This is a genomic window from Rahnella sp. ChDrAdgB13 (assembly GCF_017655185.1).
In the GTDB taxonomy this organism is placed as follows: domain Bacteria; phylum Pseudomonadota; class Gammaproteobacteria; order Enterobacterales; family Enterobacteriaceae; genus Rahnella; species Rahnella contaminans.
Genome location: NZ_JAEMGT010000027.1, coordinates 1 through 57671, shown reverse-complemented (window position 1 = coordinate 57671; position 57671 = coordinate 1). Strand labels below are relative to the sequence as shown.

At 54.7% G+C, this 57671-nt stretch carries 49 protein-coding genes and 1 pseudogene (1 of these 50 running past the window's edge); 26 read left to right on the top strand and 24 right to left on the bottom strand.

What is annotated here, in order from left to right; translation table 11 throughout:
- Window positions 1-227, bottom strand: partial view of a redox-regulated ATPase YchF gene (gene ychF, locus J8X26_RS09400; RefSeq protein ID WP_101079643.1) — the 5' portion only. 865 nt of this gene lie to the left of the window's left edge; 227 of the gene's 1092 nt are visible here — the first part of the coding sequence; it begins with the start codon at window positions 225-227; its stop codon lies off the left edge, out of view.
- Between the two features lie 230 nt (window positions 228-457).
- On the opposite strand from ychF, the gene J8X26_RS09395 reads away from it, so the two are divergent.
- The 9 genes from J8X26_RS09395 to J8X26_RS09355 all read left to right on the top strand — a co-directional run bounded on the left by J8X26_RS09395 (window position 458) and on the right by J8X26_RS09355 (window position 13066).
- Window positions 458-1939, top strand: a complete 1482-nt coding sequence (locus tag J8X26_RS09395) for a SulP family inorganic anion transporter (protein ID WP_165057628.1) — start codon at window positions 458-460, stop codon at window positions 1937-1939.
- A gap of 267 nt (window positions 1940-2206) precedes the next feature.
- Window positions 2207-3730, top strand: coding sequence for a sodium:solute symporter family protein (locus J8X26_RS09390; RefSeq protein ID WP_208950740.1), 1524 nt, complete (start codon window positions 2207-2209; stop codon window positions 3728-3730).
- Between the two features lie 39 nt (window positions 3731-3769).
- Complete coding sequence (locus J8X26_RS09385; RefSeq protein ID WP_208950739.1) at window positions 3770-4546, top strand: glucosamine-6-phosphate deaminase; 777 nt, start codon at window positions 3770-3772, stop codon at window positions 4544-4546.
- The gene (locus J8X26_RS09380) at window positions 4539-5696 is read left to right on the top strand and encodes an N-acetylglucosamine-6-phosphate deacetylase (RefSeq protein ID WP_208950738.1); all 1158 of its coding nucleotides are present in this window, start codon (window positions 4539-4541) and stop codon (window positions 5694-5696) included. Before J8X26_RS09385 ends, J8X26_RS09380 begins: the two co-directional genes overlap by 8 nt.
- 53 nt (window positions 5697-5749) lie before the next feature.
- Entirely contained in the window at window positions 5750-6901 is a 1152-nt protein-coding gene (locus J8X26_RS09375) for an ROK family protein (RefSeq protein WP_307803457.1), read from the top strand.
- A gap of 206 nt (window positions 6902-7107) precedes the next feature.
- On the top strand, window positions 7108-9066 hold the full coding sequence (locus tag J8X26_RS09370) for an SPFH domain-containing protein (RefSeq protein WP_208950737.1): 1959 nt from the start codon (window positions 7108-7110) through the stop codon (window positions 9064-9066).
- Window positions 9063-10100, top strand: a complete 1038-nt coding sequence (gene hflC / locus J8X26_RS09365; protein WP_208950736.1) for a protease modulator HflC — start codon at window positions 9063-9065, stop codon at window positions 10098-10100. The genes J8X26_RS09370 and hflC overlap by 4 nt, the downstream gene beginning before the upstream one ends.
- The gene (hflK, locus tag J8X26_RS09360; RefSeq protein WP_208950735.1) at window positions 10097-11140 is read left to right on the top strand and encodes a protease modulator HflK; all 1044 of its coding nucleotides are present in this window, start codon (window positions 10097-10099) and stop codon (window positions 11138-11140) included. The genes hflC and hflK overlap by 4 nt, the downstream gene beginning before the upstream one ends.
- Before the next feature lie 12 nt (window positions 11141-11152).
- Window positions 11153-13066: a cation-translocating P-type ATPase gene (locus J8X26_RS09355; RefSeq protein ID WP_208950734.1), complete on the top strand. Its 1914-nt coding sequence runs from the start codon at window positions 11153-11155 to the stop codon at window positions 13064-13066.
- Window positions 13067-13138: 72 nt separating this feature from the next.
- Here the strand turns inward: J8X26_RS09355 and pth are convergent, their stop codons facing one another.
- Window positions 13139-13729 carry an aminoacyl-tRNA hydrolase gene (gene pth, locus J8X26_RS09350; protein WP_192938081.1) on the bottom strand — a complete coding sequence of 197 codons (591 nt, stop codon included), beginning with the start codon at window positions 13727-13729 and terminating at the stop codon, window positions 13139-13141.
- A gap of 291 nt (window positions 13730-14020) precedes the next feature.
- Here pth and ychH point away from each other — a divergent pair, with 291 nt between their 5' ends.
- A complete protein-coding gene (ychH, locus tag J8X26_RS09345; protein WP_152326296.1) occupies window positions 14021-14299 on the top strand; it encodes a stress-induced protein YchH in 279 nt (92 codons plus the stop codon).
- Window positions 14300-14413: 114 nt separating this feature from the next.
- Here the strand turns inward: ychH and prs are convergent, their stop codons facing one another.
- The 3 genes from prs to lolB form a co-directional block, all read right to left on the bottom strand.
- A complete protein-coding gene (prs, locus tag J8X26_RS09340; RefSeq protein ID WP_013575591.1) occupies window positions 14414-15361 on the bottom strand; it encodes a ribose-phosphate diphosphokinase in 948 nt (315 codons plus the stop codon).
- A gap of 167 nt (window positions 15362-15528) precedes the next feature.
- Window positions 15529-16392, bottom strand: coding sequence for a 4-(cytidine 5'-diphospho)-2-C-methyl-D-erythritol kinase (gene ispE / locus J8X26_RS09335; RefSeq protein WP_165057613.1), 864 nt, complete (start codon window positions 16390-16392; stop codon window positions 15529-15531).
- A 1-nt stretch (window position 16393) separates the two neighbouring features.
- Window positions 16394-17017 (bottom strand): lipoprotein insertase outer membrane protein LolB, encoded by a 624-nt coding sequence (gene lolB, locus J8X26_RS09330; RefSeq protein ID WP_152326294.1) that lies wholly within the window; start codon window positions 17015-17017, stop codon window positions 16394-16396.
- 279 nt (window positions 17018-17296) lie between these two features.
- Here lolB and hemA point away from each other — a divergent pair, with 279 nt between their 5' ends.
- From hemA to kdsA, 6 genes are all read left to right on the top strand, one after another.
- Window positions 17297-18559, top strand: coding sequence for a glutamyl-tRNA reductase (gene hemA / locus J8X26_RS09325; protein WP_152326293.1), 1263 nt, complete (start codon window positions 17297-17299; stop codon window positions 18557-18559).
- 32 nt (window positions 18560-18591) lie between these two features.
- Complete coding sequence (gene prfA / locus J8X26_RS09320) at window positions 18592-19674, top strand: peptide chain release factor 1 (RefSeq protein WP_152326292.1); 1083 nt, start codon at window positions 18592-18594, stop codon at window positions 19672-19674.
- Window positions 19674-20507, top strand: coding sequence for a peptide chain release factor N(5)-glutamine methyltransferase (prmC, locus tag J8X26_RS09315; protein ID WP_208950733.1), 834 nt, complete (start codon window positions 19674-19676; stop codon window positions 20505-20507). Before prfA ends, prmC begins: the two co-directional genes overlap by 1 nt.
- 43 nt (window positions 20508-20550) lie before the next feature.
- Complete coding sequence (locus tag J8X26_RS09310; RefSeq protein ID WP_152326290.1) at window positions 20551-20940, top strand: SirB2 family protein; 390 nt, start codon at window positions 20551-20553, stop codon at window positions 20938-20940.
- A gap of 2 nt (window positions 20941-20942) precedes the next feature.
- On the top strand, window positions 20943-21752 hold the full coding sequence (gene sirB1 / locus J8X26_RS09305) for an invasion regulator SirB1 (protein ID WP_152326289.1): 810 nt from the start codon (window positions 20943-20945) through the stop codon (window positions 21750-21752).
- A gap of 96 nt (window positions 21753-21848) precedes the next feature.
- Window positions 21849-22703, top strand: coding sequence for a 3-deoxy-8-phosphooctulonate synthase (gene kdsA / locus J8X26_RS09300; protein ID WP_152326288.1), 855 nt, complete (start codon window positions 21849-21851; stop codon window positions 22701-22703).
- A 75-nt stretch (window positions 22704-22778) separates the two neighbouring features.
- Here the strand turns inward: kdsA and dauA are convergent, their stop codons facing one another.
- Window positions 22779-24446, bottom strand: a complete 1668-nt coding sequence (gene dauA / locus J8X26_RS09295; RefSeq protein WP_152326287.1) for a C4-dicarboxylic acid transporter DauA — start codon at window positions 24444-24446, stop codon at window positions 22779-22781.
- A gap of 270 nt (window positions 24447-24716) precedes the next feature.
- On the opposite strand from dauA, the gene J8X26_RS09290 reads away from it, so the two are divergent.
- A complete protein-coding gene (locus tag J8X26_RS09290; protein WP_165057606.1) occupies window positions 24717-25823 on the top strand; it encodes a GGDEF domain-containing protein in 1107 nt (368 codons plus the stop codon).
- Window positions 25824-25853: 30 nt separating this feature from the next.
- Here the strand turns inward: J8X26_RS09290 and J8X26_RS09285 are convergent, their stop codons facing one another.
- The 11 genes and pseudogenes from J8X26_RS09285 to J8X26_RS09235 form a co-directional block, all read right to left on the bottom strand.
- Entirely contained in the window at window positions 25854-27173 is a 1320-nt protein-coding gene (locus J8X26_RS09285) for a cytochrome c (RefSeq protein WP_208950732.1), read from the bottom strand.
- Window positions 27174-27195: 22 nt separating this feature from the next.
- A complete protein-coding gene (locus J8X26_RS09280) occupies window positions 27196-28800 on the bottom strand; it encodes a GMC family oxidoreductase (protein ID WP_152326284.1) in 1605 nt (534 codons plus the stop codon).
- Window positions 28793-29347, bottom strand: a complete 555-nt coding sequence (locus J8X26_RS09275) for a sugar dehydrogenase complex small subunit (RefSeq protein WP_152326283.1) — start codon at window positions 29345-29347, stop codon at window positions 28793-28795. The genes J8X26_RS09280 and J8X26_RS09275 overlap by 8 nt, the downstream gene beginning before the upstream one ends.
- 74 nt (window positions 29348-29421) lie before the next feature.
- Window positions 29422-29898, bottom strand: a complete 477-nt coding sequence (locus J8X26_RS09270) for a heme-binding protein (protein WP_152326282.1) — start codon at window positions 29896-29898, stop codon at window positions 29422-29424.
- 400 nt (window positions 29899-30298) lie between these two features.
- A pseudogene (locus tag J8X26_RS09265) lies at window positions 30299-30700 on the bottom strand (FAD-dependent oxidoreductase); the annotation flags it as partial.
- A gap of 227 nt (window positions 30701-30927) precedes the next feature.
- On the bottom strand, window positions 30928-32487 hold the full coding sequence (locus J8X26_RS09260; RefSeq protein ID WP_208950731.1) for a serine hydrolase: 1560 nt from the start codon (window positions 32485-32487) through the stop codon (window positions 30928-30930).
- Window positions 32488-32565: 78 nt separating this feature from the next.
- Entirely contained in the window at window positions 32566-33339 is a 774-nt protein-coding gene (locus J8X26_RS09255; RefSeq protein ID WP_152326279.1) for an ABC transporter ATP-binding protein, read from the bottom strand.
- Window positions 33336-34166, bottom strand: a complete 831-nt coding sequence (locus J8X26_RS09250) for an ABC transporter ATP-binding protein (RefSeq protein WP_165058700.1) — start codon at window positions 34164-34166, stop codon at window positions 33336-33338. The genes J8X26_RS09255 and J8X26_RS09250 overlap by 4 nt, the downstream gene beginning before the upstream one ends.
- On the bottom strand, window positions 34166-35092 hold the full coding sequence (locus J8X26_RS09245) for an ABC transporter permease (RefSeq protein WP_208950730.1): 927 nt from the start codon (window positions 35090-35092) through the stop codon (window positions 34166-34168). The genes J8X26_RS09250 and J8X26_RS09245 overlap by 1 nt, the downstream gene beginning before the upstream one ends.
- Window positions 35089-36102, bottom strand: coding sequence for an ABC transporter permease (locus tag J8X26_RS09240; RefSeq protein WP_152326277.1), 1014 nt, complete (start codon window positions 36100-36102; stop codon window positions 35089-35091). The genes J8X26_RS09245 and J8X26_RS09240 overlap by 4 nt, the downstream gene beginning before the upstream one ends.
- On the bottom strand, window positions 36099-37694 hold the full coding sequence (locus J8X26_RS09235; RefSeq protein ID WP_208950729.1) for an ABC transporter substrate-binding protein: 1596 nt from the start codon (window positions 37692-37694) through the stop codon (window positions 36099-36101). The genes J8X26_RS09240 and J8X26_RS09235 overlap by 4 nt, the downstream gene beginning before the upstream one ends.
- A 250-nt stretch (window positions 37695-37944) precedes the next feature.
- On the opposite strand from J8X26_RS09235, the gene J8X26_RS09230 reads away from it, so the two are divergent.
- The gene (locus tag J8X26_RS09230; RefSeq protein ID WP_208950728.1) at window positions 37945-39057 is read left to right on the top strand and encodes a dipeptidase; all 1113 of its coding nucleotides are present in this window, start codon (window positions 37945-37947) and stop codon (window positions 39055-39057) included.
- Between the two features lie 91 nt (window positions 39058-39148).
- On the opposite strand, the gene ydgH is transcribed toward J8X26_RS09230, so the two are convergent.
- Window positions 39149-40102: a DUF1471 family protein YdgH gene (ydgH, locus tag J8X26_RS09225; protein ID WP_152326274.1), complete on the bottom strand. Its 954-nt coding sequence runs from the start codon at window positions 40100-40102 to the stop codon at window positions 39149-39151.
- A 537-nt stretch (window positions 40103-40639) separates the two neighbouring features.
- On the opposite strand from ydgH, the gene pntA reads away from it, so the two are divergent.
- Both pntA and pntB read left to right on the top strand, forming a co-directional pair.
- A complete protein-coding gene (gene pntA, locus J8X26_RS09220; protein ID WP_165058698.1) occupies window positions 40640-42169 on the top strand; it encodes a Re/Si-specific NAD(P)(+) transhydrogenase subunit alpha in 1530 nt (509 codons plus the stop codon).
- A gap of 10 nt (window positions 42170-42179) precedes the next feature.
- Window positions 42180-43571 (top strand): Re/Si-specific NAD(P)(+) transhydrogenase subunit beta, encoded by a 1392-nt coding sequence (gene pntB / locus J8X26_RS09215; protein ID WP_152326273.1) that lies wholly within the window; start codon window positions 42180-42182, stop codon window positions 43569-43571.
- A 73-nt stretch (window positions 43572-43644) separates the two neighbouring features.
- Here pntB and uspE read toward each other — a convergent pair whose 3' ends face one another.
- Together uspE and J8X26_RS09205 are read right to left on the bottom strand one after the other, a co-directional pair.
- On the bottom strand, window positions 43645-44604 hold the full coding sequence (gene uspE / locus J8X26_RS09210; protein WP_152326272.1) for a universal stress protein UspE: 960 nt from the start codon (window positions 44602-44604) through the stop codon (window positions 43645-43647).
- Between the two features lie 155 nt (window positions 44605-44759).
- On the bottom strand, window positions 44760-45515 hold the full coding sequence (locus tag J8X26_RS09205; protein ID WP_013575564.1) for an FNR family transcription factor: 756 nt from the start codon (window positions 45513-45515) through the stop codon (window positions 44760-44762).
- Window positions 45516-45951: 436 nt separating this feature from the next.
- Between J8X26_RS09205 and J8X26_RS09200 the strand changes: the two genes are divergently transcribed.
- Window positions 45952-46977 carry a TerC/Alx family metal homeostasis membrane protein gene (locus J8X26_RS09200; protein ID WP_152326271.1) on the top strand — a complete coding sequence of 342 codons (1026 nt, stop codon included), beginning with the start codon at window positions 45952-45954 and terminating at the stop codon, window positions 46975-46977.
- Between the two features lie 88 nt (window positions 46978-47065).
- On the opposite strand, the gene J8X26_RS09195 is transcribed toward J8X26_RS09200, so the two are convergent.
- Both J8X26_RS09195 and J8X26_RS09190 read right to left on the bottom strand, forming a co-directional pair.
- Window positions 47066-48286: a glycosyl transferase gene (locus J8X26_RS09195; protein ID WP_152326270.1), complete on the bottom strand. Its 1221-nt coding sequence runs from the start codon at window positions 48284-48286 to the stop codon at window positions 47066-47068.
- Between the two features lie 119 nt (window positions 48287-48405).
- Window positions 48406-49221, bottom strand: coding sequence for a mannosyl-3-phosphoglycerate phosphatase-related protein (locus tag J8X26_RS09190; protein ID WP_208950727.1), 816 nt, complete (start codon window positions 49219-49221; stop codon window positions 48406-48408).
- A gap of 213 nt (window positions 49222-49434) precedes the next feature.
- Between J8X26_RS09190 and smrA the strand changes: the two genes are divergently transcribed.
- On the top strand, window positions 49435-50001 hold the full coding sequence (gene smrA, locus J8X26_RS09185; protein WP_152326268.1) for a DNA endonuclease SmrA: 567 nt from the start codon (window positions 49435-49437) through the stop codon (window positions 49999-50001).
- 106 nt (window positions 50002-50107) lie between these two features.
- Complete coding sequence (gene apbE, locus J8X26_RS09180; RefSeq protein ID WP_208950726.1) at window positions 50108-51157, top strand: FAD:protein FMN transferase ApbE; 1050 nt, start codon at window positions 50108-50110, stop codon at window positions 51155-51157.
- A gap of 5 nt (window positions 51158-51162) precedes the next feature.
- Here the strand turns inward: apbE and J8X26_RS09175 are convergent, their stop codons facing one another.
- The gene (locus J8X26_RS09175) at window positions 51163-52065 is read right to left on the bottom strand and encodes a LysR substrate-binding domain-containing protein (protein WP_208950725.1); all 903 of its coding nucleotides are present in this window, start codon (window positions 52063-52065) and stop codon (window positions 51163-51165) included.
- Window positions 52066-52187: 122 nt separating this feature from the next.
- On the opposite strand from J8X26_RS09175, the gene J8X26_RS09170 reads away from it, so the two are divergent.
- Window positions 52188-52802 (top strand): FMN-dependent NADH-azoreductase, encoded by a 615-nt coding sequence (locus tag J8X26_RS09170; protein ID WP_165057590.1) that lies wholly within the window; start codon window positions 52188-52190, stop codon window positions 52800-52802.
- Window positions 52803-52817: 15 nt separating this feature from the next.
- On the opposite strand, the gene glgX is transcribed toward J8X26_RS09170, so the two are convergent.
- Window positions 52818-55100, bottom strand: a complete 2283-nt coding sequence (gene glgX / locus J8X26_RS09165) for a glycogen debranching protein GlgX (protein ID WP_152326264.1) — start codon at window positions 55098-55100, stop codon at window positions 52818-52820.
- A 215-nt stretch (window positions 55101-55315) separates the two neighbouring features.
- On the opposite strand from glgX, the gene J8X26_RS09160 reads away from it, so the two are divergent.
- Both J8X26_RS09160 and cbl read left to right on the top strand, forming a co-directional pair.
- Window positions 55316-56260: a 2-hydroxyacid dehydrogenase gene (locus J8X26_RS09160; protein WP_152326263.1), complete on the top strand. Its 945-nt coding sequence runs from the start codon at window positions 55316-55318 to the stop codon at window positions 56258-56260.
- Between the two features lie 185 nt (window positions 56261-56445).
- The gene (gene cbl / locus J8X26_RS09155; RefSeq protein WP_195815102.1) at window positions 56446-57399 is read left to right on the top strand and encodes an HTH-type transcriptional regulator Cbl; all 954 of its coding nucleotides are present in this window, start codon (window positions 56446-56448) and stop codon (window positions 57397-57399) included.
- Window positions 57400-57671: the final 272 nt, after the last annotated feature.

Genomic DNA, 57671 nt, shown 5'->3' with positions numbered 1-57671 from the left:
AGACCGGCGATGTCCACGAATTCCATGGTAGTCGGCAGGATACGCTGTGGTTTTACGATCTCGGCCAGCTGGTCAAGACGCGGATCGGGCATTGGCACGACGCCGGTGTTAGGTTCGATGGTGCAGAACGGGAAATTTGCTGCTTCGATACCCGCTTTGGTCAGCGCATTGAACAGAGTGGATTTACCGACGTTCGGCAGGCCGACGATACCGCATTTGAATCCCATGTTTTTCTCACCTTAATATCTTAATTATCAAGCAATTAAACGTAATTGCGCGATGTAATGACCATAATTCCCCGCATTATACACGAGAACGGCATTTTTCTCGATCCGGTTGTGATCGCGATGAACAGTCGCTACATCATTGACCGGATTGATTAAACCTTGCCTCGTTCCGGCCATTTTTAGATACTTGTCACAATTTTTTAACTGACAGGAAGTAAACCGGATGTCTTATGTTTAGCCCGCGTGGTCTTAAGTTGTCGGAAGTGAAGAACGAAACGCTGGCAGGATTTGTTGTTGCGGTGTCGATGATCCCCGAGGCCGTCGGGTTTTCGCTGGTGGCGGGGCTTTCGCCAATTGTCGGCTTGCACACCGCTTTTATCATCGGGCTGGTGACCGCGCTGTTTGGCGGCAAACCGGGTATGGTGTCGGGCGCAGCGGGCTCCATCGTGGTGGTGCTGATGAGTCTGGCAGCGCAGCACGGTATGGGATACGTGCTGTGGGCGACGATATTTGCCGGTGTGATTCAGATTCTGATTGGCGTATTCCGGCTCGGTAAGTTTATCCGGCTGGTGCCGCTGCCAGCGGTTCACGGTTTTGTGAACGGGCTGGCGATTGTCATTATGCTGGCGCAGCTCCACATGATTGCCGGGCAGGGGCCGCTGATGTACATGCTGGTGCTGCTGGCGATCCTGGTCGTCGTGCTGTTCCCGAAACTGACCAAAATCATTCCGTCTTCGCTGGCGGCGCTGATTGTGGTTTCCGCCGTGGCAATTGGATTTAACCTGCACACGCTGCGGGTCGGGGATCTGGCGGATATCTCCGGTGCATTGCCGCACTTCAGCCTGCCGGTCGTGCCGTTCAGCCTGGAAATGCTGAAAGTGGTGCTGCCTTATGCGGTAGTGATTGCGCTGGTCGGGCTGATTGAATCGCTGCTGACCATGACGGTGCTCGATGAAATGGGCGGCCAGAAAGGCAACGGTAATCGCGAAAGCATCGCGCAGGGTGCGGGCAATACGATTTGCGGTCTGTTCGGCTGTTTCGCCGGTTGTGCGATGATCGGACAGTCGATCATAAACTTCACGTCGGGCGGGCGCGGGCGAATTTCCGGCACGGTCGGCGCGATTTTGCTGATTCTTTTTGTGGTGAGTCTGTCCGGTTACATCGGGCTGCTGCCGGTCGCGGCGCTGGCCGGGATTATGCTGGTGGTTTGCTACAACACGTTCGAATGGAGTTCTTTACGCCGTCTGCGACGCATGCCGAAAGCCGATGCGCTGGTGATGCTGATTGTCACCGTCATTACGATTTTCACCGATCTGGCGGTTGCGGTCATCAGCGGTGTGATTATCTCGGCGCTGGTTTTTGCCTGGCAACAGGCTCGCATCCGCATCCGCGAGAAGAAAACCAAGGGCGCGCTGACGGTGTATAAGCTGGAAGGGCCGTTGTTCTTTGGCTCGGCGGCGTCGTTTTCAGAACTGTTTGAACCGCAGAATGATACGCAAAACGTGGTGCTGGATTTTGCCGGTACGCGGGTGATGGATTCGAGCGGCGTCGAGGCGATTGATAAGCTGACCACGCGGTATCTGGAGGCCGGAAAGACAATACGCCTGCGCCATCTGAGCAACGACTGCGTAAGCCTGCTGAAAAAAGCGGGGCCGTTTTGCAGCCATGAACTGGATGACCCGCAGTATTATGTCGCGGAAGATAACCTCTGACATTCAACAGGTGCCGCTCAAAACGGCACCTTTTTTATTTTGGCTCCGGCACGTTGTCCGGCTCACCGCGTTTTACCGATCTCCGTCTCATCCATAAGAAAGTCCTATAACTCACTCATAAATATCGAAAAGAACCGTGATCTTGTTCACGTTTTGTTCGCATTTCATCATGCTAGGGTTTAATTAGTCCTTAGTTAGGATTAATTAAAAAACCGGCAAGTTTTCCCGCCGGACTTCGACAACGCAAGATTGCCACCGGAGTTAACGATGAACGGGATAGACTATTTTGTCATGGCGCTGTACGCGCTGATGATTGTGATGACCACGCTGTGGGCCATGCGGCACGTGGATAACACCAGGGATTTTTTTGCAGCCGGGGGCAAAATGCCCTGGTGGCTTTCAGGGATTTCACACCATATGTCAGGATACAGTGCGGCGGTTTTTGTCGCCTACGCCGCTGTGGCCTATAAGTACGGGCTGACTATTTATTTCTGGTGGGCGTTCCCGATTTCAATTGCGGTTTTCTTCGGGTCACTCATTTTTGCGCCACGCTGGGCGCGACTGCGCATTCATATGAATATCGAATCGCCAATGGAATATCTCGCTACACGATATAACGTGCCGACGCAGCAGATTCTGGCGTGGAGCGGGGTGTTTCTGAAAACCTTCGACGTGGGCGCTAAATGGGCGGCGATCGCCATTATCATTAATGTGTTTACCGGGCTGGATCCGCTGGTCGGGATCGCGATTTCCGGGGTGTTGTGCCTGTTTTATACCGTGCTCGGCGGCTTATGGGCCGACGCCTGTAACGACTTCGGGCAGTTTATCGTCCAGTTTATTGCCGCGATTGTGATGGTGGTGGCCGTGGCCTTTCATCTGGGCGGATTCAGCAACCTGCTGACCATCTGGGACCGGCTCCCCGCAGGTCATACGGACATTGTGGCCGGGCCGTATTCGATGGGCTTTATCCTGGCGTATTTCGTTATTTATACCCTGAGCTACAACGGTGGTACCTGGAATTTAGCGCAGCGTTTTATCGCCTCTCCGCGTGGAAAGGACGCCCGCAAAGCCGCGTTGCTGTCTTCCGCGCTGTATCTGGTCTGGCCGCTGATTTTGTTCTATCCGATGTGGGCCGCGCCGTTGTTATTCCCGGATATCGCCGATCCTTCTCAGTCTTATTCCATCATGGCGATGCAGTTGCTGCCCAACGGCCTGATCGGGCTGGTGCTGGTGGCGATGTTTACGCACACGTTGTCGATGACGTCTTCGGATTCCAACGCGATCACGGCCGTCGTCACCCGCGATATTTTGCCGGTATTGCTGCCGAAACGCTTTGGTCAGGGACAATCTTCGCTGCTGGTGGCGCGCGTCACGGTGGTGTTGTTTATCCTCACCACGTTGCTGATTGCCGTAAATGCCAGCCGTTTTGGCGGCGTGTTGTCGCTGCTGATTGTCTGGTTCGGCGGGCTGGTCGGGCCGATTTCTATCCCGATGCTGCTGGGGTTGTTGCCGTGGTTCCGTAAATGCGGATCGGCGGCGGCGATTACGTCATGGGCAGCCGGCGTTTCGGCCTTCTTCCTGGTGAAATTCGTCGTTCCGGACATGAGTACGGCTCAGGTCGTCGCCATACCGGTGCTGTTATCACTGGCGGTCTTTGTCCTTGGCGGTTTACTTCGCCGCCGCCCGGTCAGCGCGGAGGTTGATGTATTACTGAATGCGCTTAATCAGGATCAGGCAGAAGAGTTGCCTGCGCCGGAAGTCGCTTCCGCTTATCAGACCGAATCCCGGTAACCAGAATCACGTTAAATAAATAACAAAGCAGATTTTACTATGACATCACCACTGTACGTTACGCAGGCGGGACGCCTGAATGTTGAAGTCTTCACCCGTCGCGAAGACATGGGGCAAGCCGCTGCCCGCGATGCGGCGGAACATTTGCGGCAACGTCTTCAGCAACAGGCGCGCGTGCGGATTATTTTCGCCGCCGCGCCGTCACAGAATGAGTTCCTGGCGCATCTGGCGCAGGCCGCAGATATTGACTGGGCGCGGGTGGACGCGTTTCACATGGACGAATATGTCGGGTTGCCGGAAAATTCTCCGGCGCTATTCAGCCATTATCTGACGGAGCATTTGTTCGATATCGTCAGGCCGGGCGAGGTTTACAAAATTCCTGCGGCGGGTGAACCGGTGCAAAACTGCGCGGAATATGCCCGCCTGCTGCAACAGGCTCCGGTGGATATGGTCTGTCTGGGAATCGGGGAGAACGGGCATTTAGCTTTTAACGATCCGCCGGTGGCGAATTTTGACGATCCGCTGCCCATGAAAATCGTTGAGCTGGATGGGGTATGCCGTCAGCAACAGGTGAACGATGGTTGCTTTCCGTCGCTGAACGATGTGCCGGTGCATGCACTGACGCTGACAATCCCGACGCTGATGGCGGCGGCACGATTATTTTGCATGGTACCCGGCAAGAATAAGCATCAGGCGATTAAGCAGACGCTGACCGCACCGCCGTCGGCGGCCTGTCCGGCGACGGTGCTTCGCACGCATCCGGCCTGCACGTTGTATACCGATATCGCGGGTTTCGGGGAGTTAGCGGATGAGTGAAATCACGTTACGCGGCAGGGATTATCGTACACAACAGCCGGTTGAGATTGTGGCGCATAACGGCAATATCAGCCAGATTCGCCCGGTAACGGGTGGTGAAAATCTGCCGCTGATCGCACCGGGTCTGGTGGATTTACAGGTCAATGGTTACGGTGGCGCTGACTTTAACAGTTTTTCTTTCAGCGTCGGTTCCGTTAAGCAGGTGGTGCAGGCGCTGTGGCAGCAGGGCGTAACGACGTTTATGCCGACGGTGATCACCAACGGCGCGGATGAAATTACGGAAATGGTCAGCACGCTGGCGGCGGCTTGCCGCGAGTTTCCGTCCGTCGGGGCATCGGTTGCCGGTATTCATCTGGAAGGCCCTTTTTTATCCGCGCAGGACGGCCCGCGCGGCGCACATAACCAAGCGCATATTCAGGCCCCTGATTATGCTTTATTTCAGCGCTGGCAGACGGCGGCGGACGGACGGATCCGCCTGATCACTCTGTCGCCGGAATGGCCAAATGCGGACGATTTTATTCGCCAGTGTGTCGCGGATAATGTGGTGGTATCCATCGGCCATACCGCCGCCAGCGCAGAACAAATTGCCTCGGCGGTGAAAGCGGGCGCGCAGATGTCGACGCATCTGGGGAACGGTGCGCATCTGACGTTACCGCGGCATCCGAACTACATCTGGGAGCAGCTGGCACAGGATGATCTGTGGTGCGCGATGATTGCCGACGGCGAACACCTGCCGCTCTCCGTGCTGAAAACCTTTATACGGGCTAAAAATGGCAGGGCGCTGCTGGTCAGTGATGTCACCAGCCACGCCGGAATGCCGCCGGGACATTATCATTCGCATATCGGCGGGGATGTGGTGCTGAGCCCTGAAGGACGGCTGTCGATGGCGAACAATCCGGCGCTGCTGGCCGGTTCGGTTCAGGGGCTGTTATACGGCGTTAACACGCTGCTAAAAAATGGCATCGTTCCGCTGCCGGAAGCGGTTCAGATGGCGTCAGTCCGGCCAGCTTCCCGGCTGAATCTTCCGGTCGCTCAGGGGCTTATTCCCGGTGCACCGCTGGATGCCATTCTTCTGCGCGAGGATAAAAGTCACGCACTCCGGCTGCTGGCGACGTACAAAAACGGGGCGGAAGTCTGGCGGGGTGAATAGGTTGACGGGCGGATCCTCAGTCATGTAATAATGCGACGCTACGGTGTAACGCGATGGAAAGTCATGACATGAAAGACTCAGGCAAAGGACCCGCGCTGCTGCGCCAGTACAATGAAAAGCGTGTACTGGCTTATCTCCGCCAGCAGAAAATCAGCTCCCGTCTGGATATTTCCCGGGCGCTGGCGTTAAGTAAAAACACCATTTCCCTGATTGTTGATGACCTGCTGGCGCTGGGCTACGTGGAAGAACAGGGCGTGGCGCAGACCAGCAGTATCGGACGTCCGAAAATTCACATTGCGCTGAACCCGTCGTCAATCAAAGCCGCAGGCATCATGATCGAGCGCCAGCGTCTTCACTGGATGGTCTGTGATTATTTCTCGCAGACCATTGATGAAAAAACCTTTTCCCTCGACACCTCCCAACCGCAGTCCGTGTTGGCGGAAATCATGCGCCATTGTCAGCAGCTACAGCAGGCGTGGCCCGGTCTGGTCGGCATTGGTGTCGGTTTTCCCGGCATCATCGACCATCAGCAGGGCATTTTGCATGTGTCCTCGCATCTGGGCTGGGGCGAAGTCAACCTGCAACCTTTACTGACCTGTGCAGATAACGTGCCGGTCAGCGTCTGGAATAACGTCAAAGCGGCGGCGCTGATTGCCCGCGAAGGCGAAAGCGCCAATGACAATGACGCCCGTTTTTATCTGCGAATTGGCGAAGGGATTGGCGGCGCGCTGTTAACCGGACATGGCGTATATTCCGGCGGAAGCTGGACGGCGGGCGAGGTCGGCCATTTAGCGGTACTGCCTGACGGGCCGTTATGTTCATGCGGTCAGCGGGGCTGTCTGGAATCCCTGATCGGCCTTTCGGCCATCAACCGGCAACTGGAACAGCGTCAGCCGGGGCTGAACTGGGATAACCGCCAGCAGTCGGCTGAAATTGTGAATGAGGTGATGTCGCAGGCAGGGCAACTTCTGGGTAAAGCGCTGAGCCAGATTATTCATTTAATGAATCCGAAAACGTTGCTGATTGATTGCCCCTATAACGTTCATCCTTTATTTGTTGAAAATACGCTGGCCGCAGCGCAGCAATTTACGCTGACGTTTCCGTTCAGTCGCACGCAAATCACCTTTGTTACCGAACGGTTCAATCCCGCGCGTGGCCTGGCGCTGGCGATGTTCCGGCGTTTTGAATCCGTCTCCCTCACGTAATCCCTTCAGACACCAAACCGCCGACAGCGGCTGCGCCTGGCAACCGGTGTGCCGTAAGATAATCGCTTACATTTAGTGGCAAAAAAGCGGCTAAATTCATATCGCCGAAAATTCTGTAATGTTATACGGTTACGCTCGGTTAATTCGACACGAACTGGCGCACAGCCAGCATGGCGGATTATTTTTTCTCCTCTGCCGGAGCGGACATGATTCTAAATAAAGCATCCGGAACGGACGATGCCAGCAAGCTGCTGCGCTTTCAGTCCGCCGCTTCCCACACGCGCTGGCTGAGCGGGCTGATCCACGCCGTGATGGTGATCAGCAGCGTGTTGTATCTGATATTGCTGATGTTGTATCTGGTCACGCCGGAGTCGGTCTGGCCGTGGGTGGTCGGGAATATCATGGCGGCGATGTGGGTTTGCGCTGCCTCGCTGCAATGCGCCCGGCGCATTACCCGCTGGCGCGAGCAACAGTTTGCCTCCCGTAACGGCCTGGCCGGGCCGCAAATTCCCCCCGGATTTTCTCAGCGTCTGGCCTCCCGCGCTTGGATGCGCCCGCTATTACGCTATGTCGATGCGCACGTTTTCTTTCAGGCACTTCCCGCATTAGCCGCTTTGCTGCTCATCGCGCTGCTGTGGCAGTTGCCGTTACCGGTCAATGAAACCGGGAATACGGGCTATTTCGCCGGTTCTTTCTTTATTCTTTGCGCCTTCGCCGTGCTGGTGCTTGAGCGTCACTGGACGTTAAAAAATCCGCAGGAATGGCCGGAAGCGGCAAAACTGGCACCGCTGATGCGCATGTTAATTGGCGTCTTTTTGCTGACGGCGCTGGCCCTGATGTTTGCGCGAGGAACCGCGGTATGGCCCGCACACCTGCTGGTGCTCACCGGATTGTTACCGGCGCTGGTGGCGCTGGAGCTTTTCCTGCGGGCGCTGATCACGGTATTTTCACCGCCGAGAGAAGACAAAGAGCCGGAGTTTATTGCGGGCAGCCTGCTGGCGGCGCAACTCTGCTGGCCGCCGCGTCCGCTGCAATTTGTGCAAAACGAACTGCATCAGCACTTTGGTATCGATCTCCGCCAGATTTGGGCGTTCCGCTTTATGCGTCGCGCGCTGTTGCCGCTCGGCGCAATCCTCCTGCTGACCGGCTGGCTGCTGACGGGAATCAGCGAGGTACCGCTGACCCAGCGCGGGATCTATGAATCCTTCGGCAAACCGGTGGCCGTCAGACAGCCCGGTTTACATGCCGGGCTGCCGTGGCCTTTTGGCCGCACGCTGATGGTGGATAACGGCGAAGTGCATGAACTCACCACGGGTTCAGAAGAACCGCTAACCGCCACACCCGCCGCGGTGGCAGACACAGCTGAAGGTCCCGCGCCGGAAAGCGCGAACCGGTTATGGGATTCCGGCCACAGCAGCGACAAATCACAAATCATCGCCAGCGCAGCGAATGACCGGCAAAGTTTTCAAATCATGAATATGGACGTCCGCTTCGTGTACCGCATCGCCATGAATGATGACGCGGCGATGGCGAGCCTGTATCACACCGAAAATATGCCGGTGCTGATCCGCAGTATTGCCAATCAGGTGCTGGTGCATGATTTCTCCTCGCGCACGCTCGACAGCCTGCTGGGCAGCGATCAGACCCGTCTGGCCGGAGATATCGGGCAAAAAGTGCAGGCGCAGCTTGATCATCTCAACAGCGGGGTGGAACTGCTGGCGACGGTGATCGAGTCGATCCATCCGCCTGCGGGGGCGGCGGACGCTTATCACGGCGTGCAGGCGGCACAAATTCTGGCGCAAAGTGCGATTGCCGGTGAGAAAGGTCAGGCCGCACAGCAGCTGAATGCCGCGCAGCAATTTGCCGGGCTGGCGCAGGATGCGGCCACCGCACAAAGCCATGAAAATCTGGATCAGGCGCAGGTCATGGCGCTCTCCTTTAACGCCGAAAATCAGGCGTATCAGACCGGAGGACAGTCGTTCCTGACCGAACGCTATTTCAGCCGTCTGACGCTGGCCATGCAGCAACATCCGAAGGTGTTGATTGTCGATCATCGCATGGGGGGCGGGACGCCGCCGGTGCTGGATCTGAGAAATTTTACCCTGCCATTTACGCCCGGAGCGGATAAAGCGGCGCATTCTGTCAAAGCGGAGACTACCCGGTGAGTGATTCCCAACAACCTGAAGGCCACGGACACGATCACGACGCGCACGACGGGCATCATCACGGTGCCGGTCATCACCATCATCATTCCGGCCCCGCGGCGCCCAAACTCTGGCGACGGGTCACGATTGCCACCGTGCTGGTGGCGCTGATTGCCGCCACGGCCTGTCTGGTGCAGGTGCGTTCCGGCGAAGCCATGGTGATCACGCGCTTTGGCAATCCGGTGCGCGTACTGTTGCAACCGGGGCTGGCGTGGCATCTGCCGGTTCCGCTGGAAACGGCGATCCCGGTGGATTTGCGTATCCGTACCACTTCCAGCGGTTTGCAGGATGTTGGCACGCGCGACGGGCTGCGGATCATCGTTCAGGCTTATACCGTCTGGCAGGTGAAAAACGATCCTCAGCACGTGCAGCGTTTTATCCGCGCGGTACAAAATCAGCCGGATATGGCGGCTGCGCAGATACGGACGTTTATCGGCTCGGCGCTGGAAACGACCACCAGCGGTTTTGCGCTGGCTGACCTGGTGAACACCGACGCCAGCAAAATCCGGCTTTCCGGTTTTGAGCAACATCTGCATGACCAGATCGCCCGCCAGCTGCTCGACAGCTACGGCATCGAACTGGTGCAGGTTGGCGTTGAGCGGCTGACGCTGCCGTCAGTGACCTTAGATGCCACCGTTGATCGCATGCGGGCTGAGCGGGAAACCATTGCTACCGAGCGCTCTGCCGAAGGCAAGCGTCAGGCGGCTGAAATCCGGTCTTCCGCTGAACGTGACGCCCGCGTTATTAAGGCGGATGCCTCAGTCAATGCGGCCAATATCGAAGCGCAGGCACAGGTGCAGAGTGCGGTAATCTACGCCAGGGCCCGCGCCGGTAATCCTGAACTCTACGATCTGCTGCGCTCGCTCGACACGCTGAGCAGCGTCATCACGCCGGGCACGCAACTGGTGCTGGGCACCGATGCGGCACCCTTCCGCCAGCTGGTCGAAGGCCCGCCGGCATTACCCGCTGTCCCGGCTAACGGAACGCGCCCATGAATCCGTTATCCCGTTTTCAGGGAAATGCGTGGTTTCAGGCGGGGCGTCTGGCGTATCTGGCGCTGTTCGCCATGACGCTGATTGCTGCGGCGAGCTGGCTGTTTTCCAACGTCCGGCAGATAGAGCCGGACAAGCGCGCGGTGGTGATGCGGTTTGGTGCCGTTTCGCGCACGGCGGGAGCCGGGCTGTTGCTGGCATGGCCGGAACCGCTGGAACAGGTTGAAATCTTACCCGCGGCCGATCGGGTGATCGAACATCATGTCACCGCCTTGCTGAGAACCGACATTGTGCCCGCATGGAACAATACCGGTGGCGAGAAAAGTGATGCCGTCGCCGGTGCGGGATATTTACTGACCGGAGATTCCGGCGTGGTTCAGCTGGATGTACAGGTGTACTACGTGATAACCGATCCGGTGGCATTTGTGCTGCAAGGCGAACACGTGTTACCGGCGCTTGACCGTTTAACCGGGCATGCGGCGGTGGCGATTTGTGCCTCACGGGATCTCGACACCATTCTGGTCGCCCGGCCGGAAATAGCAGGCAACGGCAGCAATATCGCCGAACGCCGCGAACGGCTGCGCGGCGATTTGCGTCAGGGCATAAATCAGCAACTGGCGGCGCTGAGCGCGGGCGGGAGCAGTACCGGTATCGAAGTCCGCCGCGTTGACGTGCAGTCGTCCCTGCCTCCGGCGGCGGTGGATGCGTTCAATGCGGTGCTGACGGCCAGCCAGCAGGCGGATCAAAACATCGCCAGCGCCAGTAATGAGGCGGCGCGTGTTCATCAGGACGCCGTTCAGTCGGCAGACCGCGCTTTACAGGTTTCCCATGCCAGAGCCAGCGAGCAGATTGCCCGGGCGTCCACAGATACCGCGACCATAGTACAGCTGGCCGGCGATCATTCGCCGGAATTGCTGTGGCGTTTGTGGCGTGAACGGATGCCTGCGATCCTCGCGCATGCCGGCAGCGTCACTGCTGTTGATCCCCACGACAACGCGCATCTGATCCTGCCGGGGCCAGACCGTCCGACATCTCAACCCTGAGGTATTGCTTCCGTGACTTCTTTTTCCTCTGAAGAACCGTACACGTCGCCCGCAAAAAGCGTGCTGTTAACGCGCCATGAACAGCGAAATATGGCGGTGCAGCTTTTGCTGGCGATGGCCGCATTTGGTCTGTTGCTGTGCGGCTGGCTCTGGCAGTGGCTGTATCCGCAGCAAAGCGACGTCGGGCAAATTCTGTTTGGCGTGGCGTCACTGCTGGTCGCGGTGCCGGTGCTGCGTTCGGCAATTTACAGCTTACGCAGCCCCAGTCTGCATGGCGTGACCGATCAGCTGATTGCCATCGCGATGCTGGGGGCGTGGGCAACCGGCGACCTGATGACCGCCGCATTGCTGCCGGGCATTATGATTTTTGGTCATATTCTGGAAGAGCGTAGCGTGATCGGCTCGCAGGAAGCCATTGATGCGCTGAGCCATCTGACGCGCAGCCGCGCCCGGCGGATTTTGCCTGACGGTGAAATTGAAGAAATCGATAACCACCAGCTGCGAACCGGCGACCGGGTTGAAGTCCGCGCTGGTGACCGGTTGCCCGCCGATGGCCGTGTGTTATCCGGCAGCGCCAGTCTGGATACTGCGCCGATCACCGGCGAATCCGTGCCACAGGAAGCCCGCGCAGGCGATGACGTTTTCGGCGGGGCCATTAATCTCGACGGATTACTCAACGTTGAAGTCACGCGCACCGGCGCGGACGCTACGCTGGGTAAAGTGATTGCGCTGATGCAAAAAGCCGAACACGCCAAACCGCCGATCACCCGTTTGCTCGAACGCTATGCCGGGCAATATCTGGTGCTTATTTTGCTGATTGCCGCCGCGACCTGGTTTATCACGCGTGATGCCCATGCCATGCTGGCGGTACTGGTGGCGGCCTGTCCGTGCGCGCTGGTGCTTTCCGCGCCCGCCACGGCCATTGCCGGGATCGCGGTGGCGGCGCGTCACGGGATCCTGATCCGCAGCTCCGCATTTCTGGAAGAACTGGCGGACCTGAACGCCATCGTTGTCGATAAAACCGGCACGCTGACGCACGGTGAACTGCATTTGCAACGCACGGTGCTGGGCGCAGAGGCGTCTTCGGATGCGGTGTTCCGGCTGGCGGCCAGTTTGGGTGCGGCGAGCAGCCATCCGGTCAGCCGTGCGCTGGCAAAATTACTGCCGCGAGAACAATATTTACCGCTGGACGACGTGTCAGAACAGCAGGGCATGGGCGTGCGTGCGCGTACCGCACAGGGCGATGCGCTGTTAGGGCGCCCGGCATTTTTCAGCCAGAACAATATCCCGGTGAATGACGAACCTGAACACGACGGGCCGCTGGTCGGGCTGGCACTTAACGGGCGTTTTCTCGGCTGGCTGCTGCTGGCCGATTCGCTCAGGCCGGAGGCGCAAACGGCGCTGGCTGAACTGCGTCAGCTTGGGCTGCAAAGACAACTTTTGCTGACCGGCGATCGCGCCAGCGTAGCCAACCGTATTGCCGGAGAACTGGGCATCGGTGATGTCGTTGCGCAGGCGTTACCGGAAGATAAACTGCATCAGGTTTCAGCCGAAATCGCACAAGGGTTCCGGCCAATGGTGGTCGGGGACGGCATCAATGATTCTCTGGCGTTAAAAGCGGGCGTGGTGGGCATTGCAATGGGGGCGGGTGGCAGCGATATTGCGCTGGCTTCCGCCGACGTGGTGCTGATCGGCAGCGATCTGCGGCGTCTCGGGACCTGCGTTCGGCTGAGCCGTGCCTGCCGTAAGACGCTCAAAATCAATGTTTTCATCGGGCTGGGCTGGACGCTGGTAGTGATGGCAGCGGCGGCTATGGGGTTACTCGGCGTGGCCGGTGTACTGATTGCCGCTTTATTGCATAACCTGAGCACCTTGCTGGTGCTGGGCAATGCCGGACGCTTACTGCGGTTTGACGAACCCCTGTAAGTCAGTCAGTGAAAATTAAAACGGGCGCAAAAGTTGCGCCCGTCAGCAGGAATAGCGGTCAGCCTGCGCGGATTAAAGTTCGGCTTTAAACGTGTGCAGACGACGCATGGTTTTTTCCAAACCGTCTTTCATCAGCAATTCAGTGCAGCGCAGTGATTCATCAATCGCATCATCAATCAGCTTCTGTTCACTGGCTGGCGGCTTGCCCAGGACAAATCCCACCACTTTGCTTTTATCGCCCGGATGGCCGATGCCAATGCGCAGACGGTAGAAATTCGGATTACCGCCGAATTTGCTTTGAATATCTTTCAGGCCATTGTGGCCGCCGTTGCCGCCGCCAAGCTTAATTTTCGCCATGCCCGGCGGGATATCCAGTTCATCGTGCGCGACCAGAATTTCGTCCGGCTCAATGCGGTAGAACTGCGCCATCGCCAGAACGGCTTTGCCGCTCAGGTTCATGAAGGTGGTCGGCACCAGCAAACGAACGTCCTGACCTGCCAGGGATAAACGCGCGGTGTAGCCAAAAAACTTACTTTCTTCTTTTAACTGCTGGTTGTGCTGGCGGGCCAGAAGATCAACATACCAGGCGCCCGCGTTGTGGCGGGTTTGGGCATATTCGGCTCCGGGATTGGCCAGCCCGACGATCAATTTAATGCTGCTCACGGTTTTCGCTTCTTAATCGGGTGAGGTTTAGCGGGGTAGTTTACCTGTCCGTTTTCGCTGTGCCAAATATCCGGCCACGTTATTCCGTTAAATGGGGTCGTTTCTGAATAGTTTCCAAAGTTAATTATTAACTCTCCGAATGTATCTGACTGGAAAACGTAAAGAATTGTCATCTAATGTTCTCTGTCTGTGATCGTGACCGCAAAGTGAACCGGATGGGACGTCTATAGTTAAGGCAGGAAATGACAAGACAGCAATGATGCTAAGACTATCGACAACCGGAGGTGACAGATGAAACGTAAAACCGCAATGAGACTGGGCAATGCCCTGATGGGACTCGGTTTGCTCACAATGGTCGGTGGCGTTGGTTATTCCATTTTAAATCAATTGCCTGAACTGGGATTACCGCAGTTTATGGCTCACGGTGCTGTCGGCAGTATTTTCATCGGGGCTATTTTGTGGCTGGCCGGTGCCAGAGTCGGCGGGCGCGAACGCGTTGCAGATCGCTACTGGTGGGTGCGTCACTACGACTCACGGTGTTCAAACAGTAAGACACATCGCCATTCCTGATTAAACGGCCTGAAAAGAAAAAACCGTTGTCGCTCACGCTTCAACGGTTTTTTGCATTTCTGAATCAGTCAGTTTTTACAGAAAACAAAACGCCCCTGAAAAGGGGCGTTGTGATTAATGCTCGAACATTGCAGAAATGGATTCTTCATTGCTGATGCGGCGGATAGCCTCAGCCAGCATGCCTGACAGGGTCAGGGTGCGTACTTTTTTCAGTGCGCGGATTTCTGCGGACAGCGGAATGGTGTCGCATACAATCACTTCGTCGATCACGGAGTTTTTGATGTTTTCCACTGCGTTGCCGGAGAAAATTGGGTGAGTTGCGTAAGCGAATACGCGCTTAGCACCGCGTTCTTTCAGTGCTTCAGCGGCTTTACACAAGGTGCCACCGGTGTCGATCATGTCATCAACCAGCACACAGTCACGGCCCGCGACGTCACCGATGATGTGCATCACCTGAGAAACGTTGGCACGTGGACGGCGTTTATCGATGATAGCCATGTCGGTATCGTTAAGCAGTTTCGCCACGGCACGGGCACGAACAACGCCGCCGATATCCGGGGAAACAACGATTGGGTTTTCCAGATTTTGTTGCAGCATATCTTCGAGCAGGATAGGGCTGCCGAAAACGTTGTCTACTGGTACATCAAAGAAGCCCTGAATCTGCTCTGCGTGCAGGTCAACGGTCAGAACGCGGTCAACACCGACGCTGGACAGGAAGTCAGCCACAACTTTCGCGGTGATTGGCACACGGGCAGAACGCACCCGGCGATCCTGACGTGCATAGCCGAAATAAGGAATAACGGCTGTGATACGACCAGCGGAGGCGCGGCGTAAGGCATCAACCATGACGACCAGTTCCATCAGGTTATCGTTAGTAGGCGCGCAGGTGGACTGGATAATGAAAATATCTCCGCCACGTACATTTTCGTTAATTTGCACACTTACTTCACCGTCGCTGAAACGACTGACGGCGGCGTCACCAAGGCTGGTGTATAAACGGTTGGCAATACGTTGTGCTAGTTCCGGGGTGGCGTTACCAGCAAAAAGCTTCATATCAGGCACGAGAAGAACCTCAGGCTTGCGTCCAGGGAAGACATTGGCTTTTGGCACCACCGGGCGGTGAGCGGTACCAAAGCATTATGCTCACGATACTTCTAAATCTTACTGCTTAAACAAAAACCGGTGAATAATTCGCTGGCAAAGAACAGACACATAACCGCTGTGACTCTCTACGCTTTGCCCGCAGTTCTCAACCCGGCTTCGCGAAAACGGTGTAACGGTGAAACGTTGACACCGCGTGCAACAAAACCCCGACTCCATGCCGGGATTTCATTTAAAACCTGACGGGCTTCGGATTCGGTGTCGAATTCGGCAAACACACAAGCACCTGTTCCGGTCAGTCGCGACGGCGCGTATTCTAACAGCCAAGAAAGTAGCTGTTCAACCTCGTAAAAACGTTTTCTCGCAATCGGTTCGCAATCATTTGCGTAAGGCGTGTTCAAAAGCACATTTACAGGGCGTTTTGGTGTATTTCTGGTCAGTTCCGGATCGCCGAAAATTACCGGGGTCGGAATGTGAACACCGGGATGAACTACCAGGAACCATTTTTCGTCCGGTGTGACCGGCTGCAAGATTTCACCAATGCCTTCGGCAAACGCGGCAAAACCCATCACAAATACCGGCACGTCCGCGCCCAGCGTGATGCCGAGTTCGGCCAGTTCCGTATCTGTCAGCCCGCAATTCCACAAGGTGTTCAGGGCAATCAGAACGGTTGCGGCGTTAGAGGAGCCGCCACCCAGGCCGCCGCCCATCGGGATCTGCTTTTGCAGGGAAATATCTGCGCCAAGCGGGTTTCCCGTGTGTTTCTGCAAAAGACGTGCGGCGCGCACCACCAGATTTTCGTCGTCTGAAACGCCTTCAACCGGTGTGGTCAGGGCGATAACGCCGTCAGTGCGCACATTAAAACTCAGGCTGTCGCCGTAATCGAGAAACTGAAACAGCGTCTGCAAATCATGGTAGCCGTTGGGGCGCTGCCCGGTGATATAAAGGAACAAATTGAGTTTAGCCGGAGACGGCCACAATTGCTGCGTCATCTCAGTTTAATGTCCAGTTATCCATTTTCAGCTTGATGCGCTGTTCGCCCTGGGTCATTTCCAGACGTTGCGGCAGGGACGGTTTGGCGTCGTCGTCATAGGCCTGATACACCACGGTGCCGCTCTGACCATTCTGGCTGAACTTAACCTGGGAGAGACGATACTGGCTGTCGAGGGTGAAATCAGTGCCATCACCCGGCAGGCCAAGCATCCACAAACGCAGGTTGGACAGCGGAATCGACATGCCGGTCAGCTTACGGATCATGTCGTCAGGATTGTCGCTGGTGTAATGCTTTCCTTCGTTATTGGTCAGCTGCGCGATACCACTTTGCACTTTCAGCTCCATTTCGGTGCTGCCAAGCGGATTGGTCAGCAGCAGGCGGTAGCTTTCCGGGGAGTATTGTTGCCAGAAGAAGCGGGCATAGACTTTCTGTTTATCGGAAATGTAAGCGAAAGAGCCGCGGGTCTGATAATGCTCGAGTTGTTTGACCTGAGCTTCATGTTCACGCCATTGCGGAGAGGTCGGGCTGGTCGCCGGGCCTTTCGGCGCATTAATCGAACACGCAGCAAGCACTAAACTTGCCAGAGGGAGGAGGCGAACAAAATGTGTTTTACGCATTGGCATAACAGGTTAAATCCTTTGTGCTTTGGCGGCGGTGGCTTTTATAAACAGAAAAGGGGCCAGTCAAATACGGCGTGCGCTAGTTTAGCACAGCCAGCGCATCGGGTGATCGGCACCCGGTACAGATGATCGACGATCGGAGAGTTTTGGGACAATACTGATTTGTAAATGGATTTAACGTTAGATGCTGTACGGCTTTTATTGATCCCGCGCATCTTGTAGAATGCGCAGCAGACGTAAACCCATACTATTATAAAGTATAAGTCGATAATCGCTTCCCATATGACCCTGCTTGCATTAGGTATCAACCACAAAACCGCCCCGGTGTCTCTGCGTGAACGGGTAACATTTTCACCCGAGACTCTTAATCAGGCGCTCTCCAGTCTGCTCCAGCAACCGCTGGTGCAGGGCGGAGTCGTGTTGTCTACCTGTAACCGTACGGAGCTCTATCTGAGCGTCGAACAACAGGAAAACCTGCAAGAACAGCTGGTTAAATGGTTATGCGATTATCATCATCTCAGTGAAGATGAAGTCCGTAAAAGCTTGTACTGGCACCATGATAATGACGCCGTCAGCCATCTGATGCGCGTGGCGAGCGGGCTGGATTCACTGGTATTGGGCGAACCGCAGATCCTCGGGCAGGTCAAAAAAGCCTTCGCCGAATCGCAAAATGGCCGTGCCGTTTCCGGCGAACTGGAACGTCTGTTCCAGAAATCCTTCTCCGTTGCCAAGCGTGTCCGCACTGAAACGGATATCGGCGCAAGTGCTGTTTCCGTCGCTTTCGCCGCCTGTACGCTGGCGCGCCAGATTTTCGAATCCCTTTCTGATGTGAATGTGTTGCTGGTCGGTGCGGGTGAAACCATCGAACTGGTGGCGCGTCATCTGCATCAGCACAATGTCCGTCATATGATGATTGCGAACCGTACCCGCGAACGTGCGCAGGCGCTGGCAACGGAAGTTAACGCGGAAGTAATCAGTTTGCAGGATATTGATTCCCGTCTGGCCGAAGCCGACATTATTATCAGTTCTACCGCCAGCCCGCTGCCGATTATCGGCAAAGGGATGGTGGAACGAGCGCTCAAAGCGCGCCGTAATCAGCCGATGCTGATGGTCGATATCGCCGTTCCGCGTGATATCGAACCGGAAGTCGGTAAGCTTGCCAACGCGTATTTATACAGCGTTGATGACCTGCACAGCATTATTCAAAACAATCTTGCCCAGCGTAAAGCCGCTGCGATTCAGGCGGAAACCATCGTTGAGCAGGAAAGCTCAAACTTCATGGCCTGGCTGCGTTCGCAGGGAGCCGTTGAAATTATTCGTGATTATCGCTCACGTGCTGATATTATTCGCGCCGACGCACAAGCAAAAGCCTTAGCCGCCATCGCGCAGGGCGCTGACGTCGAAGCGGTGATCCAGGAATTAGCCCACAAATTGACCAATCGCCTTATTCACGCGCCAACCCGTTCTCTGCAACAGGCAGCCAGCGACGGTGATGTGGAGCGTTTGCAAATTTTACGCGACAGCCTCGGGCTGGATCAGCAGTAATTCTCCTTTTCTCACAGGGTTAAACACCACGCATGAAGCCTTCTATTGTTGCCAAACTGGAAGCGTTACAAGAGCGCCACGAAGAAGTGCAGGCGATGCTCGGCGATGCCAGCGTCATTGCCGATCAGGATAAATTCCGCAGTCTTTCCCGCGAATACGCTCAGTTAACGTCTGTTTCCGAATGTTTTCTGGCCTGGCGTCAGGCGCAGGAAGATTTAGAAACTGCCGAAATGATGCTCGACGATCCCGAGATGCGCGAAATGGCGCAGGACGAAATCAAAGACTGCAAAGCTACCCTCGAAGATCTCGAACAAAAATTACAGCTTCTGTTACTGCCGAAAGACCCTGATGATGAACGCGGGTGTTTCCTTGAAATTCGTGCAGGAACCGGTGGTGATGAAGCAGCGATTTTTGCCGGTGATTTATTCCGCATGTACAGCCGTTACGCAGAATCGCGTCGCTGGCGTGTGGAAATCGTGAGCGCCAACGAAGGCGAGCACGGTGGATATAAAGAAGTCATCGCCAAAGTGAGCGGTGAGGGCGCGTACGGCCAGTTCAAATTTGAATCCGGCGGCCATCGCGTTCAGCGCGTTCCGGAAACCGAATCTCAGGGACGTATTCATACGTCAGCCTGTACCGTTGCCGTGATGCCGGAAATTCCGGAAGCCGAATTGCCGGAAATCAACGCCGGTGATCTGCGCATTGATACGTTCCGTTCCTCCGGCGCGGGTGGTCAGCACGTTAACACCACCGATTCTGCCATCCGTATTACCCATATTCCGACCGGGATTGTGGTGGAATGTCAGGACGAACGTTCTCAGCACAAAAACAAAGCCAAGGCGATGTCCGTGCTCGGTGCGCGTATCCGTGCGGCAGAGGTGGCGAAACGTCAGGCGGAAGAAGCCTCTACGCGCCGAAACCTGCTGGGCAGCGGTGACCGTTCTGACCGTAACCGTACCTACAATTTCCCTCAGGGCCGCGTGACCGATCATCGTATCAACCTGACAATTTACCGTCTGGATGAAGTAATGGAAGGCAAACTCGACTCGCTGATCCAGCCGATTGTGCAGGAGTATCAGGCCGATCAGCTCGCAGCACTTTCTGAGCAGGACTAATGGATTTTCAGCGCTGGCTGCGTGAGGCTACGCGCCGTCTGGCTGCGGGTGAAAGCCCGAAGCGTGACGCTGAAATCCTGCTCGGCTTTGTGACTGGCCGGGCAAGAACCTACATTATGGCTTTTGGCGAAACACCGCTGACGGCCACTCAGCTTTTACAACTGGAAACCCTGCTGGCGCGACGCGAGCAGGGTGAACCCGTTGCCTATCTGACCGGTGAACGTGAGTTCTGGTCGTTGCCGCTGTCCGTTTCTCCCGCCACGTTAATTCCGCGTCCGGATACCGAATGTCTGGTCGAACAGGCGCTTGCCCGTCTGCCGTCTGAGCCGGTGAAGGTACTGGATTTGGGGACAGGAACGGGCGCGATTGCGTTAGCGCTGGCCAGTGAGCGGCCTGACTGTCAACTGACCGGTATCGATTTGCAGCCCGACGCGGTAACGCTGGCGAAACACAACGCGCAAAAGCTGAATATCAACAATGCGCGTTTTTTACAGGGCAGCTGGTTTTCGCCGGTCGCCGGTGAAACGTTCGCCCTGATCGCCAGTAATCCGCCGTACATAGACGCCACGGATCCTCATCTTACGCAGGGTGATGTCCGTTTTGAACCGTCAAGCGCGCTTGTGGCAGAAAATGCTGGTCTGGCTGATCTGGCTCATATTATTCAGGCGGCACCCGCGTATCTTCAAAAAGGTGGCTGGCTGTTGCTCGAACATGGCTGGCAGCAGGCGGAAGACGTACAAAAACTGCTGTGCGATGCCGGTTATCAGCAAGTTTCGACGGTGAAAGATTATGGCGGCAACGATCGCGTCAGCCTCGGACAGCGGACTTCGTAGTCAAAATCATTGAATTTAAAACGATAAAAGAAGGAAACAGGCAATGGCGTATGTCTGGATAAAGCATCTCCATCTGGCCACGATCACCCTGAGTATTGCACTGTTTGTTTTACGATTTTTTTGGAAATGGTCGGGTTCTGCTATGATGCAGAAACGCTGGGTGAAGATAGTTCCGCACATTGTGGACACCTTGCTGCTTTTAAGCGGCATTTCGCTTATCTTCATCACGCACTTTTATCCGTTCAGCCCACAGGGAACCTGGCTGACCGAAAAGATTTTTGGCGTTATTATCTATATCGCGCTGGGCTTTGTGGCCCTGAGCAAGCGACCTGTTAGCCAGAAAACCCGCTGGCTGGCCTTTATTCTGGCGCTCGCTTGCCTGTATCTGGTTCTCAAACTGGCGCTGACGAAAATACCGCTTCTAATGGGATAACTATGAGTACCCTTGCTGATTTTGAATTTAACACTACCCGGCTCAGTACCGGGGTGATCAAAGTAACGGAATCTGTGCGTTTTGATTTCAATGCGGACGATGTGCGCCAACAGCTGCAAACGCTGGTTGATGAAGCACGCCGCGTGGTTCCTGAGGACCTTGATCAGGATCAGCAGCTTGAAGTGTTGATTGAACTGTTTTACCGCACCTGGGGATTTGGTGGCGCGGGCGGTGTTTACCGCCTTTCGGACGCTATCTGGATCGACAAGGTGCTGGCTTCGCGTCAGGGCACGCCGGTTTCGCTGGGCGTGATTTTCCTGCACATCGCGCATGAGCTGGATTTACCGCTGATGCCGGTCATCTTTCCGACACAACTGATCCTCCGCGCTGACTGGATGGATGAAGAAATGTGGTTGCTCAATCCGATCAACGGCGACACGCTCAATGAGCACATGCTTAACGTGTGGCTGAAAGGGAATCTGGGCGTGACGGCGATTATCGAAGATGATGATCTGGAAGAAGCCGATAACACAATGATCGTGCGTAAAATGCTCGACACGCTGAAAGCGGCGCTGATGGAAGAAAAACAGTTCGAACTGGCGCTGCGGGCGAGTGAAACGGTTTTACAGTTTGATCCGGATGACCCGTATGAAATCCGCGACCGTGGTCTGATTTATGCTCAACTGGAGTGTGACCACGTGGCGATTTCCGATCTCAGCTATTTTGTTGAGCAGTGCCCGGAAGACCCGATTTCAGAAGTGATTAAAGTGCAGATCCACTCGATTGAGCACAAGCAAGTCACGTTGCACTGATTTTAAGTTACCTTACGTTATCACCGGATAAATGCTGATGAGACAACGCGTTGACGCATTTCACGGTGAAGGATTTACCATTAAAAAGGCCAAAGCATGAAACATAAAGTGGTTAGCATTCAGGACATTAAAGTCGCCAACGATCTGCCGTTTGTGTTGTTCGGTGGGATGAACGTACTCGAATCACGCGATATGGCGATGCGTGTGTGTGAACATTACGTCACCGTGACACAGAAACTCGGCATTCCTTACGTTTTCAAAGCGTCTTTTGATAAAGCCAACCGCTCATCTATTCATTCCTACCGCGGTCCGGGTCTGGATGAAGGTATGAAAATCTTCCAGGAACTGAAGAAAACCTTCGGCGTGAAAATCATCACCGACGTTCACGAATCCTGGCAGGCACAGCCGGTTGCAGACGTGGTTGATGTTATTCAGCTGCCTGCCTTCCTGGCTCGTCAGACCGATCTGGTTGAAGCGATGGCGAAAACGGGTGCCGTGATCAACGTGAAAAAACCACAGTTCGTGAGCCCGGGGCAGATGGGTAACATCGTGGATAAATTCAAAGAAGGCGGCAACGATCAGGTTATCCTGTGCGATCGCGGCAGTAACTTCGGTTACGACAACCTGGTTGTCGACATGCTGGGCATGAACGTGATGATCAACGCAACGGGCGGTCACCCGGTGATCTTCGACGTGACTCACGCACTGCAAACCCGTGACCCGTTTGGCGCTGCTTCCGGCGGCCGTCGTGCGCAGGTTGCAGAACTGGCGCGCGCAGGTATGGCGGTCGGTATCGCAGGCCTGTTCATCGAAGCACATGAAGATCCGGCTCACGCGAAATGCGACGGCCCGTCAGCGTTGCCGCTCGACAAACTGGAGCCATTCCTGGTTCAGATGAAAGCCATCGACGATCTGGTGAAAAGCTTCCCGGCGCTCGATACCAGCAAGTAATTTGTGGTTTGAATGTCAGTAAAAAGGCGACCCTCGGGTCGCCTTTGTTGTTTCTACAACAGAAGTTTTAAAGATTTACAGCGCCTCCGCCAGACTCCCGTGGAAGCTCAGGCGGCCTTCGACCGGCTGCATTCTGGCGCGCGCCAGCGTTTTCAGAGGCTGAAAAGGGATTTCTGCAATGCGCAGTTCCGTATCTTCCGGCAGTGTGTCGATGAAATTGCGTAAGGCGTTAACGCCGCCGGCATCAAGAACGGCGACGCGATCCCACAGCAGGACGATCACTTTTTTGCCCCCGGCTCGCGCCTGGAGTTCACTGAAAATGCGCTCGGCGGCAGCAAAGAATAACGGCCCGTTGACGCGCAGAACCAGTGTGTTATCCGGTGTTTCGACGGCAACTTCAGTCAGGCGCGTCAGCCGGGCAATACGGCGCATAAACAGCAGTGAAGCCATCACAATCCCGGCCGTAATCGCAATCACCATATCGAACAATACCGTCAGGCTCATGCAGGTCAGCATCACCAGAATGTCGTCTTTCGGCGCGCGGCGCAGTAAATCCACCACTTTATGCGCTTCACTCATATTCCACGCCACCATCAGCAGCAGTGCTGCCATCGCCGCCAGCGGAAGCCACGAAAGCAGCGGAGCAAGAATGAGCAGGGCAAGAATGACCAGCAGAGAGTGAATAATGGCGGAAACCGGCGATGTCGCACCGGCACGCACGTTCGCCGCCGACCGCGCAATGGCCGCCGTGGCAGTAATACCGCCAAAGAACGGGCTGACCATGTTGCCAATACCCTGACCGATCAGCTCATTATCCGAGTGGTGTTTTTTGCCGGTCATGCCGTCGAGCACCACCGCGCACAGCAATGATTCAATCGCGCCGAGCATCGCCATGGAAAATGCGGCGGGGAGCAATGCCTGAACCAGCGACCAGCTCAGGCCGCTGCCGTCAGGCTGTGTCCACGGCAGCGCGAACTGCGGCAGGATCGGCGGAATGCCGTTGCCCTGCGTGCCATCCGGCAAAAGGAAGTGAAAACGCGAACCGATGGTGGCAACCGGATGCCCGGCCTGCATGAAAACTGCCATCACGGCGCAACCGGCGAGTAATGCAGGCAGATGGCCGGGCACGCGCAGCCCGAGCTTCGGCCACAAAATCAGCACGCCAAGCGTGACGATACCAATTGCCGCATCGCCGATATCCAGCGTCGGCAGCGCCATCACCAGCGCGGCAACTTTACTGAGGTAATGTTCCGGCACGCTCGTCATCGTCAGGCCAAAGAAATCTTTGAACTGCATCGTCCCGATGGTGATCGCAATGCCCGACGTAAAGCCGAGCGTCACCGGCAGCGGAATATATTCGATTAACCGGCCAAAACGCGCGAGGCCCATCAGCAGTAGAATAAACCCGGACATCAGCGTCGCCAGCAATAATCCCGATAAACCGAACTGCTGTGAAACCGGATAGAGAATGACGACAAACGCCGCCGTGGGGCCGGAAACGCTGAAACGCGAGCCACCGAAAATGGCAATAACGATGCCCGCAATTGCCGACGTGTACAGACCGTACTGCGGTGGAACACCACTGCCAATCGCCAGTGCCATCGCCAGCGGGATGGCGATGATTCCCACGGTGACGCCTGCAATGGCATCTTTGAGTAAACGCTGAAGGGTATATTTTTCACGAAAACAGGCGTCTGTCAGGGCGCTGAAAAGGCTGACATGGCGTCTTCCTGAGGTATTCATAGGGCGTAAACCACCTGGAGAAAATATTGAAAAGAACCCGGTCTTCCTTCACCGGAAATTTGTAGCCTACGCCGGTTACACTGATTTTGCATGGACCTAAATCAAAGCAGGGCAATGCAGCCGGATACGGACTTCGCATTATTATGATTGCTGGCAATGTGACGTGTCGCCAGTTATTTCACTGACGCACACGACGGAGGCATTCATCATCTATATTTAAGTTAATACCCGTAAATCGGTCAGGGAAAGCGTGAGAGGGCGCCGTTATCTATGCCGGACATCATGTCACTGGGAAGTTTGTATGGGGATATTTGCGTCACCTACGCCACGCTTTCAATCAGTTTTTTTGTACTGAGCCGCAGTGAACCTTTTACGTTTAAAGGCGCCCACTGGAAACGGCTGGCGTTTGGATTGGTCGCGGGGATCACGGCATTATACCTGCGCGGTAACCAGCTGGTGCTGACCGAAAATCTGTCGTTCAGTTTTGAAATGTTGCCGATGATTTTAGTGACTTTTTTCGGCGGCTGGCTCAGCGGGTTAACCAGCTATTTAGTGGCGTTTCTCTTCAGCGGGATGTTCACGCTGAATAATCTGTTTATGGGCATTATTCTCGGCACGCTGTTTTTATTTCGCGTCTGGCGAAGACGTAAACATCGCGAACTGTATATTACGATCGTGCTGGTCGGTATTTTCCGTCTGGCGCTGGTTTCCGGAATTCACGGTATTGAAGTGCCGTGGACCGAGCTGATTTTTTATCAGGCGATTGCCGCCTGCTGCATGATCCTCTGTTATCACGCGCTGAATTATAAAGAAATCTACATGAATAAAGTCTTCACCATCCGCGTGAAGGCCGCAACCGATGAGCTGACGCAAATCAATAACCGCGCCAGTCTGGATTACTGGCTGGCTCAGCGGCAAATTCAGCGCGAAGCCTGCGGGTTAATTCTGCTGGATATTGATAACTTCAAACGTGTAAATGACACGCTAGGCCATCTGGTGGGCGATCGTGTATTAATTGAGGTAGGACGATTATTACGTCACCTGACGCGCAACGAGGATTTTGCCGGGCGTTACGGCGGCGAGGAGTTTCTGGTGATGACGTCAGCGTATGATCCCGCCACATTACTGGCGATTGCAGAACGTATCCGCAAGGAAGTGGAGGATTGCGTGATTATCCTCGAAGATGGCCGCACGCTGAGAGTGACAGTGTCACTGGGGGTATCGCTATATTTACCCGGCATGATTATCCGTAAATCGCTGAAACTGGCCGATTTTTCGTTATACGAAGCGAAACGGAAAGGGAAAAACTGCGTTGTAGCCAGTTCAATTCTGACGCTGGCCGCGCTCGGCGCTAAACGCCATCCGCAAAGAATGTAAAAAGGAGCCTTTACGGCTCCCTGTTTACCGCTACTTCTGCGTGCCTTCTTCAATTTTTGGCGGATAGGTCAGATCCGCGTCTTTACGCATTTTCGCCACGTCTTTCGCCGTCACCGTTGCGCCTGCCGGATCCCCAAACTGCGTACTGACATAGTTGCTCAGCGTCGCAATCTGCTCATCATTCAGCTGGTTAGCGAACGAAGGCATCATGATTTCGCCTTTATCCATATGGCGCTGGACGCCGTTTAAGATCACCGAAACCTGATTCCGGCTGTCATATGAACCGGTGCTGGTGTGGCTGAACAGCGACGGATAGGCGTGGAATCCTTCTCCGCTGCCCGCGCCGCCTTTACCGTGACAGGCTGCGCAGCTGGCGTTAAACAGCGCGGCGGCGGATTCATTCACCGTCTGGCCTTCGGCGCGCAGAGGATACACATCCTGATTCTGTTGGCCCCAGGCATCGCGCGGTTTGGTCTGCTTGTCGTCACCAACAGCCGGTACGGAACGGATATAGGTCGCGATCGCGTTCAGGTCGCTGTCAGACAGATGTTGCAGGCTGTGCTCGATAGCTTCACCCATCGCACCGGACGCTGACGCTTTCCCGGCCACAAAACCGGTTTTCAGGTACGTCACCAGTTCCTGTTGCGACCAGGTGCCGATCCCGGCGTTTTTGTCCGGTGTGATGTTAAACGCCACCCAGGAACCTAAATCACCGCCGGAAAACGCTTTGTCGGTGTCCATGCCCATGGTCAGCGTGCGCGGCGTGTGGCAGGTGCCGCAGTGTTCAAGCGCTTCCACCAGATAAGCGCCACGGTTCCAGTCCGCAGATTTGGATGGATCGTTTTTCAGCTCGCCTTTATCGAAGTTAAATAACTTCCACACGCGCATGCCCCAGCGCTGATTGAACGGGAAAGACAAATCGGTTTGCGGCCCGGCGGAATGCACCGCGGGCAGCGACATCAGATAAGCTTTCACCGCCAGCACGTCGTCGCGTCTCATCTTAGTGAAAGAGTCATACGGCATCGCCGGATACAGCTGTTGTCCGTTTTTGCCGACACCTTCCCGCACCGCACGCACGAACTCATCATCCGACCAGCTGCCGATACCAAATTCTTTATCGGAGGAAATATTGGTGCCGTAAATCACCCCGAACGGCGAGGCCAGCGGGTAACCGCCGCCAAATTTCGCGGTTTTATCCGCACCCGGTGCCGTATGACACGCGGTGCAGTCACCGGCAGTCGCCAGATATTCGCCGCGTTTGATAAGTTCTGCATTACCGGAGGCGTCATCCGCCCAGGCGCTGGTCGCTGCCACTAACGGCAGCATCGCCAGCATGAATTTCATTTTCATTGCTCAGTCCTCAGAAAATCAATCAGGCCAGGCTTTTCAGCACCGTGTCTGCCATGCGTAATGCCAGTGCTGTACCGGACAGCGTGGAGTTCACCGTGGAGGCCGACGGCATAATGCCGGTACCGGCAATGAACAGGTTCGGGTGGTCATGCGTACGACAGTCACCATCCACCACGGAATCCTTCGGATCGCTGCCCATAATCATGGTGCCGGTGATGTGCTGGTTGTTGTCGTAAACGCCACGCTTGCTGTACACCACTTCGGTGCCGCCCATCTCTTTGACGATCTTCTGGAAATCGAGCATTGACTGGTCATAGCCGCGATGTACGTATTCCGGGAATTTGTAGTGGACTTCCAGACGCGGAATGCCCCATTCGTCTTTCTCAGTTTTACTCAGCACCACGCGGTTTTCCGGCTCCGGCAGCATTTCCAGCAGGCATTTCAACTGGATAAAACGCTCGGACTGGAACGCCAGTTTGTCGTTCAGCGCTTTGCCGTAATAGCCCTGACGCACCAGCCGTTCCGTGAGATAACGCACCGGAGACGTATTGGCGACGTCGATACGTAACGCGGATCGGTCGCTGCGGAATTCACCGTCGCGCAGGTTATTGATACTGCCCGGACGCATCGGGCCGCGGCCGAAATACACCGGTTCATCGGCATAGAACTCTACCGAGGTGCCGGGGTGATCCATCAGGTTACGGCCGACCATGCCGGAACTGTTGGCGATGCCATCTGGGTATTTATCACTGGTGGACATCAGCAGCAGTTTCGGGCTTTCGATGCCGTTGGCGGTCAGGACGAAACGCTTACCGGTGACTTTGTGCGTGACTTTGTCGGCGTCGAGATAATGCACGGCAACAATCTCGCCGCTGTCGCTGGCTTCAATCTTGTACACCACAGCATTGGCAATCACGCGGACACCGGCTTCGATGGCTTTACGGGCGGAAATGCCGCCGTGGTATTGCGCATCAATCGGGCAGACCGGCATGCAGTTATTGTTGCCGCAGCAGGCAGGGCGGCCATCGTAAGGAATACTGTTGCGCGCCTGCGGGCCGATGCCCAACACATAACCCAGTTTGGCAATACGTTTGCTGATGCGGTCAAAGCCGTAAGGCAGCGGAATGCCCGGCAGCGGATACGGCTGCGAACGCGGGGAATCCAGCGCATCGTCACCGGAAACGCCCATCTGTATTTCGGCTTCGGTGTAGTACGGTTCCAGCTCTTCATAACTGATGGGCCAGTCGCGTCCGATGCCGTACAGCGTTTTGATTTTCATGTCGTTTGGCAGCAAACGGAATGCCTGTCCCGCCCAGTGCCAGGTAGTGCCACCGACGCCGCGCAGGTATTGCGCGGCATACAGATCCGGACCTTTCTGGATCAGATAGTTGTTATCTTTTGGCTGGAATTTGGGTTGCGGAGCCCAGGGTTTTGGCGGATAGGGTTCAGTAAAATCGCCTTTCAGCGGCGACTGACGAAACAGTTCGACTGCTTCGTCACGTTTGATCACCGGGCCGGAATCCAGCATCAGCACGGAAACACCGGCTTTCACCATTTTCAGCGCGGCAAGAGAACCGGCGATACCGGCACCAATGACGACGACGTCAGCATTCAGCGCATCAGCCATGAGTGACCTCCGGGGAATTTTTTTGCGTTGTGGCAGGTTTGTTAACCCAGAAATTCGGCTCACCCGGCGCGTAGCTTGGCGGCAGCAGGTTATTTTTCAGCAGCTGATAGCTGACGATGTTTTCGAATCCGATGCATTTCTGGCTGCCGGGCTGGCCGACCACGCCGAGGTACCAGCCGCTGACCAGTTGCTGATAGAGCTGCGCCAGTTCCGCGGGTTGTTGTGCCAGCAGCTGATGCAGGTCATCGCCGACCACGCCGTCATGTGCGGTGAGCAGCGCGGAAAGGGCGTCGAGCTGGGCATCAAGTTGCTTATCATGCAGCCAGCTGTAGAGTGCCTGGCCGAGATGCGGTTCGAGCGACGCCATGCCGGTCAGCTGTTTTGACAGCGTCATAAACCCGGCGGGCATGGTGATGGCTGAAGCCAGTGGTGGTGCGGCATGCGCCAGTGTGGCAAATACGCCACCGCCAAGCAGCTGGCTGCCAAACCCCGCAGCCAGCACGCCCGCGGTGCCGAGAACCATCCGGCGACGAGAGAGATTGATCATGCTGAAATTCCGTATACGTTCTGAAACGGCCACGGGCGTGACCGTCAACAAGAAGGATTGTAGAAAAGTGCCTGTTATTTCAGGACGCCGGCCGCTTTTTCAGAAGACTGGTTATCAATATCCTGCTTCGGTGTGCTGACGCCCACGGCGCCAACCACTTCGCCGTTCAGGGTCAGCGGGAACCCGCCGCCCAGCGCAACCGCGTGCGGGATCGCCAGCACCGTGGTTTCGCCACCGGCCAGACGCTGCATGAATTTCAGCGACGGCGCGTGATACAGCGCAGAGGTGCGGGCTTTACCGATTGACGCATCGACACAACCGGCCGGAGAACCGTCGAGGCGCTGGAATGCCAGTAATGAACCAGATGCGTCAACAACGGCCACGCAGCCGGTGCTATGCTGTTCGGCCAGCGTGGATTTCACGCTGTCGATCACTTTGGCTGCCTGGGCATTATCGAGCTGGGGATGCCCGGCAGCGAAGGCGGATGTGGCAGAGAACAGCAGTGAGGAGACACAAAGTAGTGTTTTAGCGGTGTGTTTTTTTACAGACATAGACTCATCCCTTGTAACAGTAGCAACAACATTGCCTTGAAAGTGTTTTGAAATAAAAACGCTGAAAATAAATAAGTTAAAAGCCAATAACGTTGTCGGGCTGAGCATTTATCGATGCTTCTTAATGCCACAACGAAGAAAGTGTTATTGCTTTTTGTTTCGTGGATGTTAATTCAATTAACAAAATAGCAGAAGTGACGGTTGCGGCTGGCAACTAATTCTTACAGGGGGTTTGTGGGGGTATTTTCACCAAATCGGGCTTGCAAGCCTTGCAGCATAAGGGTTGAGCATTTTGTGCTGTTATGTACCAAGTGATCCGTTTGTATTAACAAAGTGTGATCCAATTAACAAAAACACCTCCCGTTAAAGAGGTTTTTTGTGATGGCATATGCGCGAGATTTCAGTGCGTCATGGGAAACAGGCTGCCTTCCGGTGAGAGCCCCGCAATGGCGCGATCGCGGTTTTCCAGCCAGGCGATAATACTGCTTGCCGCCTGACGTCCGTCGTCCATTGCGGTCACCACAAGATCCGCGCCGCGCACCGCATCGCCTCCGGCAAAAATCTGCGGATGGCTGGTCTGGTACGGGAAAGCTCCCGCGTGCGACGTGACCAGACGCCCGGCCGAATCACGCTCAACGGCCAGTTCGTTCAGCCACGGCATGGCGTGCGGCTGGAATCCGAACGCCATGATAATGGCATCGGCCTCAAGCAAAAATTCAGAACCGGGGATCGGTTGGGGGCGACGCCGTCCGCTGGCATCCGGTGCGCCGGGGGCGGTGCGTAACAAACGGATCCCGCAAACAACGTTTCAGCCTTGTTAATTAACCACAGGTAAATAAAGGTTAATTTTGCGTCCAGATTTTGAGCGAATTTTCAATTGGGCGTCAGCACGGGTTTTCCCGTCAGGAACAGGTATTTTTGCAGGTTTTAAGTGAGGTCAACTTCGGGGGGAAATCATTCACCGAACTTGTCGCCACCCCGCATTGACCCGGAATAACCGGTTAACGCGGGGCGGCGGATGTGGCCGGTTTATTTCGTCGTCGGCCAGCTGATACGGCATTCGTCACGACGGAAATTCAGTACACGGCTGCGGTTTGATACCAGCCGGACGCTGTAACCCTGGAAGTAGAGGCAGAAGTTTTTCTTCCACGGCCCGTCGGGGAGTTCGACCAGCAGACGCCCTGCGCCGAGCGACGTCAGTTGCCCGCAGGCGCGTAAAGTGCCGACGCCAATCCTGAGCTGATCGCCTTCGATATCAAATGCGGCTTTGGATTCGGGATGGTACCAGCGCCCCTGAACCATTTTCAGGCAATCATTGGGTACGACTGGCGTGAAATACCGCGATGCATGGCCGATTTCTCCCTGAATTGCTTTGCCGTCCCAGCGCAAACGCATCGGCATGTGTGCGGAAAGCGTAATGGCTTCTTCTGCATCTGCGCCCTGATATAAGTTGTCGGCGGAACCGAGATAGCTGGCGGTACCGTTGCTGACTTTCAGCCAGTACGGCTCGGCGGTGCTGGCGTAAAGACCGTCCGGCAGCGCGTTGCTGCGCGGTGGTAATGGCGCGGCGAGCAGAGCGGACATGACTTCCAGTGCGTGAGTGTACGCGGTGGTGTCTTCACGGTTGGAAACCAGCGCCACGCCGGCGTCCAGCTCCGGATGCAACAGGAAATAGGTTTTGTAGCCGGCATGCGAGCCGCCGTGGCCGTAAACCGTATGTTCACCGATTTGTGAAGACGTGGTGCCCAGACCGTAAGCCGACGGAATATCGCCGTGCAGATAACGTTGTTGCGTGAGGGTTTTCAGTACGCCTGCGCCGGGGCCGGTATTGCTGAGTAAGCTTTGCAGCCAGACGCTCAGCGAGCGCACGCTGCCGGTCAGACTGCCGGACGCAGAAAGATGCAGACCTGCGACGGCGGTTTTCCAGCCGGTCGCATCCTGCCAGTAGCCTGGCACCAGCCCGTGGACGATATCAAACCAGGTTTCCGGCGCGTGGAAAGCAATGTCCAGCGGTTGCGCGATATGCTTTTGCAGCAGGTCTTCGAACAGAATGCCTTTTTGTTTCAGGATCTCCTCCACCAGCCGGTAGCCGGTATTACTGTAAGAAATCTCGGTACCCGCCGGGAAATTCAGCGCGCCGTCCTGCGCCAGAAAATCCATGATCGCCCCGGCTTCGCTGACGTTATAGACCGATACGCCCAGCAGCGATAAGGTTTCGCGCACGTCCGGCAAACCGCCGGTCATGTCCAGCGCCTGACCTATCGTCACTTGTGCCATCGGGGCTTTTAGCTGGGGTAAATACTGGCCGAGGGTATCGCTGAGGGAAAGTCCTGCATCACTGCGAAGCAGTGCGAGAGCGGCAAAAATATGTTTGGTGACGGAGGCATAACGCACAACGGAATCAACGCTGAAAGGTTCGGTGGTCGTCAGATTCGACAGGCCGCCGGTGGCGTAAGCGCGCAGCGTTTTGCTGTCAAAAAGGGTGATTGCGCCACCCGGTTCACCGGGTTTATTCCATTTTTCAGTGATGCGTTTTGCTGTCGTTTCAGCCGCCTGCCACTGTAAAGCAGACTGTGCGGTGGATGTCATTAACATCTCCTTAATTGTCTATCAGTGAATAAGACGGGCAGCCCGGACTGCCCGTGAAAACCGAATCCGCCGCCGGGGCTATTCGGGCTCCTCTAAACTGAGACTTAACGATCTTAACTCTGCTGTGTGCGGATGGGTGACGTTGCCTGTCCGCAAATCGTCTGCACTCAGAAGCTCGACCATTTCACCACCAATCATGACGCCGATGCTGGTGCAAAGATGCGCTACGACGGCCAGATTGTGGCTGACCAGAATATAGGTCAGTTTCCGGCGCTCACGCAGATCGCTCAGCAGGTTCAGAATTTCGGCCTGAACCGAAACGTCCAGCGCCGACGTAGGTTCATCAAGCAGCAGGATTTCCGGTTCTGAAATCATCGCCCGCGCAATCGCCACACGCTGGCGCTGTCCGCCGGAAAGCTGGTGCGGGAAGCGAAAACGCACCGCCTGCGGCAGCCCGACTTCAGCCAGAGCGTCGGTAATGCGCTTTTCGATATTCAGGAAACCGTGAACGATCAGCGGTTCACTCAGAATGCGGTCGATGGTCTGACGCGGATGCAGCGAGCCGTACGGATCCTGAAAAACCATCTGCACACGGCGGAAAAATCGCTTCTGCCGCACCGGCATCTGGTCTTCGCCGCCAATCACCATTTCACCCGACCACGACCGGTTCAGCCCGGCCAGTGCGCGTAAAATCGTGGATTTACCCGAGCCGCTTTCGCCGACAATGCCAAAGCATTCGCCGGGTGCCACGCTGAAGCTGACGCCTTTGACCACTTCCGTATCGCCGAACGCAATGCGCAGGTTATTGAGGATGATTTTGCTGTTATCTAAAGAAGGGGATTCTACTGTCATGAGGTTTTCCAGGCTTCATCACGCACCAGCACCGGCAGTCTGTCACGCGGATGTTTCAGCGACGGCAGGCATTCCAGCAACCCGCGCGTGTAAGGATGTTGGGCTTTCAGCAAATCACCGGCCTGTAACGTTTCGACGATGCGCCCCGCGTACATCACCGCCACGCGGTCGCAGAATTTGGAGACCAGCGGCAAATCGTGGCTGATCAGAATCAGGCCCATTCCGCGGCTGGACACCAGGTCATCCAGCAAACGCAGAATTTCTGCCTGAACGGTGGCATCGAGCGCGCTGGTGGGTTCGTCGGCAATCATCAGTTCAGGATCCGGTGCCAGCATCATGGCAATCATGACGCGCTGGCCCATACCGCCGGAGATTTCATGCGCGTAACGTTGTGCCACTTTATGCGGCTCACGGATTTTCACCTGATCGAGCAGTTCAATGGCAGCATTCATCGCCTGTTTGTTCGAGCCACCCTTGTGTGTCTGCCACGCTTCTGCCACCTGTTTGCCAACCGGCATCACCGGATTGAGCGAGTATTTCGGATCCTGAAGGATAAAGCCGACGCGCTTTCCGCGTATCTGGCGCATCTGTTTTTCACTGGCATTACGCAGATCAATGCCGTCGAAAGAGAGTGTTTCCGCGCGGCATTTCGCGCTGGACGGCAACAGGTTCATCAGACAGCGCGCGGTCAGGGATTTCCCCGAACCGCTTTCGCCCACGATACCGAACTTTTCCTTGCCCAGAGAAAGCGAAACGCCGCGAACAGCATCAAAACTTCCGCTGTTGGTCTGGAAGGTAATATGCAGATCTTTGATATCAACCAGCATCATTTCTCCTTAGGATCGAGGACGTCACGCAGCCCGTCGCCGAGGAAGTTAAACGCCAGAGAAGTCACGAAAATGGCAATCGCCGGGATCAGTGGCACCCACCATTCGCTGAACAGGAAACGGCGTGCGGTCGCAATCATCGCGCCCCATTCCGGCGACGGCGGTTGTGCGCCCATGCCCAAAAATCCGAGGCTGGCGGCGGTGATAATGATCGAACTCATGTCCAGCGTAATGCGCACGACCAGACTTGGCACGCACAGCGGCATGATGTGACGAAGTACAATGCGGGCGGGCGTTGCGCCGGTCAGACGGCAGGCGGCAATGTAATCCGTGCCGCGCACCTGCATGGTTTCGGCGCGCGCCAGACGGGCATACGGCGGCCAGGCGGTGAGGGCGATGGCAAGAATGGCGCTTTCGATGCCGGGCTTAAGCGCCGCCACGAAAGCCAGCGCCAGAATCAGACGCGGGAAGGCCAGAAAGATGTCAGTGATGCGCATCAGAATGCGATCCAGCAATCCTCCGGCGTAACCCGCGACGCAGCCTATCAGCAGGCCAACCGGCGCGACAATTGCCACGACGATAATCACCATGCCGAGCGTGATGCGTCCGCCGTACAAAATGCGGCTCAGCGTGTCGCGGCCCAGTTCATCGGTGCCGAGCCAGTGCAGGGACGACGGTTTCGCCAGACGGTGCGCCAGATCCTGCGTTCCCGGATCATAGCTGGTCAGCCACGGCGCACAGATTGAAATCAGCAGAACCACCAGCACGGTAAACAGGCCGGTGATCGCCAGTGGATTTTTGCGCAGGCCAAGCCAGATACGGTATCTGCGCCCCCAGACCGCTTGCGTGCGGGTGTTAGGCGTATCCGCCAGCAGCCAGGCGCGGCTGCCTGCGCGGGGTTGCGATGTGACAGGTAAAATGCTCATGTTACGCGGGGATCCAATAGTCGGTAGAGAAGGTCGGCCAGCAGGTTAAGCAGCACGTAAATGGCGCCAATCAGCAAGGTGGAGCCGATGACCGGGTTCATGTCGGCGTTCATTAATGACACGGTGAGATATTGCCCGAGGCCCGGCCACGAGAAGACGTTTTCCGTGACCACGGCGCCCTCGAGTAAACCGGCGTAAGTCAGGGCCAGAACCGTAATCAGCTGTACGCCCACGGTCGGAAACGCGTGTTTCCAGATGACACGCTGTGCTGACAACCCTTTGGCGCGCGCGGTGATGACATATTCGCCGCCGAGCGCGTTGAGCATGAAAGTGCGGGTCATACGCGTGATGTAGGCCATGCTGAAATAGGCGAGGATCAGAACCGGCTGAGCCATGTGCGCCAGCGCATCCCAAAATGCCCCCATATCCCCGGCGATCAGCGAATCGACCGTCAGTAAACCGGTGACCTGCGGGATCATGTCCTGATAGATGATGTCCTGACGGCCCGGGCCGGGCGCGATGCCTAACGCGGAGTAGAAAATCAGCAGGCTGAGCAGCGCGAGCACAAACACCGGCAGGGAGTGACCGGCCAGACACACCACGCGGATGGTCTGGTCAATCCAGCTTCCCTGACGCGTTGCCGCCCAAACGCCCAGCGGAATGCCGACGATAGCCGCAATAATAATCGCCGCCGTGGCCAGTTCCAGCGTGGCCGGGAAGAAACGCGCGATATCCGTGGTGACCAGATTGGACGTCAGGGCAGACCGGCCTAAATCACCGTGAAAGACCTGACTGATGTAATGAAAGAACTGCATCCAGAGGGGCTGATCCAGCCCCATTTCATGACGAACCCGTTCGACGACTGCCTGCGGTGCATTGTCGCCCACCGCAGCCAGAACCGGGTCCGTCGGCATGACGCGACCGATAAAGAAAGTCACCACCGACAGACCAAACAAAGTAAGACAAACGCTGATGCAGGTACTCAGAAATCCATTGAGTCTCTTGCTCACGCTTTAACAACCTTCTCGTATGGGCTGGTGCTCATTACAGTCAATACCACACCGGAAATCACGTTACGGCAGGCGGCGGTCATGGTCGGTTGCAGCATGATGGCAAACGGGCTGTTTTCCATATGTTTGGTCTGCAACTCTTCGTAGAGTTTGATGCGGGTGGCGGGATCTGATTCTTTCAGCGCCTGAGTGCTGAGGTCAGAGATTGATTTATCCTGCCAGCTGCAACGCCACGCCAGCGTGCGGCTTTTCGCGGCATCGGTGTTATCCGGGTTGCTGCAAAAGGCTTCGGCGTTAGAGTTCGGGTCAAAGTAGTCCGCACCCCATTGGGTCATCGCCAGTTGTTGCTGACGCGCACGCATTTTGGTCAGTACCTGACGGCTTTCTGCCGCGAGCAGCGTCACTTTAATCCCGACTTCGGCGAGGTTAGATTGCAATGCCTGCACGATGTCAGAAGAAGGGGACGCGGAATAATGATCGAGCGTGATTTCAAACCCGTTCGGGAAACCGGCTTCGGCCAGCAGCGCTTTGGATTTCGCCACGTCGCGTTTGTACATGATGGTGTTCACCGCCGCCGGGAAACCTTCAGGCAGGAAGCTCTGATGGATTTTGTGCGTCAGCGGCACGATATGCTGCTGAATGTTTTCGTAATCGATCGCCCATTTGATCGCCTGCCAGACCTGCGGTTTCGCCAGATTCGGGTGCGCGGTATTGGCGGAAAGCATGAATGTTCCGGCAATTCCTTTCTGAACCAGCGTGAAGTTTTTGTCTTTCAACAGCGGACGCAGCTGTTCGGTGGTCAGGTTACGTGCGATATCGATATCGCCTTTTTGCAACATCAGCAGCTGGGCAGACGGGTCGATAATGTGGCGCATGATGATGCGCTGGATTTTGCCCGCGTGCGGGTTGTTCTTGTTGCTTTCGAGAATGACGGATTCACTGACTTTCCAGTCACGCAGTTTGAAGGCCCCGGAACCGGCGCTGTTTTTCTTCAGCCAGGCGTTACCCAAATCCTCACCGGCCTGATTCGCCAGACAGGCGGATTTCTGCACGATGCTGCCGACGTTGGCGGTCAGGCAATATAAGAGGAAAGATTCGGAAGCCGGTTCAGCGGTTTTGATCACCAGAGTTTCGGCGTCAGTGGCGGTGATCATACTGTCGACGTTGTCTTTGGTATAGCCAAACTGGTTGATGATATACGCCGGGCTCTTGTCGAGTTTGACTACGCGTTGCAGGGAGAACGCGGCATCTTCAGCGGTAACCGGTTTGCCGTCGGCCCATTTGGCTTTCGGATCCAGTTTGAAGGTAAAGGTTTTTTTATCGTCGGAAGCGGTCCATGACAGGGCCAGATCGCCTTCGATTTCATCAGGGGAGGCCAGCTTGGGTTTCACCAGTTGCTGATACATATTGCCGGTAATTTCGCTGCCCACGGACTCGAAGCTTTCATGCGGGTCAAGGCTGGTAATGATGTCGAGTTGGATCGCCATCACCAGAATCGAGGCGGGCGTGGCCGCAAACACGGAATCAAATTTAAGGTATGACAGCACAGGTATTGCAGAAAAACCGGTAACAAATTGACGCCTGGTAACCATAACTACTCCCATCGTGTTGATATATAAAAGTAAAATTAAAAATTACGTTGTCAGACCCTTGACTTAAACTCAGGCAACTGGCTTAAATGAAAAAACGTTGCTTTGCACCTGTCGACGTTTCGTATCGAAAAAACTAATCTGAAGCGTACTGTGTTTGTTCTTCGTTGGTGCAATCGTTCGCAGATGATGCACTTCGTCTGAGCAAATCTCCGTTGTCTTAGTCATGCTTAATCAAAGGTAGACCTTTTTTATGAATAACGTAGCGCACGGAACTGAAGAATTAATGCCAGTATTTGATGGACATAACGATGTTTTGCTACAGCTTTGGAAAGAACATCGTCAAAATCCTGAACGCGCATTCCTTCAGGGACCCGCCAGCGGACAATTAGACCTGCCGCGCTGTCGTGAAGCGGGCTTTGCCGGCGGGCTGTTTGCCGCGTGGGTACCCACTCCAGATATTGATCAAGCAAATAGCGTGCCTGATCGCTCAGTCGACACGCGATTCCTTGCGGAAGGTACTCAAAAACATCCTGATTTTTCTCCGACACCTTCTTTCGATTTTGCACGCGATGTCACATTTGGCATGATGGCGTTTTTGCTCAGAATTGAAGAACAGTCGCAAGGAAAGGTGAAAATTTGCCGCTCGGCGCAGGAAATTCGTCAGTCAATAGATAACCATGCATTAGCTGTGGTTATGCATATTGAAGGAGCTGAAGCGATAGATGAGGATTTATATAATCTGGATGTGCTTTACAGCATGGGGTTGCGTTCGCTGGGGCCAGTCTGGAGCCGTCCGAACATCTTCGGTTACGGCGTCCCGTTCAAATATCAAACCTCGCCGGATACCGGTCCGGGGCTGACGGAAGCGGGCGTCCGGTTGGTGAAGGCCTGTAATCAGAAACGCATCATGATTGATCTGTCGCACCTCAATGAAAAAGGCTTCTGGGAAATTGCCGGGCTGAGTGATGCGCCGCTGGTCGCCAGCCATTCCAATGCGTTCAGCATTTGCCCGCAGTCACGCAATCTGACCGACAAACAGCTGGCCGCCATCAAAGAGAGCAACGGTTTCGTCGGGCTGAACTTTGCCGTGCCGTTCCTGCGTGAAGACGGTAAAAGAAGCGACGATACCGGCACCGGCATTATGGTGCGCCACGTGGATTATCTGGTGGAACATCTGGGCGAAGACAACGTGGGCTTTGGTTCGGATTTTGACGGTGCGTCAATGGCACCGTTCTTGTCTGATGTGCGCGGTTTGCCGGTGCTGGTGAATGCGCTGCGTGAAGCGGGTTACGGGCAGGCGCTGCTGGAGAAGATTTGCTATAAAAACTGGGTTAACGTTCTGGAAAGAACCTGGGGAAAATAACGTACGCAGAGAACCACGCAGAGACGTGAATTGCAGAAAGTAAAAAGGCAGCTTTGAAAGGCTGCCTTTTGTATTTTAGCGATAGTCAGACTTATTTGAAGAAGTCTGCGCTCACGGTCAGGTTGCCGCCGCTTTTGTTCTGCCACTGACGGGTAATGTGGTAGAACTTGGCGCCTTTCGCCGCAGCACGGTTCGCCACTTCCTGAGAAACGTCGGTGGTGCTGTTGAAGTGACCGGTGAAAGTCGTGGAATCAAACGGAACCATCTGAGCTGCGGTGACGTCGTTCACTTCCTGAATCTTAGCCCCGTTAGTTGCCGTGACAGTGTAACGCTGACCGGTAGAAGACTGCGTTTCGAAGAAACGGCCTACGGAACGGCTTGGGCTGCCGGAAGAGGCCACGCCCGGAATTTCAACTTTCTTCGCTTCTGCACCGCCTGCCGCCAGCGCCGCTTTACCGGCTTCGGAATCAGCAGGAATGGCATCCGGAGACTGAACAACGCGTTTAGGGGCATCTTTCTTATAAATGAACGCAGTGATGTACTGGTTGCCTCCGCTGTTGGCATCAATCTGGCGCACGATGAAGAAGGAGTAAGCCCCTTTCTGTTTCGCGGCCTGAGTAATAGCATCATTCACGTCTGGCTGGCTGCGGAAGAAACCGCTGACAGTCACGGTATCAAAAGGCTCAAGGCCGTAAGCGACGTCTTTCGGAAGCTCTACAACGCCGTTAATCACGCGGTAGTGCGGGTCATTGCTGACTTCAGGCGCATCTTTTTTATAGATATCTGCAACTACGCGCCAGTTACCGCTATTGTTAGTGGTATTGGTATCTTGAATATAAAAATAATCTGCACCCAGCGTATCGGCACGGCGGGAAACGGCGTCAGACGCGTCGCCCAGCGTGTTAAATCGCCCGGTAATAACAATGCGATCAAAAGGCTTGATGGCGGCTGCTTTCTGCGGGCTAATTTCCTGCGCGGCATGTGCTGCGGACAGCGCAGAAATAGAAAACAGGGCCGATGCGATGATCGTTTTTGTCAGCTTCATAAAAAATCCTTTCACCTTGCGCTGTAATGTTGAAACGTGCTGAATTCTTGATGTGTAACAGGTTAGCGGCCGATTATTGCATGTAACAATGCTGAGTGTCTCAGCAATTTATGGCAATAATGCGAGCGGTATCGAGATATCACACCTCTTTTTTTACTGCCTCTAACTTATATAAGTTTGATGAATAAACCAAGTAGTGAAATAAATGTTAATTATTCACTATTTTCTAACTTTTATGCCCGCGCCGGGCGGGGTAAAGTGAGACTTACCTGAGTGATTGATCCGGTATAAATAGGATTCTCAGGTGAAATGAAGGCCTGTTTCTCACGGTTTGCAGCAGGTTTGCGAGCCCTATCAGTTTTTTTATTATTAATTGCCTGACTATCGCTGCGATACGTAGATTATTGATTAGATATTCAGTAGGTTATACCCAGCCTGCAAAAACAGATTTTCGGTCGTTAATATAACCGACAGGCTGGTAATTGAATTGTTATGTCGATGACACAAATCATCAATGAAAAGGGTGAAGGGAATACTATGCGTATTGGTGTACCAAAAGAGCGGTTGACCAATGAAGCCAGGGTTGCAGCCACGCCGAAGACGGTGGAACAGTTGCTCAAACTCGGCTTCACGGTGGCTATCGAACAGGGTGCCGGTAAGTTAGCCAGCTTTGAAGATTCCGCGTATGAAGAAGCGGGGGCCTCGGTCGTCACTGGCGATGATGTATGGCAATCAGATATCGTTTTGAAGGTCAATGCGCCTGAAAACGATGAAATTGACAAATTACAGGCAGGAACCACGCTGGTCAGCTTTATCTGGCCTGCGCAAAATCCTGAACTGATCCAAAAATTGGCCGACCGTCAGGTGACGGCGATGGCAATGGATTCTGTGCCACGTATTTCCCGCGCGCAATCTCTGGATGCCCTGAGCTCGATGGCTAACATCGCCGGTTACCGTGCGATTGTTGAAGCTGCGCATGAATTTGGCCGATTCTTCACCGGGCAAATCACCGCCGCCGGTAAAGTCCCGCCTGCAAAAGTCATGATTATCGGTGCCGGTGTGGCTGGTCTTGCTGCCATCGGTGCAGCAGGCAGCCTCGGTGCCATCGTTCGTGCGTTTGATACCCGCCCTGAAGTTAAGGAGCAGGTACAAAGTATGGGCGCGGAGTTCCTGGAACTGGACTTCGAAGAAGAAGCGGGCAGCGGTGACGGCTACGCGAAAGTGATGTCCGAAGCGTTCATCAAAGCGGAAATGGCGCTGTTTGCGGCTCAGGCGGAAGAAGTGGATATCATCGTGACTACCGCGCTGATCCCGGGGCGTCCGGCGCCGAAGCTCATCACCAAAGAAATGGTCGCGTCCATGAAACCGGGCAGCGTGATTGTCGATCTGGCAGCACAAACCGGCGGTAACTGTGAACTGACCGTTGCCGACAAAATCACCACGACCGAAAACGGTGTGAAGATCATCGGTTACACCGATCTGCCAAGCCGCCTGCCAACACAGTCTTCGCAACTGTACGGCACCAACCTGGTTAACCTGCTGAAACTGCTGTGCAAAGAGAAAAACGGCGAAATCGAAATTGATTTCGAAGATACCGTTGTGCGCGGCGTGACCGTGGTGAAAACCGGCGAAGTCACCTGGCCTGCGCCACCGATTCAGGTTTCTGCCCAGCCACAAGCTGCGAAAGCCGCTGAACCTGTAGTAAAAGCAGAAGCTAAACCGGCTAACCCGTGGACCAAATTCATCATCATGGCCGTCGCCATCGTGCTGTTTGGCTGGCTGGCCAATGTTGCTCCGAAAGAATTCCTGTCCCACTTTACCGTTTTCGCGCTGTCCTGCGTGGTCGGTTATTACGTGGTCTGGAATGTCAGTCATGCATTGCATACCCCGTTAATGTCGGTCACTAACGCCATTTCAGGGATCATCGTGGTGGGTGCCGTGCTGCAAATCGGTCATGGCGGTTGGGTCAGTTTCCTGTCCTTTATTGCCGTTCTGATTGCCAGTATCAATATTTTCGGCGGATTCACCGTCACTCAGCGCATGCTGAAGATGTTTCGCAAGAACTAAGGGGTAACATATGTCTGGGGGTTTAGTTACAGCAGCATATATTGTTGCCGCTATTCTGTTTATTTGCAGCCTTGCAGGGCTGTCAAAACATGAAACGTCTAAGCAGGGTAACATTTTCGGCGTCACGGGGATGGCCATTGCATTAATCGCGACCATTCTGGGGCCTGACTCCGGTAACGTGGGCTGGATCATCGTCGCGATGGTGATCGGCGGTGCAATCGGTGTTTATCTGGCGCGTAAAGTCGAAATGACCGAAATGCCTGAACTGGTGGCTATCCTGCACAGCTTCGTGGGGCTGGCGGCGGTTCTGGTGGGCTTTAACAGCTATCTGGACCACGGCGCTGTACCGATGGAAGGCGTGATGGAAAACATCCATCTGACCGAAGTATTCCTCGGCATCTTCATCGGTGCGGTTACCTTCACCGGTTCGATTGTGGCGTTTGGCAAACTGCGCGGGATTTTCTCTTCCAAACCGCTCGCACTGCCACATCGTCACAAGCTGAATCTGGCGGCGCTGGTTGTTTCTTTCCTGCTGATGGTGACGTTTGTCCGTACCGATAGCGTCGGCCTGCAGGTGCTTGCGCTGTTGATCATGACCGTGATTGCGCTGGCGTTCGGCTGGCATCTGGTTTCCTCCATTGGCGGTGCGGATATGCCGGTGGTGGTTTCCATGCTGAACTCTTATTCCGGTTGGGCCGCGGCGGCTGCAGGTTTCATGCTGAGCAATGACCTGCTGATCGTCACCGGTGCGCTGGTGGGTTCCTCCGGTGCGATTCTGTCCTACATCATGTGTAAAGCGATGAACCGTTCGTTCATCAGCGTGATTGCCGGGGGTTTTGGTACTGACGGTTCTTCGACCGGTGATGCGGAAGAAATGGGTGAATACCATGAAGCGTCAGCCGAGGAAGTGGCCGACATGCTGAAAAACGCCAGCTCAGTGATCATCACCCCGGGCTACGGCATGGCGGTGGCACAGGCGCAATACCCTGTTCACGACATCACGGCGAAACTGCGTGCGAAAGGTATCAAAGTACGTTTTGGTATTCACCCGGTTGCCGGGCGTTTGCCGGGCCATATGAACGTGCTGCTGGCAGAAGCAAAAGTCCCGTATGACATCGTGCTGGAAATGGACGAGATCAACGACGACTTTAGCGACACCGACGTGGTACTGGTGATCGGTGCGAATGACACTGTGAACCCGGCCGCGCAGGAAGATCCGCGCAGCCCGATCGCCGGCATGCCGGTGCTTGAAGTATGGAAAGCGCAGAACGTTATCGTTTTCAAACGTTCGATGAACACCGGTTATGCCGGCGTACAGAACCCGCTGTTCTTTAAAGAAAATACGCAAATGCTGTTTGGTGATGCGAAAGAAAGCGTAGAGAAAATCCTGCGCGCGCTGTAATTTTCCATCGGTAATTCAGTAATGAAAAAGGCCAGTCTGTTGACTGGCCTTTGTTTTATCTCTTGTTCAGACGTTATTCGTCTTCATCTTCTTCGTCATCGTCCGACGTAATAGGGCACTCGAAATCATCGGGTTTGATGGCAAGCAAATCACATTTCAGATGGTCGATCACCTGTTCTGTCGTATTGCCCAGAAACGCCGCAGATAAACCGGTACGCCCGATAGACCCCAACACAACAACACCCGCTTGCAGATGCTCCGCAAGGTCAGGAATGACTTCTTCCGGCAGACCTTTTTCCACGTGCGTGAATTTTTCATCGAGCTGGAATTTCTGGCGTAAAGCTTTCATCGCAATCAGATGCTGACCGCGTATCGCGTCGTTGTAAACGCTTGGATCAAAATCTGGAAGTTCGATAGCGATGTTAATGGGTGTGACCGGATATGCGCCGACCAGATGGACTTCGGTCTGATTCACATGGCTGGCGAGTTCGATAGTCTCTTTCACCAGCTTGATGTTGAGCGGGTCGTGATAAGGCTCTTCGCTGGAAAGGTTAACGGCAACCACCGCTTTACCGCCTTCCGGCCACGGCTGGTCTTTCACCATCCAGACCGGGCAAGGGCATTTGCGCAGCAAATTCCAGTCCGTTGGGGTGAAAATAACGGATTCCAGACGGTCATGCTGATGAGCCATTTTCAGAAGCAAATCATGATTTCCGGAAATCACTTCCTGAATAATCGCTTCAAAAGGTTTGTTGTGCCAGACGACTTTGACATCAATCGGAATGCCAGCATCGACATAATAGTGGCATTGCTCTTTGATCCATTCTTCTCTTTCACTGATCACGCTCTGGCGCATGCTGGTTCGTTCATCAGGCGAAAGCATGGTCGTCATTTCGTATGAAAAGTCATAAATGGACAGGAAGGCTTTAATGCGGCCACCGTTACGTTGCACAAGATAAACGGCACGACGCAGTGCGGGTTGGTCATCCTGATTGGGGTCTATAGCAACCAGTAAATTCTGATACTTAGCCATGGGGACTCCTTAACACCTGTAAGAGAACGGCGGTCAGTGTATTAAGTACAGAGTAAACCAAGATTAAGCAATCGGACAGAGGAGAAATTGAGTCGGATCAACAAATTATTCCTTGAATGATCCGACGCCTATCGATTAGAAGAAAATCAAAACGGTCAGGCAGAAACGGGGGCAGACTGTCCGGCTAACTGAGAAAGCATTTCGTGATTCTCAATCGTAATGTATTTGCCTTTAACACTCAGCATTTCTGATTTCTGGAAACGGCCCAGCAGACGGCTGATGGTTTCGACGGTCAGGCCGAGATAGTTACCGATGTCACCACGGGTCATGGTCAGGCGGAATTCGCGCTGAGAGAAGCCACGTTGTGCGAAACGGCGGGAGAGGTTGTAGATAAACGCCGCCAGTCTTTCTTCAGCATTTTTCTTCGACAACAGGAGGATCATGTCCTGGTCGCCTTTGATCTCACCGCTCATCAGGCGCATCATTTGCTGGCGCAGATTTGGCATTTTCCCGGAGAGGTCATCGAGCGTCTCAAACGGGATTTCACAAACCATGGACGTTTCCAAAGCTTGTGCGAAACTTGGGTGCTGCAAACCACCAATGGCATCAAAACCGACTAAATCGCCTGCCAGATGGAAACCGGTAATCTGTTCGTCACCTTGCTCAGTGATGGTATAGCTTTTAATGGTCCCGGAACGAATGGCGTAAAGGGATTTCAATTCATCACCGGCTTTAAACAATGCCTGACCTTTTTGGATCGGCTTTTTCCTTTCGATGATGTTATCCAGCTGATCGAGTTCATGCTCGTTCAGGGTGAAAGGAATACAAAGCTGGCTGATGCTACAGTCCTGACAATGGATTGCACAGCCACCAGATTGGATACGTCGAATAATACGTTTTTCTGGGATCATGATAGTCACTCTGGCAATATTGATATGGGTCAATTTTAACATCTTTTGCAGCGAGTGATAAGTAGCTGAATGGAGCGAAAAGAGCGAAATGTTAAAAAACCCCGATTTTAAACAGGTTTTTTTTTGGAATAGTTTGATCTGAACTGGGAATTAAGTCGAATTGAGAATCAATGAGATTTAAAAAGGCATCAATTATCTGTGAAAATTATAATTCTATTTTAATGAATTAGCCGTCTGAATCAATTTATAGCAACCTAAGGATATTCTCTGACGGTGAATTATTCGCGGGCGTAGGGAATCAATTTCTCCCCTTAATTCAACGCGCGAGAATATGGCACAAAATGCCACCTGCCAACGACTTTGATACCCATTCGCTTCGCAACCGCATACAATGCGCAGATTCGTTTAGCTTTCGTTTAATTTTAGGAAAGGTGTAATGCAGTCTGATTCTCTGGGATTCCCATTCGAAACGACCGTGGTTTTTGTTGTCGTGGCCGTCGCCGCGCTGCTGATTGATATCTTCGCGCATCGCAGCCACAAACCGATTGGCCTGAAAAGCGCTTCAATCTGGACACTCTTCTGGATTGCCGTTTCTCTCAGCTTTGCCGGTTTTTTGTATATCCATCATGGCAAAGAAGTCGCCAGCCTGTTCCTGACCGGTTACGCGCTGGAGCAGGTGTTATCCGTGGACAACCTGTTCGTGATTATGGCGATTTTTGCCTGGTTTAAAGTGCCCGATGGTTATCGTCATCGCATTCTTTACTGGGGCGTTATCGGTGCCATCGTTTTCCGCGGGATTTTCGTGGTGATCGGCACCAGCCTCCTGGCGCTGGGGCCGTGGGTTGAAATGGTGTTTGCCGTTGTCATTTTGTGGACGGCGATTCTGATGATGCGTGCTGGCAACGATGATGAAGAGAATGATGATTACTCGGATCACATCGCTAACCGTCTGGTGCGCCGCTTTTTCCCGGTGTTCCCGAAACTGGTGGGGCCGCATTTTCTGGTCAGCAGCGAGCAGGTCGAAGCTGAACTGGCGAAACCGGAAAATCAGGGCTTCAGCTTTACCGTGAAGAAGGGCGTACGCTACGCGACGCCGCTGTTGCTGTGTATTGCCGTTGTGGAAATCTCCGACCTGATGTTTGCTTTTGACAGCGTGCCTGCGGTCATTGCCGTCAGCCGCGAACCGCTGATTGTTTATTCCGCCATGATGTTCGCCGTGCTGGGCTTACGTACGATGTATTTCGTGCTTGAAGCGCTGCGTAAATATCTGGTGCATCTGGAAAAATCTGTGATCTTCCTGCTGTTTTTTGTTGCAGCAAAACTGGCGCTGAACTCTAGTAATCATCTGTGGCATCACGGGATAGAAATCGAGGCGTTAACCAGTCTTTACGTGGTTCTGGGCGTGCTGGCGCTGGGTATTGTGGCCAGCTTACTTTTCCCTGGCAAAAAAGAATCTGCCTAGTTTCTAATCCGTAATTTGCTGGTCAGTCCCATAAAAAAACGCTGCTATCGCAGCGTTTTTCTTTTCTGTTTTCAGGATCCTCAGAGCGTTACACGTCGCCTTCGTTATCTTTTTCCACCGCTTCATGAATGCGATCCAGCATGTCCGGGAACGCCGACTGCACACGGCTCCAGCTCGGGATAAACGGTTTTTCACTCGGCGTATCCACAAACGCCTGACCGGCTTCCATGATCGCGCCGGAGAAAAGTTCTACTGCGGATTCTTCACTGTGGCGGTCAAACGACAAGCCATTCATCCGCGCGTCATTCTCAAAACTGTCAATCATATCCAGCGCATTGCGGTAATACGTGGCTTTGAGAATGCGGAATGACTCGCTGGTGATATTCACGCCGAGAATCGCCATCTTACGGTACAGCGCTTTGGTGATATCAATACTCATGCGCTGCAAACCGTTGGTGGCGTCGTCTTCTGACATTGGCTGATGCTTGTGGTCGTAATTATCAGCGATATCCACCTGACAGATACGGCGCGTCGCGGTATTGCGGTGCAGTTCGGACAATACGCCGATTTCCAGACCCCAGTCACTGGGAATGCGCAAATCATTCAGAACGTGCGTACGCATGGCGAATTCACCGGAAAGCGGATAGCGGAAGGTACGCAGATATTCCAGAAAATCCGAATGACCATAAACAATTTGCAGCGATTTAAGCAGCGGGAACACGAGCAGACGCCCGACGCGGCCGTTAAATTTTCCGTCCGCCACACGGGCGTAATAGCCTTTGCAGAAATCGTAATGGAAATTCGGGTTTGCCACCGGATACATCAGCCGCGCCAGCATGTCGCGGCTATAGGTGACAATGTCACAATCGTGCAGCCCGACCACCGATGTGCGGCGCGATGCCAGGGTATACCCGGCGCAGAACCACACGTTGCGGCCTTTGCCCGGTTCATTTGGTGACAGATTTTCTTTTTTCAGCTCTTCATCCAGCGCCTTCAGACGCGGGCCGTCATTCCACAAAATACGATGACGCTGCGGCAGGCGGGAGAAAAACTCGCGGGCAAATAAAAACTGATCGCGATCTGCACGATCTAATCCTATTACGATTTCTTCCAGATAGGGGACTTTTGTCAACTCATCAACAATATGGGTCAGCGCCGGCCCTTCAAGTTCTGAAAACAATGAAGGTAATATTAATCCCATTGAACGGCGGCCTGAAAACACCTGCAAATCGTATTCCAGTTCTTCAACTTTACGGTTAGTCAGGTTATGAAAATTAGTGATTACACCATCCTGATAAAAATCGCTCATACGGTATTCTCCAATTTTAGAATAGATAAAATTATTGGAAGTCTTATCGGTAAAACAAAGAGCAATAAACAATGCAAAACCCGGCATTGAATAAACAATTTTCCCTTTAACGCCTTCCTTTAAGGAAGGGTAATAAAATGATTCAGCCCCTGGCTCCAGCCGTGCGGGCCAAACTCCGTGGTACGAAATACCTGTGAGCCGTTCCCGTCATTCACCGGCATCTGATGCTCGTGATAGCCTTTAATCACTACGGCGTAATCCACGGTCTCCAGCATCGATAAATCGTTCGGTCCATCGCCCAGCCCGATACTGGCGACCGGCACGCCGCGCTGTTGCCGGTACAGTTGCGACAGCCATTGCACCGCCTGACCTTTTCCGGCGTCGGTGCCCATGACATGCCAGAAGCGGCCGCCGCGCGTGAGCGCCAGACCTTCACGGGACAGGCACTTTTTCAGATGTGCAAAATCCAGATCGTTACCAAACCACACCAGCGGTTCGGACGCTTCGCGCTGCATCGCCAGTTCAGCCTGTGCTTCAGATAAGCCCGTCCAGACTGCGACCTGTTTTGGCGTGACGTCACCAAAGCCGCGAAACTCAAAATCATAGCGCTGGCGCAAATCGACCAGCGCCTGACGGATATCGCTGTAACGGGCACCCATGACGTGAACCGGTTCCTGTTCCTGCGTTTGCCAGCCGGGCGGCAGGTGGATAATCGCCCCGTTTTCTGCAATAAAAGGCTGATGCGTTAAGTGCAGGGCGGTCTGTAATGCCGCGACTTCGGCGGAGGTTTTACTGGTGGTCAGAATTAACGGGACATTCGCGGCAGCCAGTTTATCCAGCCACGGCTGCGCGGGTTTCCAGCTGTAATCGTGATGGTCGAGCAGTGATCCATCCAGGTCTGTGAAAATAATCAAGGGATCATCAAGGTACGGCATCTTTTCTCCTCAATTTGACGGGGTTACAGAAGCGCATTGGTCGGAATGGTTTTCTGCCCCAGCAGCTAAGTATAGATTCAAAAATGACTTTTACCGGTTATCCGGCCATTTCAGAATTCTTTACCGGTGTTCATCAGCCGGGACCCGGCTTTACCCGCAGGGCTTTTGCAGGGATAATTTACTCCGGTCCCACCGCTGAAAAAGAGGTAAGCAATGAGCGATGATGATGATTTATTCAGTCAGGAAATGGCGGGAGTGCAGCCTCTGGCGTCGGATAAACGGGTGGTCTACCTCAGGAACTCAGCCACAGGGAACAAACCGGAAACCGGAGATGCCGCCGAAAAGCGTGACAATCCGCTGACCACCGGTTTTCTGAATATTCTGCCGTGCGACGAACCCCTGGAATACAAACACGACGGCGTACAGCAGGGCGTGCTCGACAAACTCCGGCAGGGGAAATATCCGCTGGAGGCCAGCCTGAACTTGCTGCGTAAACCGGTCGAACAGTGCCGTCAGGAGCTTTTTGCTTTCTTCTGTCAGGCGCAGGCGGAGAATCTACGCACCCTGTTAATCATTCATGGCCGTGGCCGGAATGACCAAAGCCACGCCAATATCGTGCGCAGCTACGTCGCAAAATGGCTTAAACAGCTTGATGACGTGCAGGCTTTCAGCGTGGCAATCCAGAAAGACGGCGGTGCGGGCGCCTGTTACGTTGCGCTGAAGAAAACAGCGCAGGCCAAACAGGAAAACTGGGAGCGCCACGCCAAACGCAGCCGCTGACCCGAAACCTTTGACAGAAACTTTGTTGCGTCGTGGTTTAAGCGCGACCCTTTAATGTCCTGATACTTTTTCTGCCCGGCGACGGGCACTCAACTGAGCCATTTTCATGTTTTCAAAACCGGTTTATGTAGGTAGCACACTGTTGCTGTGTGCGGTGAGTCTGCTGTCTGCCTGCGATGGTGGCGCATCTGATGCTAAAGATGCGCTGGTGATTGAAGGAAAAATCATGGGCACGTTTTATCGTGTCAGCCTGGCGGGAGTGGATAAAAACCGGGAAGCCCCGCTGCGTGAACAAATCGAAGCGCAGCTCAAAGAAGATGATCACGAACTGTCGACCTACAAAGAAGACTCGGTTTTATCGCGTTTTAATCAGTATCAGGGCAACGTGCCACAACCGGTAAGCGCGGGGATGGCGGATGCCGTGGTGACGTCAATGCGCATTGGTCAGCTGACCGGCGGTGCAATGGACATTACTGTCGGACCGCTGGTGAATCTGTGGGGATTCGGCCCGGATAAACAGCCGGTGAAAATGCCGACGCCGGAACAGATTGCGGATGCCCGTCAGCGCACGGGTTTACAACATCTGAAAGTGATCCAGCAGAGCGACGGGCAATATCTGCAAAAGGATTTGCAGGGGATGTATGTCGATCTCTCGACCGTTGGCGAAGGTTACGCGACCGATCATCTGGCGCGCCTGATTGAAGGTAACGGTATCAGCAATTATCTGGTGTCGGTGGGCGGTGCAGTGGTTTCACGCGGACACAATCCGAAGGGGAATCCTTGGCAGGTGGCGATTCAGAAACCGACGGACAAAGAGACGGCGGTGCAGGCGATTGTCGATTTACAGGGCATGGGGATCAGCACCTCCGGCAGCTACCGTAATTACTATGAGCTGAACGGCAAACGGTTGTCGCACATTATTGACCCGGCGACCGGTTCGCCGATCACCCATAAGCTGGTTTCTGCGACCGTAATTGCGCCGACTGCGCTGGAAGCGGATGGTTGGGACACCGGCCTGATGGTGCTGGGCACCCATAAAGCGCTGGCGCTGGCGGAGAAAGAACATCTGGCGGTGTATCTCATCACCAAAGAGGGCGACACGTTCAAAACCTACATGTCGCCGCAGTTCAAAGCCTACCTGAAAGATCCGGAGTAACCGTTTCACAGGGTTCCGTGCAGTTTCTCCGCCAGGAAATCGAGAAACACGCGTAACGCCGGAGACTGACCTTTGTGGCTGGCATACAGCGCCGAAATCTCAGACGGCGGTGTCTGCCAGTCCGGCAGAAAATAGTGCAGCCTTCCCGACGCTAAATCCTCTTTGCACGCCATTTCCGGCAGCAACGCAACGCCCAATCCGTCCACTGCGGCCTGACGCAGCACCAGCAGATTATTGCTGATCATCTTCGGTGTTAATTCTACTTTGCGGGCGCCGTCTTGCGGATGCGACAGCTCCCAATGGCCCGCCGCCCACGGCGTTTTGCGCACCAACGTTGGCAGATAACTCAGTTGATCCGCTGAGGGCACGGACGGCAGCGCCGCGATAAACGCCGGGCTGGCAACCAGCACGTAACGAAGCAGGCCGAGCGCTTTACGGTACAAACCGGAATCATCGAGCGGCTCGCTGTGCGAATGCACGGTGACGTCGAAATTCTCCTCCAGCAAATCCACCGACCGGTTAATGGCCAGAAGCTCCAGTTGTATATCGGGAAAACGGGTCAGGAACTCCGCCATCAGCGGCGCGACCACCATTTCCGCCATCATCACCGGTGTGCACACACGCAGCAGTCCGCGCGGATTTTGCTGCAAATCGTCGATGACCTGCCGCGCTGCCTGCGCCTGTTGCACTAATTTCTGGCATTCAACCGCGTAGCATTCACCCACGCTGGTGACTGAGAAATGGCGAGACGTGCGTTGCAGCAAACGTACGCCGAGGCGGGTTTCCAGCGCGTCAATCCGGCGGCTGAGCAGGGATTTCGACACGCCCAGCGCGCGGCCTGCGGCGGTAAAACCCTGATGTTTCACTACGGCGGCAAACAGCGCCATGTCATTGAGATCTTCCGGCATCGGTGAAGGCTTCCGTCGTTGCATTAATGGGACGATGTGTTGCGATATTAGGTATTTTTCATTATTACAACAACGATTACCCTGTGTTTATGCAAACAAACTTATTGAAACAGGATAACCCGATGAAAATTTTACACCTCGATTCCAGCCCGTTTATCACGGGTTCTGTCTCCCGCGAGCTGTCTGCAATGATCGTCGCCGAACTTTGCGCACGTAATCCCGGCGCAGAAGTTACCTACCGCGATCTGGGCGTCACGCCGCCGCCTCATCTTTCTGCCGCCGCCATGAGCCTGCTGCACAACGCGCAGGACGAAGTGATTACACCGCAACTTCAGGCGGAGCTGGACGGGATTTATCAGTCCATCGAAGAGCTGACGGCCTGCGACGTGCTGGTGATTGGCGCGCCGATGTATAACCACGCGGTCCCCAGCAACCTGAAGGCGTGGATCGACCAGGTCTGTCAGAAAGGGAAAACGTTCCGCTATACGCCACAAGGTGTCATCGGGCTGATCCCCGGTAAAACGGCGTTTATCGCCTCAACCCGTGGCGGCGTTTACAGTACGGAGGAAGGCAAGTTGCATGATTTCCAGGAGCCGTATCTGGCCTCTATTCTGGAACTGATGGGCGTGGCGGATTGCCACATTATTCGTGCGGAAGGCGTGAGCCGTCAGGCGATCGGACGCGAGAAAGGGCTGGCGCAAGGGCGCGAAACGCTGCTTCAGATTTTGAATGCCTGAAGCAGCGCGCCGGGTTTAGTGCTTGGCGGTGCTTACCAGTTCAAACAATACGACGGTTCGTGACGTACAGATGTATTCGCGGCCAAACTCAAAGTTATGCTCGTTCACATCATCGGGCTGGAAAGTATCAAGAATATGACGCCAGCCTTCGCCGTGCGCCACGGACGGGAGCGTGAATACGACATCTTTATGCGAGGCGTTAAACAGCAGCAACACCGTGCTTAATGAACCCTGACGCAGCAAACCGGTCGGCTGTGCGCGGCCATCAAGCAGCATTGCGATGCATTTTGCGTGCGGATCTTTCCACGCGGCATCGGTCATTTCCGGCCCTTGCGGCTGGAACCAGCTGACGTCTTTCACACCGAGTTTTTCATGCACCGCGCCGGTCAGAAAGCGGCCACGGTGCAGGATCGGAAAACGCTTGCGCAGGGCAATCAGCCGGTAAGTGAAGAGCAGTAATGACTGGCCTTTTTCCTCAATATTCCAGTTTACCCACGCGATATCGGTGTCCTGACAATAGGCATTGTTGTTGCCGTTTTGCGATCGCGCGAATTCATCACCGGCCAGCAGCATTGGCGTACCTTGCGAAAACAGCAGCGTCGCTAGCATATTGCGCATCTGCCGCAGCCGCAGTTCATTAATCGCCGGATCCTCCGCCGGGCCTTCCACGCCGTAGTTTGCTGAAATGTTGTTATCGCTGCCGTCTTTGCCGTTCTCGCCGTTGGCTTCGTTGTGCTTGTTCGCGTAAGACACCCAGTCGTTAAGCGTGAAGCCGTCGTGCGCGGTAATAAAGTTCACCGACGCATAAGGTTTGCGTCCCCGGTGATTAAACAAATCTGCCGAGCCGGAAAGGCGGGTGGCAAACTGCGCGAGCTGGCCTTCGTCGCCGCGCCAGAATTTACGCACCGTGTCGCGGAACCGGTCATTCCACTCCATCCAGCCCGGCGGGAAGCCACCGACCTGATAGCCGCCGGGGCCGCAGTCCCAGGGTTCTGCAATCAGTTTGCACTGGCTGAGCACCGGATCCTGACGGCAAGTATCGAGGAAACCACAGCCTTCGTCGAAACCATAGCTTTCGCGCCCGAGAATGGTCGCGAGGTCAAAGCGGAAACCGTCGACCTGCATTTCGGTCGCCCAGTAACGCAGTGAATCCGTCACCATTTGCAGCACACGCGGATGGCTGAGATTGAGCGTATTGCCGGTCCCCGTGTCATTGATGTAATAACGCTTATTGTCCGGCATCAGGCGGTAATAGCTGGCGTTATCAATGCCTTTGAACGAGAGCGTCGGGCCAAGTTCATTGCCTTCCGCCGTGTGGTTGTAAACCACGTCGAGAATGACCTCAATATTTGCCGCGTGCAGGGTGGCAATCATCTGCTTGAATTCATTAACGGTGTGCGTCGCCATATATTGCGGGTGCGGCGCGAAGAAACTCAGCGTGTTGTAACCCCAGAAATTATGCAGCCCTTTATCCTGCAAATGCCGGTCATCGGTGAACGCATGAATTGGCATCAGCTCAACCGACGTCACGCCGAGCGAACGGAGATATTCCACGATGTGCGGCGTACTCATTCCGGAGAATGTGCCGCGCAGATGCTCCGGCACTGCCGGATGACGCATGGTGTAACCGCGTACGTGAGTTTCATAAATCAGCGTTTTTTCCCACGGAATATGGCGTTTGCGCGAACGCGCCCAGGAAAATGCCGGATCGATGACCCGGCATTTAGGCAGAAATTCCGCGCTGTCGCGGTTATCAATGTGCAGGTCTTTCTTCGCGCTTTGCATGTCATAGGCAAACAGCGCGTCGTCCCATTTCAGTTCGCCGACAATTTGCTTGGCATAAGGGTCGAGCAGTAATTTGGCCGGATTAAACCGGTGGCCGTCATGCGGCGCATAAGGGCCGTGAACGCGGTAAGCATAAAGCAGGCCGGGGCGGGCGTCCGGCAGATAGCCATGCCAGACCTCGTCGGTGTATTCAGGCAGTTCAATCACGTCATACTGCTCACCGGCTTCATTAAACAGGCACAGCTCAACTTTTGTGGCGTTGGCAGAAAACAGCGCAAAGTTTACGCCCAGACCGTCCCAGGTTGCGCCGAGCGGGACGGGCAATCCTTCGCGCACGCGGGTGGTGTGTCCGGAATCGAAGCTGCGGACAATTTCGCCGTCGCTGTAAGGATGAATAATGCGGACACCCAAAGCGTCAACGGCGATATCAACCTGTGCATGAGAAGGGACGGTGCGGACTTCGTCCGCCGTAGCTGTGGGTTTACTTGTCTTACCAGATCGGGCCTTTGTCATACTCGACGTCACTCCGTTTCAGGGAAATCTGACAATAAATTACCGAAAGAGGCCTGTCTGCGCATGCACAGGCAATACCAAGGAGTGTAGACCGGACTGGCAAAATTGACCTGAAAACCGCGAAAAGCTGTACAAGCTGAGAGGCTTCGTCAATAGTGAAAATGAAAAGCTAGCCTGCTAGTGATTATAAGAATTCATCCCCGAGGATTTCCTTTATGACCATCGCTTTGCTGAGCCACATCGAACTTGATGCGGGTTACCCTGAACGGTTTGAAGCTGCCGGATATTCCCTGCATTTCGCCACCACGCCGGAACAGCGCGCCAATATTGATCCGGACATCGCACGAACCCTCCGCGCCATTTTAACCATCGGCACCATTGGTGTGAGCGCGGCGGAAATCGCGGCATTGCCCGCGCTGGAAATCATCTGTGCGCAGGGCGTCGGCTTTGAACATATCGACGTGGCGGCGGCAAAACAGCGCGGCATTCTGGTCACACACGGGCCGGGCACCAACAGTTCTTCGGTTGCGGATCATACGCTGGCGCTGATGCTGGCAATCACGCGGCGGATCCCGCAGTTCGATGCTGCGGTGCGCGCCGGAGAATGGAAAAAAACGCGCTGGAACGTAGACGGAATGGCCGGTAAACGGCTGGGGATTATTGGTCTGGGCAACATCGGTGCGCTGATTGCCCGCCGCGCCGCCGGTGGCTTTGATATGGACGTGGGATATCACAACCGCCGTGCGCAGGAAAACAGCCCGTATCAGTATTTCCCAGGCGTCACAGAACTGGCCGCCTGGGCGGATTATCTGGTTGTCGCCACGCCCGGCGGTGCCCATACCACGCGACTGGTGAATGCGCAGGTGCTGCAAGCACTGGGGGAAAACGGTTATCTGATTAACATTTCGCGGGGCAGTGTGGTGGACAGTGACGCGCTGATTGCCAGTCTGCAACGCCGTGAAATCGCCGGTGCCGCGCTGGATGTGGTTGACGGAGAACCGAAAGTCCCGGCAGAAATGCTGACGCTGGATAATCTGGTGCTGACGCCGCATGTGGCCGGACGGTCGCCGGAATCTGTCGAAAATATGATGACGCTGGTGCAGTCAAATCTGGATGCCTTTTTTTCAGGTCAGCCGGTCGTGACGCCGGTGCCTGAATAATCCCCCGGTTTATTGACCCGATAATGAGAGAAAACGCCGCCTGCCGGCGTTTTTTTTATGGGCGCTGAAAATCCGGTGAACAGGCTATAGTCGTAAAAAGCATAAGTAACCGCTTTTTCTTATTTGTCTGGCATAGCTACAGATCGTAACAATAGGGTTTTCAGACAGAACAGAGGCAGACAGCGGTGAATTTTCAACAACTCAAAATTATACGTGAATCCGCGCGATGCAATTACAACCTGACCGAAGTCTCGAACATGTTGTTCACTTCTCAGTCAGGTGTCAGTCGTCATATTCGCGAGCTGGAAGATGAACTGGGCGTTGAGATTTTCATCCGTCGGGGCAAGCGTCTGCTGGGGCTGACAGAACCGGGCAAAGAACTGCTGGCCGTGGCCGAGCGCATTCTCAACGAAGCGCAGAATATCCGCCGTCTGGCTGATGTGTTTTCAAAAGAAGACGCCGGCGTACTGACCATCGCCACCACGCACACGCAGGCGCGTTACAGTCTGCCCAAAGTGATCAAAGCCTTCCGCGCGATTTATCCGGGCGTACGGCTGGAACTTCATCAGGGCTCGCCGCAGGAAGTGCTGGCGATGTTGCTGAGCGGGCAGGCGGACGTGGCCATCGCCAGCGAAAAACTGATGAACGACCCGGCGGTGGCGGCGTTCCCGTATTACCGCTGGCATCATGCGATTGTGGTTCCGCAGGGCCATCCGCTGACGTTGCAGCATCCGGTCACGTTGCAGCATCTCAGCGAACAACCGCTGATCACCTACCGGCAGGGTATCACCGGGCGTTCCCGCCTGGATGAAGCCTTCAGCCGCGCGGCGCTGAGCGCGGATATCGTACTCAGCGCGCAGGATTCTGACGTGATTAAAACCTACGTCGAACTGGGATTAGGCGTGGGGATCCTGGCGGATAAAGCCTTTGAAGCCGCGCGTGATACGGGCCTTCAGCTGATTAACGCCGAACATTTGTTCGAAGGCAACACCGTCTGGCTGGGGCTTAAAAAGGCGCAGTTGCAGAGAAACTACGTCTGGCGGTTTATCGAATTGTGTAATCCGGGGTTATCGGTGAATGAGATCAAGGAGAAGGTGTTTGCGGCAGGGGATGAGCCGGTGATTGACTATCAGATTTGATGGTATGAGGCGTCATACGGGCGCCTGATAATTCAACTCTCAACTCTCAACTCTCAACTCTCAACTTCAAGACCTTGGGCTCGCCGCCCAAACTGGCCCAAAGGGCGCGTTAACGCGCGCGCCCTCTGGACACCCGCGCTCTTTAACTGCGCGCTATCGCTCGCTGGCTATGTCAGGTACCGCAGAGACAGGCTGGAAATCTTGCCGCTGCGCGGTGCCTTCATTTCGGGATTGCAGCCTCAGGTCTGCAACCTCTCATTCAGCAAGCTTTC

Coding starts and splice junctions, on each gene's coding strand:
- J8X26_RS09170 (WP_165057590.1), top strand. CDS start 52,188: ATGAAAATTTTACACCTCGATTCCAGCCCGTTTATCACGGGTTCTGTC.
- J8X26_RS09190 (WP_208950727.1), bottom strand. CDS start 49,221: ATGCCGTACCTTGATGATCCCTTGATTATTTTCACAGACCTGGATGGA.
- J8X26_RS09280 (WP_152326284.1), bottom strand. CDS start 28,800: ATGGCTGATGCGCTGAATGCTGACGTCGTCGTCATTGGTGCCGGTATC.
- lolB (WP_152326294.1), bottom strand. CDS start 17,017: ATGCCAATGCGTAAAACACATTTTGTTCGCCTCCTCCCTCTGGCAAGT.
- J8X26_RS09160 (WP_152326263.1), top strand. CDS start 55,316: ATGACCATCGCTTTGCTGAGCCACATCGAACTTGATGCGGGTTACCCT.
- J8X26_RS09370 (WP_208950737.1), top strand. CDS start 7,108: ATGATTCTAAATAAAGCATCCGGAACGGACGATGCCAGCAAGCTGCTG.
- hflK (WP_208950735.1), top strand. CDS start 10,097: ATGAATCCGTTATCCCGTTTTCAGGGAAATGCGTGGTTTCAGGCGGGG.
- J8X26_RS09255 (WP_152326279.1), bottom strand. CDS start 33,339: ATGACAGTAGAATCCCCTTCTTTAGATAACAGCAAAATCATCCTCAAT.
- J8X26_RS09270 (WP_152326282.1), bottom strand. CDS start 29,898: ATGTCTGTAAAAAAACACACCGCTAAAACACTACTTTGTGTCTCCTCA.
- J8X26_RS09275 (WP_152326283.1), bottom strand. CDS start 29,347: ATGATCAATCTCTCTCGTCGCCGGATGGTTCTCGGCACCGCGGGCGTG.
- J8X26_RS09205 (WP_013575564.1), bottom strand. CDS start 45,515: ATGATCCCAGAAAAACGTATTATTCGACGTATCCAATCTGGTGGCTGT.
- ydgH (WP_152326274.1), bottom strand. CDS start 40,102: ATGAAGCTGACAAAAACGATCATCGCATCGGCCCTGTTTTCTATTTCT.
- J8X26_RS09195 (WP_152326270.1), bottom strand. CDS start 48,286: ATGAGCGATTTTTATCAGGATGGTGTAATCACTAATTTTCATAACCTG.
- J8X26_RS09385 (WP_208950739.1), top strand. CDS start 3,770: ATGACATCACCACTGTACGTTACGCAGGCGGGACGCCTGAATGTTGAA.
- kdsA (WP_152326288.1), top strand. CDS start 21,849: ATGAAACATAAAGTGGTTAGCATTCAGGACATTAAAGTCGCCAACGAT.
- J8X26_RS09260 (WP_208950731.1), bottom strand. CDS start 32,487: ATGACATCCACCGCACAGTCTGCTTTACAGTGGCAGGCGGCTGAAACG.
- J8X26_RS09390 (WP_208950740.1), top strand. CDS start 2,207: ATGAACGGGATAGACTATTTTGTCATGGCGCTGTACGCGCTGATGATT.
- J8X26_RS09395 (WP_165057628.1), top strand. CDS start 458: ATGTTTAGCCCGCGTGGTCTTAAGTTGTCGGAAGTGAAGAACGAAACG.
- J8X26_RS09200 (WP_152326271.1), top strand. CDS start 45,952: ATGCAGTCTGATTCTCTGGGATTCCCATTCGAAACGACCGTGGTTTTT.
- pntB (WP_152326273.1), top strand. CDS start 42,180: ATGTCTGGGGGTTTAGTTACAGCAGCATATATTGTTGCCGCTATTCTG.
- dauA (WP_152326287.1), bottom strand. CDS start 24,446: ATGAATACCTCAGGAAGACGCCATGTCAGCCTTTTCAGCGCCCTGACA.
- J8X26_RS09235 (WP_208950729.1), bottom strand. CDS start 37,694: ATGGTTACCAGGCGTCAATTTGTTACCGGTTTTTCTGCAATACCTGTG.
- smrA (WP_152326268.1), top strand. CDS start 49,435: ATGAGCGATGATGATGATTTATTCAGTCAGGAAATGGCGGGAGTGCAG.
- pntA (WP_165058698.1), top strand. CDS start 40,640: ATGCGTATTGGTGTACCAAAAGAGCGGTTGACCAATGAAGCCAGGGTT.
- glgX (WP_152326264.1), bottom strand. CDS start 55,100: ATGACAAAGGCCCGATCTGGTAAGACAAGTAAACCCACAGCTACGGCG.
- apbE (WP_208950726.1), top strand. CDS start 50,108: ATGTTTTCAAAACCGGTTTATGTAGGTAGCACACTGTTGCTGTGTGCG.
- J8X26_RS09250 (WP_165058700.1), bottom strand. CDS start 34,166: ATGCTGGTTGATATCAAAGATCTGCATATTACCTTCCAGACCAACAGC.
- J8X26_RS09310 (WP_152326290.1), top strand. CDS start 20,551: ATGGCGTATGTCTGGATAAAGCATCTCCATCTGGCCACGATCACCCTG.
- ychH (WP_152326296.1), top strand. CDS start 14,021: ATGAAACGTAAAACCGCAATGAGACTGGGCAATGCCCTGATGGGACTC.
- prfA (WP_152326292.1), top strand. CDS start 18,592: ATGAAGCCTTCTATTGTTGCCAAACTGGAAGCGTTACAAGAGCGCCAC.
- J8X26_RS09375 (WP_307803457.1), top strand. CDS start 5,750: ATGGAAAGTCATGACATGAAAGACTCAGGCAAAGGACCCGCGCTGCTG.
- uspE (WP_152326272.1), bottom strand. CDS start 44,604: ATGGCTAAGTATCAGAATTTACTGGTTGCTATAGACCCCAATCAGGAT.
- J8X26_RS09175 (WP_208950725.1), bottom strand. CDS start 52,065: ATGCCGGAAGATCTCAATGACATGGCGCTGTTTGCCGCCGTAGTGAAA.
- sirB1 (WP_152326289.1), top strand. CDS start 20,943: ATGAGTACCCTTGCTGATTTTGAATTTAACACTACCCGGCTCAGTACC.
- ispE (WP_165057613.1), bottom strand. CDS start 16,392: ATGACGCAGCAATTGTGGCCGTCTCCGGCTAAACTCAATTTGTTCCTT.
- J8X26_RS09245 (WP_208950730.1), bottom strand. CDS start 35,092: ATGAGCATTTTACCTGTCACATCGCAACCCCGCGCAGGCAGCCGCGCC.
- J8X26_RS09290 (WP_165057606.1), top strand. CDS start 24,717: ATGCCGGACATCATGTCACTGGGAAGTTTGTATGGGGATATTTGCGTC.
- J8X26_RS09285 (WP_208950732.1), bottom strand. CDS start 27,173: ATGAAAATGAAATTCATGCTGGCGATGCTGCCGTTAGTGGCAGCGACC.
- hemA (WP_152326293.1), top strand. CDS start 17,297: ATGACCCTGCTTGCATTAGGTATCAACCACAAAACCGCCCCGGTGTCT.
- J8X26_RS09380 (WP_208950738.1), top strand. CDS start 4,539: ATGAGTGAAATCACGTTACGCGGCAGGGATTATCGTACACAACAGCCG.
- prmC (WP_208950733.1), top strand. CDS start 19,674: ATGGATTTTCAGCGCTGGCTGCGTGAGGCTACGCGCCGTCTGGCTGCG.
- J8X26_RS09230 (WP_208950728.1), top strand. CDS start 37,945: ATGAATAACGTAGCGCACGGAACTGAAGAATTAATGCCAGTATTTGAT.